At 35.7% G+C, this 52,924-nt stretch carries 83 protein-coding genes and 19 tRNA genes (1 of these 102 running past the window's edge); 43 read left to right on the top strand and 59 right to left on the bottom strand.

The window, feature by feature from the left end:
• Positions 1 to 36: 36 nt before the first annotated feature.
• The 57 genes from AC4G47_RS31260 to AC4G47_RS30980 all read right to left on the bottom strand — a co-directional run bounded on the left by AC4G47_RS31260 (position 37) and on the right by AC4G47_RS30980 (position 28,702).
• Positions 37 to 1,020 carry a phage lytic cycle repressor MrpR family protein gene (locus tag AC4G47_RS31260; protein WP_491106897.1) on the bottom strand — a complete coding sequence of 328 codons (984 nt, stop codon included), beginning with the start codon at positions 1,018 to 1,020 and terminating at the stop codon, positions 37 to 39.
• Position 1,021: 1 nt separating this feature from the next.
• Complete coding sequence (locus tag AC4G47_RS31255) at positions 1,022 to 1,852, bottom strand: hypothetical protein (RefSeq protein WP_491106896.1); 831 nt, start codon at positions 1,850 to 1,852, stop codon at positions 1,022 to 1,024.
• Between the two features lie 521 nt (positions 1,853 to 2,373).
• On the bottom strand, positions 2,374 to 2,763 hold the full coding sequence (locus AC4G47_RS31250) for an HNH endonuclease (RefSeq protein WP_491106895.1): 390 nt from the start codon (positions 2,761 to 2,763) through the stop codon (positions 2,374 to 2,376).
• A gap of 31 nt (positions 2,764 to 2,794) precedes the next feature.
• The gene (locus AC4G47_RS31245) at positions 2,795 to 3,124 is read right to left on the bottom strand and encodes a hypothetical protein (RefSeq protein WP_491106894.1); all 330 of its coding nucleotides are present in this window, start codon (positions 3,122 to 3,124) and stop codon (positions 2,795 to 2,797) included.
• Between the two features lie 117 nt (positions 3,125 to 3,241).
• Complete coding sequence (locus AC4G47_RS31240; protein WP_491106893.1) at positions 3,242 to 3,511, bottom strand: hypothetical protein; 270 nt, start codon at positions 3,509 to 3,511, stop codon at positions 3,242 to 3,244.
• A 217-nt stretch (positions 3,512 to 3,728) separates the two neighbouring features.
• Complete coding sequence (locus AC4G47_RS31235; RefSeq protein WP_491106892.1) at positions 3,729 to 4,058, bottom strand: hypothetical protein; 330 nt, start codon at positions 4,056 to 4,058, stop codon at positions 3,729 to 3,731.
• A gap of 19 nt (positions 4,059 to 4,077) precedes the next feature.
• Positions 4,078 to 4,245: a hypothetical protein gene (locus AC4G47_RS31230; RefSeq protein ID WP_491106891.1), complete on the bottom strand. Its 168-nt coding sequence runs from the start codon at positions 4,243 to 4,245 to the stop codon at positions 4,078 to 4,080.
• Between the two features lie 13 nt (positions 4,246 to 4,258).
• Complete coding sequence (locus AC4G47_RS31225; RefSeq protein ID WP_491106890.1) at positions 4,259 to 4,639, bottom strand: hypothetical protein; 381 nt, start codon at positions 4,637 to 4,639, stop codon at positions 4,259 to 4,261.
• A gap of 96 nt (positions 4,640 to 4,735) precedes the next feature.
• On the bottom strand, positions 4,736 to 4,936 hold the full coding sequence (locus AC4G47_RS31220) for a hypothetical protein (protein WP_491106889.1): 201 nt from the start codon (positions 4,934 to 4,936) through the stop codon (positions 4,736 to 4,738).
• Positions 4,933 to 5,259: a hypothetical protein gene (locus AC4G47_RS31215; protein ID WP_491106888.1), complete on the bottom strand. Its 327-nt coding sequence runs from the start codon at positions 5,257 to 5,259 to the stop codon at positions 4,933 to 4,935. Before AC4G47_RS31215 ends, AC4G47_RS31220 begins: the two co-directional genes overlap by 4 nt.
• A 23-nt stretch (positions 5,260 to 5,282) precedes the next feature.
• On the bottom strand, positions 5,283 to 5,567 hold the full coding sequence (locus AC4G47_RS31210) for a hypothetical protein (protein WP_491106887.1): 285 nt from the start codon (positions 5,565 to 5,567) through the stop codon (positions 5,283 to 5,285).
• A 9-nt stretch (positions 5,568 to 5,576) separates the two neighbouring features.
• Positions 5,577 to 5,984 carry a hypothetical protein gene (locus AC4G47_RS31205; RefSeq protein WP_491106886.1) on the bottom strand — a complete coding sequence of 136 codons (408 nt, stop codon included), beginning with the start codon at positions 5,982 to 5,984 and terminating at the stop codon, positions 5,577 to 5,579.
• A 23-nt stretch (positions 5,985 to 6,007) separates the two neighbouring features.
• On the bottom strand, positions 6,008 to 6,178 hold the full coding sequence (locus AC4G47_RS31200; protein WP_491106885.1) for a hypothetical protein: 171 nt from the start codon (positions 6,176 to 6,178) through the stop codon (positions 6,008 to 6,010).
• A gap of 19 nt (positions 6,179 to 6,197) precedes the next feature.
• A complete protein-coding gene (locus AC4G47_RS31195; RefSeq protein WP_491106884.1) occupies positions 6,198 to 6,644 on the bottom strand; it encodes a hypothetical protein in 447 nt (148 codons plus the stop codon).
• 39 nt (positions 6,645 to 6,683) lie between these two features.
• On the bottom strand, positions 6,684 to 7,175 hold the full coding sequence (locus tag AC4G47_RS31190; RefSeq protein ID WP_491106883.1) for a hypothetical protein: 492 nt from the start codon (positions 7,173 to 7,175) through the stop codon (positions 6,684 to 6,686).
• Positions 7,165 to 7,512 (bottom strand): hypothetical protein, encoded by a 348-nt coding sequence (locus tag AC4G47_RS31185; RefSeq protein ID WP_491106882.1) that lies wholly within the window; start codon positions 7,510 to 7,512, stop codon positions 7,165 to 7,167. The genes AC4G47_RS31190 and AC4G47_RS31185 overlap by 11 nt, the downstream gene beginning before the upstream one ends.
• 68 nt (positions 7,513 to 7,580) lie before the next feature.
• The gene (locus AC4G47_RS31180) at positions 7,581 to 7,808 is read right to left on the bottom strand and encodes a hypothetical protein (RefSeq protein WP_491106881.1); all 228 of its coding nucleotides are present in this window, start codon (positions 7,806 to 7,808) and stop codon (positions 7,581 to 7,583) included.
• Between the two features lies 1 nt (position 7,809).
• Positions 7,810 to 7,971, bottom strand: coding sequence for a hypothetical protein (locus AC4G47_RS31175; protein WP_491106880.1), 162 nt, complete (start codon positions 7,969 to 7,971; stop codon positions 7,810 to 7,812).
• Positions 7,972 to 7,983: 12 nt separating this feature from the next.
• Positions 7,984 to 8,316 (bottom strand): hypothetical protein, encoded by a 333-nt coding sequence (locus AC4G47_RS31170; RefSeq protein ID WP_491106879.1) that lies wholly within the window; start codon positions 8,314 to 8,316, stop codon positions 7,984 to 7,986.
• 2 nt (positions 8,317 to 8,318) lie between these two features.
• Entirely contained in the window at positions 8,319 to 8,525 is a 207-nt protein-coding gene (locus AC4G47_RS31165; RefSeq protein ID WP_491106878.1) for a hypothetical protein, read from the bottom strand.
• A gap of 24 nt (positions 8,526 to 8,549) precedes the next feature.
• Positions 8,550 to 8,924, bottom strand: coding sequence for a hypothetical protein (locus AC4G47_RS31160; RefSeq protein ID WP_491106877.1), 375 nt, complete (start codon positions 8,922 to 8,924; stop codon positions 8,550 to 8,552).
• An 18-nt stretch (positions 8,925 to 8,942) separates the two neighbouring features.
• Positions 8,943 to 9,548, bottom strand: a complete 606-nt coding sequence (locus AC4G47_RS31155; protein WP_491106876.1) for a hypothetical protein — start codon at positions 9,546 to 9,548, stop codon at positions 8,943 to 8,945.
• A gap of 29 nt (positions 9,549 to 9,577) precedes the next feature.
• The gene (locus AC4G47_RS31150; RefSeq protein ID WP_491106875.1) at positions 9,578 to 9,712 is read right to left on the bottom strand and encodes a hypothetical protein; all 135 of its coding nucleotides are present in this window, start codon (positions 9,710 to 9,712) and stop codon (positions 9,578 to 9,580) included.
• Between the two features lie 40 nt (positions 9,713 to 9,752).
• Positions 9,753 to 10,292, bottom strand: a complete 540-nt coding sequence (locus tag AC4G47_RS31145) for a hypothetical protein (RefSeq protein ID WP_491106874.1) — start codon at positions 10,290 to 10,292, stop codon at positions 9,753 to 9,755.
• Between the two features lie 25 nt (positions 10,293 to 10,317).
• Complete coding sequence (locus AC4G47_RS31140; RefSeq protein WP_491106873.1) at positions 10,318 to 10,767, bottom strand: DUF4262 domain-containing protein; 450 nt, start codon at positions 10,765 to 10,767, stop codon at positions 10,318 to 10,320.
• Positions 10,768 to 10,782: 15 nt separating this feature from the next.
• A complete protein-coding gene (locus AC4G47_RS31135) occupies positions 10,783 to 11,733 on the bottom strand; it encodes a hypothetical protein (RefSeq protein ID WP_491106872.1) in 951 nt (316 codons plus the stop codon).
• Positions 11,734 to 11,828: 95 nt separating this feature from the next.
• A complete protein-coding gene (locus tag AC4G47_RS31130; protein WP_491106871.1) occupies positions 11,829 to 12,080 on the bottom strand; it encodes a hypothetical protein in 252 nt (83 codons plus the stop codon).
• A 112-nt stretch (positions 12,081 to 12,192) separates the two neighbouring features.
• Positions 12,193 to 12,612, bottom strand: a complete 420-nt coding sequence (locus AC4G47_RS31125) for a DUF3846 domain-containing protein (protein WP_491106870.1) — start codon at positions 12,610 to 12,612, stop codon at positions 12,193 to 12,195.
• Positions 12,613 to 12,634: 22 nt separating this feature from the next.
• On the bottom strand, positions 12,635 to 13,360 hold the full coding sequence (locus AC4G47_RS31120; protein ID WP_491106869.1) for a DUF2786 domain-containing protein: 726 nt from the start codon (positions 13,358 to 13,360) through the stop codon (positions 12,635 to 12,637).
• Positions 13,361 to 13,667: 307 nt separating this feature from the next.
• Positions 13,668 to 15,032 carry a DUF262 domain-containing protein gene (locus tag AC4G47_RS31115; protein ID WP_491106868.1) on the bottom strand — a complete coding sequence of 455 codons (1,365 nt, stop codon included), beginning with the start codon at positions 15,030 to 15,032 and terminating at the stop codon, positions 13,668 to 13,670.
• Between the two features lie 422 nt (positions 15,033 to 15,454).
• Positions 15,455 to 16,015, bottom strand: a complete 561-nt coding sequence (locus AC4G47_RS31110; protein WP_491106867.1) for a hypothetical protein — start codon at positions 16,013 to 16,015, stop codon at positions 15,455 to 15,457.
• A 19-nt stretch (positions 16,016 to 16,034) separates the two neighbouring features.
• The gene (locus tag AC4G47_RS31105) at positions 16,035 to 16,202 is read right to left on the bottom strand and encodes a hypothetical protein (protein WP_491106866.1); all 168 of its coding nucleotides are present in this window, start codon (positions 16,200 to 16,202) and stop codon (positions 16,035 to 16,037) included.
• A 14-nt stretch (positions 16,203 to 16,216) separates the two neighbouring features.
• Complete coding sequence (locus tag AC4G47_RS31100; protein WP_491106865.1) at positions 16,217 to 16,810, bottom strand: hypothetical protein; 594 nt, start codon at positions 16,808 to 16,810, stop codon at positions 16,217 to 16,219.
• Positions 16,811 to 16,862: 52 nt separating this feature from the next.
• Complete coding sequence (locus AC4G47_RS31095; RefSeq protein ID WP_491106864.1) at positions 16,863 to 18,074, bottom strand: hypothetical protein; 1,212 nt, start codon at positions 18,072 to 18,074, stop codon at positions 16,863 to 16,865.
• A gap of 73 nt (positions 18,075 to 18,147) precedes the next feature.
• Complete coding sequence (locus AC4G47_RS31090; RefSeq protein ID WP_491106863.1) at positions 18,148 to 18,735, bottom strand: hypothetical protein; 588 nt, start codon at positions 18,733 to 18,735, stop codon at positions 18,148 to 18,150.
• An 83-nt stretch (positions 18,736 to 18,818) separates the two neighbouring features.
• Entirely contained in the window at positions 18,819 to 19,223 is a 405-nt protein-coding gene (locus tag AC4G47_RS31085; protein ID WP_491106862.1) for a type II toxin-antitoxin system VapC family toxin, read from the bottom strand.
• On the bottom strand, positions 19,220 to 19,492 hold the full coding sequence (locus AC4G47_RS31080; protein ID WP_491106861.1) for an AbrB/MazE/SpoVT family DNA-binding domain-containing protein: 273 nt from the start codon (positions 19,490 to 19,492) through the stop codon (positions 19,220 to 19,222). Before AC4G47_RS31080 ends, AC4G47_RS31085 begins: the two co-directional genes overlap by 4 nt.
• A 153-nt stretch (positions 19,493 to 19,645) precedes the next feature.
• Positions 19,646 to 20,011, bottom strand: coding sequence for a hypothetical protein (locus AC4G47_RS31075; protein ID WP_491106860.1), 366 nt, complete (start codon positions 20,009 to 20,011; stop codon positions 19,646 to 19,648).
• 23 nt (positions 20,012 to 20,034) lie between these two features.
• Positions 20,035 to 20,601 (bottom strand): hypothetical protein, encoded by a 567-nt coding sequence (locus tag AC4G47_RS31070; RefSeq protein ID WP_491106858.1) that lies wholly within the window; start codon positions 20,599 to 20,601, stop codon positions 20,035 to 20,037.
• A complete protein-coding gene (locus AC4G47_RS31065) occupies positions 20,598 to 20,888 on the bottom strand; it encodes a hypothetical protein (protein ID WP_491106857.1) in 291 nt (96 codons plus the stop codon). Before AC4G47_RS31065 ends, AC4G47_RS31070 begins: the two co-directional genes overlap by 4 nt.
• A 92-nt stretch (positions 20,889 to 20,980) precedes the next feature.
• A complete protein-coding gene (locus AC4G47_RS31060; protein WP_491106856.1) occupies positions 20,981 to 21,142 on the bottom strand; it encodes a hypothetical protein in 162 nt (53 codons plus the stop codon).
• Positions 21,143 to 21,166: 24 nt separating this feature from the next.
• A complete protein-coding gene (locus AC4G47_RS31055) occupies positions 21,167 to 21,601 on the bottom strand; it encodes a hypothetical protein (protein ID WP_491106855.1) in 435 nt (144 codons plus the stop codon).
• 108 nt (positions 21,602 to 21,709) lie between these two features.
• Positions 21,710 to 22,636, bottom strand: a complete 927-nt coding sequence (locus tag AC4G47_RS31050; protein WP_491106854.1) for a hypothetical protein — start codon at positions 22,634 to 22,636, stop codon at positions 21,710 to 21,712.
• Between the two features lie 25 nt (positions 22,637 to 22,661).
• Complete coding sequence (locus AC4G47_RS31045; RefSeq protein WP_491106853.1) at positions 22,662 to 22,823, bottom strand: hypothetical protein; 162 nt, start codon at positions 22,821 to 22,823, stop codon at positions 22,662 to 22,664.
• Positions 22,824 to 22,908: 85 nt separating this feature from the next.
• Positions 22,909 to 23,118 (bottom strand): hypothetical protein, encoded by a 210-nt coding sequence (locus AC4G47_RS31040; RefSeq protein ID WP_491106852.1) that lies wholly within the window; start codon positions 23,116 to 23,118, stop codon positions 22,909 to 22,911.
• 2 nt (positions 23,119 to 23,120) lie between these two features.
• A complete protein-coding gene (locus AC4G47_RS31035) occupies positions 23,121 to 23,450 on the bottom strand; it encodes a hypothetical protein (protein WP_491106851.1) in 330 nt (109 codons plus the stop codon).
• Positions 23,451 to 23,527: 77 nt separating this feature from the next.
• Positions 23,528 to 23,821 carry a hypothetical protein gene (locus tag AC4G47_RS31030; protein WP_491106850.1) on the bottom strand — a complete coding sequence of 98 codons (294 nt, stop codon included), beginning with the start codon at positions 23,819 to 23,821 and terminating at the stop codon, positions 23,528 to 23,530.
• Positions 23,822 to 24,330: 509 nt separating this feature from the next.
• On the bottom strand, positions 24,331 to 24,561 hold the full coding sequence (locus AC4G47_RS31025) for a hypothetical protein (RefSeq protein WP_491106849.1): 231 nt from the start codon (positions 24,559 to 24,561) through the stop codon (positions 24,331 to 24,333).
• A gap of 78 nt (positions 24,562 to 24,639) precedes the next feature.
• Positions 24,640 to 25,209: a hypothetical protein gene (locus tag AC4G47_RS31020; protein WP_491106848.1), complete on the bottom strand. Its 570-nt coding sequence runs from the start codon at positions 25,207 to 25,209 to the stop codon at positions 24,640 to 24,642.
• 86 nt (positions 25,210 to 25,295) lie between these two features.
• Positions 25,296 to 25,502 (bottom strand): hypothetical protein, encoded by a 207-nt coding sequence (locus tag AC4G47_RS31015; protein ID WP_491106847.1) that lies wholly within the window; start codon positions 25,500 to 25,502, stop codon positions 25,296 to 25,298.
• Positions 25,503 to 25,591: 89 nt separating this feature from the next.
• The gene (locus AC4G47_RS31010; RefSeq protein ID WP_491106846.1) at positions 25,592 to 25,957 is read right to left on the bottom strand and encodes a hypothetical protein; all 366 of its coding nucleotides are present in this window, start codon (positions 25,955 to 25,957) and stop codon (positions 25,592 to 25,594) included.
• Positions 25,958 to 26,046: 89 nt separating this feature from the next.
• Positions 26,047 to 26,523 (bottom strand): hypothetical protein, encoded by a 477-nt coding sequence (locus tag AC4G47_RS31005; protein ID WP_491106845.1) that lies wholly within the window; start codon positions 26,521 to 26,523, stop codon positions 26,047 to 26,049.
• Between the two features lie 105 nt (positions 26,524 to 26,628).
• Positions 26,629 to 26,874: a hypothetical protein gene (locus tag AC4G47_RS31000; protein ID WP_491106844.1), complete on the bottom strand. Its 246-nt coding sequence runs from the start codon at positions 26,872 to 26,874 to the stop codon at positions 26,629 to 26,631.
• Between the two features lie 85 nt (positions 26,875 to 26,959).
• Complete coding sequence (locus AC4G47_RS30995; protein ID WP_491106843.1) at positions 26,960 to 27,364, bottom strand: hypothetical protein; 405 nt, start codon at positions 27,362 to 27,364, stop codon at positions 26,960 to 26,962.
• Between the two features lie 84 nt (positions 27,365 to 27,448).
• Positions 27,449 to 27,868 carry a hypothetical protein gene (locus tag AC4G47_RS30990; RefSeq protein ID WP_491106842.1) on the bottom strand — a complete coding sequence of 140 codons (420 nt, stop codon included), beginning with the start codon at positions 27,866 to 27,868 and terminating at the stop codon, positions 27,449 to 27,451.
• Between the two features lie 83 nt (positions 27,869 to 27,951).
• A complete protein-coding gene (locus tag AC4G47_RS30985) occupies positions 27,952 to 28,188 on the bottom strand; it encodes a hypothetical protein (protein WP_491106841.1) in 237 nt (78 codons plus the stop codon).
• 289 nt (positions 28,189 to 28,477) lie between these two features.
• Positions 28,478 to 28,702: a hypothetical protein gene (locus tag AC4G47_RS30980; RefSeq protein ID WP_491106840.1), complete on the bottom strand. Its 225-nt coding sequence runs from the start codon at positions 28,700 to 28,702 to the stop codon at positions 28,478 to 28,480.
• 2,516 nt (positions 28,703 to 31,218) lie between these two features.
• Here AC4G47_RS30980 and AC4G47_RS30975 point away from each other — a divergent pair.
• Together AC4G47_RS30975 and AC4G47_RS30970 are read left to right on the top strand one after the other, a co-directional pair.
• Positions 31,219 to 32,301 carry a ParM/StbA family protein gene (locus AC4G47_RS30975; RefSeq protein WP_491107064.1) on the top strand — a complete coding sequence of 361 codons (1,083 nt, stop codon included), beginning with the start codon at positions 31,219 to 31,221 and terminating at the stop codon, positions 32,299 to 32,301.
• Between the two features lie 10 nt (positions 32,302 to 32,311).
• On the top strand, positions 32,312 to 32,740 hold the full coding sequence (locus tag AC4G47_RS30970; protein ID WP_491107063.1) for a hypothetical protein: 429 nt from the start codon (positions 32,312 to 32,314) through the stop codon (positions 32,738 to 32,740).
• Positions 32,741 to 32,996: 256 nt separating this feature from the next.
• Here the strand turns inward: AC4G47_RS30970 and AC4G47_RS30965 are convergent, their stop codons facing one another.
• A complete protein-coding gene (locus tag AC4G47_RS30965) occupies positions 32,997 to 33,995 on the bottom strand; it encodes a hypothetical protein (RefSeq protein ID WP_491107062.1) in 999 nt (332 codons plus the stop codon).
• A gap of 677 nt (positions 33,996 to 34,672) precedes the next feature.
• Between AC4G47_RS30965 and AC4G47_RS30960 the strand changes: the two genes are divergently transcribed.
• A complete protein-coding gene (locus tag AC4G47_RS30960) occupies positions 34,673 to 35,050 on the top strand; it encodes a hypothetical protein (protein ID WP_491107061.1) in 378 nt (125 codons plus the stop codon).
• A 341-nt stretch (positions 35,051 to 35,391) separates the two neighbouring features.
• Complete coding sequence (locus tag AC4G47_RS30955; protein ID WP_491107060.1) at positions 35,392 to 36,135, top strand: hypothetical protein; 744 nt, start codon at positions 35,392 to 35,394, stop codon at positions 36,133 to 36,135.
• Between the two features lie 174 nt (positions 36,136 to 36,309).
• Here the strand turns inward: AC4G47_RS30955 and AC4G47_RS30950 are convergent, their stop codons facing one another.
• On the bottom strand, positions 36,310 to 37,386 hold the full coding sequence (locus tag AC4G47_RS30950; RefSeq protein WP_491107059.1) for a tyrosine-type recombinase/integrase: 1,077 nt from the start codon (positions 37,384 to 37,386) through the stop codon (positions 36,310 to 36,312).
• A gap of 329 nt (positions 37,387 to 37,715) precedes the next feature.
• On the opposite strand from AC4G47_RS30950, the gene AC4G47_RS30945 reads away from it, so the two are divergent.
• The 39 genes from AC4G47_RS30945 to AC4G47_RS30755 all read left to right on the top strand — a co-directional run.
• Positions 37,716 to 39,938 (top strand): AAA family ATPase, encoded by a 2,223-nt coding sequence (locus tag AC4G47_RS30945; protein ID WP_491107058.1) that lies wholly within the window; start codon positions 37,716 to 37,718, stop codon positions 39,936 to 39,938.
• A gap of 250 nt (positions 39,939 to 40,188) precedes the next feature.
• A complete protein-coding gene (locus tag AC4G47_RS30940) occupies positions 40,189 to 40,416 on the top strand; it encodes a hypothetical protein (protein ID WP_491107057.1) in 228 nt (75 codons plus the stop codon).
• Entirely contained in the window at positions 40,391 to 40,693 is a 303-nt protein-coding gene (locus AC4G47_RS30935) for a hypothetical protein (RefSeq protein WP_491107056.1), read from the top strand. The genes AC4G47_RS30940 and AC4G47_RS30935 overlap by 26 nt, the downstream gene beginning before the upstream one ends.
• 78 nt (positions 40,694 to 40,771) lie before the next feature.
• Complete coding sequence (locus AC4G47_RS30930; protein WP_491107055.1) at positions 40,772 to 41,056, top strand: HU family DNA-binding protein; 285 nt, start codon at positions 40,772 to 40,774, stop codon at positions 41,054 to 41,056.
• 86 nt (positions 41,057 to 41,142) lie between these two features.
• Positions 41,143 to 42,324, top strand: coding sequence for a PhoH family protein (locus AC4G47_RS30925; protein ID WP_491107054.1), 1,182 nt, complete (start codon positions 41,143 to 41,145; stop codon positions 42,322 to 42,324).
• Positions 42,325 to 42,485: 161 nt separating this feature from the next.
• Positions 42,486 to 42,560, top strand: a tRNA-Trp gene (locus AC4G47_RS30920).
• A 103-nt stretch (positions 42,561 to 42,663) separates the two neighbouring features.
• On the top strand, positions 42,664 to 43,293 hold the full coding sequence (locus AC4G47_RS30915) for a hypothetical protein (protein ID WP_491107053.1): 630 nt from the start codon (positions 42,664 to 42,666) through the stop codon (positions 43,291 to 43,293).
• 352 nt (positions 43,294 to 43,645) lie between these two features.
• Positions 43,646 to 43,718: transfer RNA gene (locus AC4G47_RS30910), tRNA-His, on the top strand.
• A 6-nt stretch (positions 43,719 to 43,724) separates the two neighbouring features.
• A tRNA-Gln gene (locus AC4G47_RS30905) sits at positions 43,725 to 43,796 on the top strand.
• A 141-nt stretch (positions 43,797 to 43,937) separates the two neighbouring features.
• Positions 43,938 to 44,008, top strand: a tRNA-Cys gene (locus tag AC4G47_RS30900).
• A gap of 4 nt (positions 44,009 to 44,012) precedes the next feature.
• Positions 44,013 to 44,083 (top strand) — tRNA-Thr (locus AC4G47_RS30895).
• Positions 44,084 to 44,089: 6 nt separating this feature from the next.
• Positions 44,090 to 44,163, top strand: a tRNA-Ile gene (locus tag AC4G47_RS30890).
• Between the two features lie 32 nt (positions 44,164 to 44,195).
• Entirely contained in the window at positions 44,196 to 44,402 is a 207-nt protein-coding gene (locus tag AC4G47_RS30885) for a hypothetical protein (protein ID WP_491107052.1), read from the top strand.
• Between the two features lie 10 nt (positions 44,403 to 44,412).
• Positions 44,413 to 44,483, top strand: a tRNA-Glu gene (locus AC4G47_RS30880).
• A 6-nt stretch (positions 44,484 to 44,489) separates the two neighbouring features.
• Positions 44,490 to 44,572 (top strand) — tRNA-Leu (locus AC4G47_RS30875).
• 156 nt (positions 44,573 to 44,728) lie between these two features.
• A tRNA-Leu gene (locus AC4G47_RS30870) sits at positions 44,729 to 44,809 on the top strand.
• Positions 44,810 to 44,836: 27 nt separating this feature from the next.
• Positions 44,837 to 45,001, top strand: a complete 165-nt coding sequence (locus tag AC4G47_RS30865) for a hypothetical protein (protein WP_491107051.1) — start codon at positions 44,837 to 44,839, stop codon at positions 44,999 to 45,001.
• 69 nt (positions 45,002 to 45,070) lie between these two features.
• Entirely contained in the window at positions 45,071 to 45,241 is a 171-nt protein-coding gene (locus AC4G47_RS30860) for a hypothetical protein (protein WP_491107050.1), read from the top strand.
• 87 nt (positions 45,242 to 45,328) lie between these two features.
• Positions 45,329 to 45,407 (top strand) — tRNA-Pro (locus tag AC4G47_RS30855).
• Position 45,408: 1 nt separating this feature from the next.
• Positions 45,409 to 45,479 (top strand) — tRNA-Gly (locus AC4G47_RS30850).
• Between the two features lie 29 nt (positions 45,480 to 45,508).
• A complete protein-coding gene (locus AC4G47_RS30845) occupies positions 45,509 to 45,676 on the top strand; it encodes a hypothetical protein (RefSeq protein WP_491107049.1) in 168 nt (55 codons plus the stop codon).
• Between the two features lie 9 nt (positions 45,677 to 45,685).
• Positions 45,686 to 45,771, top strand: a tRNA-Ser gene (locus AC4G47_RS30840).
• A 5-nt stretch (positions 45,772 to 45,776) separates the two neighbouring features.
• Positions 45,777 to 45,865 (top strand) — tRNA-Ser (locus AC4G47_RS30835).
• A gap of 8 nt (positions 45,866 to 45,873) precedes the next feature.
• Positions 45,874 to 45,955, top strand: a tRNA-Asn gene (locus AC4G47_RS30830).
• Positions 45,956 to 45,961: 6 nt separating this feature from the next.
• Positions 45,962 to 46,034, top strand: a tRNA-Asn gene (locus tag AC4G47_RS30825).
• 137 nt (positions 46,035 to 46,171) lie between these two features.
• A tRNA-Lys gene (locus AC4G47_RS30820) sits at positions 46,172 to 46,243 on the top strand.
• Positions 46,244 to 46,281: 38 nt separating this feature from the next.
• Positions 46,282 to 46,353 (top strand) — tRNA-Phe (locus AC4G47_RS30815).
• Between the two features lie 10 nt (positions 46,354 to 46,363).
• Positions 46,364 to 46,447, top strand: a tRNA-Tyr gene (locus AC4G47_RS30810).
• Positions 46,448 to 46,472: 25 nt separating this feature from the next.
• Positions 46,473 to 46,736: a hypothetical protein gene (locus AC4G47_RS30805; RefSeq protein WP_491107048.1), complete on the top strand. Its 264-nt coding sequence runs from the start codon at positions 46,473 to 46,475 to the stop codon at positions 46,734 to 46,736.
• A gap of 38 nt (positions 46,737 to 46,774) precedes the next feature.
• Positions 46,775 to 46,846: transfer RNA gene (locus AC4G47_RS30800), tRNA-Arg, on the top strand.
• Between the two features lie 229 nt (positions 46,847 to 47,075).
• Entirely contained in the window at positions 47,076 to 47,267 is a 192-nt protein-coding gene (locus AC4G47_RS30795; protein ID WP_491107047.1) for a hypothetical protein, read from the top strand.
• On the top strand, positions 47,264 to 47,617 hold the full coding sequence (locus AC4G47_RS30790; protein WP_491107046.1) for a type II toxin-antitoxin system PemK/MazF family toxin: 354 nt from the start codon (positions 47,264 to 47,266) through the stop codon (positions 47,615 to 47,617). Before AC4G47_RS30795 ends, AC4G47_RS30790 begins: the two co-directional genes overlap by 4 nt.
• 199 nt (positions 47,618 to 47,816) lie before the next feature.
• Positions 47,817 to 48,086, top strand: a complete 270-nt coding sequence (locus AC4G47_RS30785; protein ID WP_491107045.1) for a hypothetical protein — start codon at positions 47,817 to 47,819, stop codon at positions 48,084 to 48,086.
• 44 nt (positions 48,087 to 48,130) lie between these two features.
• On the top strand, positions 48,131 to 48,319 hold the full coding sequence (locus tag AC4G47_RS30780; protein ID WP_491107044.1) for a YonK family protein: 189 nt from the start codon (positions 48,131 to 48,133) through the stop codon (positions 48,317 to 48,319).
• Positions 48,320 to 48,332: 13 nt separating this feature from the next.
• On the top strand, positions 48,333 to 49,604 hold the full coding sequence (locus tag AC4G47_RS30775) for a metallophosphoesterase family protein (protein ID WP_491107043.1): 1,272 nt from the start codon (positions 48,333 to 48,335) through the stop codon (positions 49,602 to 49,604).
• Positions 49,605 to 49,617: 13 nt separating this feature from the next.
• On the top strand, positions 49,618 to 49,851 hold the full coding sequence (locus AC4G47_RS30770; RefSeq protein WP_491107042.1) for a hypothetical protein: 234 nt from the start codon (positions 49,618 to 49,620) through the stop codon (positions 49,849 to 49,851).
• A gap of 61 nt (positions 49,852 to 49,912) precedes the next feature.
• Positions 49,913 to 50,779, top strand: coding sequence for a YonG family phage-derived protein (locus AC4G47_RS30765; RefSeq protein WP_491107041.1), 867 nt, complete (start codon positions 49,913 to 49,915; stop codon positions 50,777 to 50,779).
• Positions 50,763 to 52,538: a phage terminase large subunit family protein gene (locus AC4G47_RS30760; RefSeq protein WP_491107040.1), complete on the top strand. Its 1,776-nt coding sequence runs from the start codon at positions 50,763 to 50,765 to the stop codon at positions 52,536 to 52,538. The genes AC4G47_RS30765 and AC4G47_RS30760 overlap by 17 nt, the downstream gene beginning before the upstream one ends.
• 4 nt (positions 52,539 to 52,542) lie before the next feature.
• Positions 52,543 to 52,924: the 5' portion of a hypothetical protein gene (locus tag AC4G47_RS30755; protein ID WP_491107039.1), read on the top strand. 1,100 nt of this gene lie beyond the right edge of the window; only the first 382 of its 1,482 coding nucleotides appear in the window; it begins with the start codon at positions 52,543 to 52,545; its stop codon lies off the right edge, out of view.

Below are 52,924 nucleotides of genomic sequence, written 5' to 3'. Positions count from 1 at the left end.
TAATAAGGTATTGATAATACCTTTTTGACTAAACACTTAATTCATGCCATACAGGTTTCCGATAACTTCCTCATTGCAATACTCTTTGATTGTGTAGTGATTCTTGATGTTAAATCTTGCAGCTATGGCTAAATAGTCATTTTTGTCGAAAAGTGCTTCTAAACCTTGTTCTTTTTTAGACACCAATATTTGGTATCCCATATATATTACACCTGATCTAAAGATGTTTTTGGTAGTGAAGTATGGAAGATCGAAGTATGATCCAATTGCGCTAATTCTTCTGTAAATAACAGAAGGTAGCACTGCTCCATAATTGAGTTTTTTAGTGAAAATTTTAGATGTTCTAACAATATAATCAGTAGCAATTAAGTCCGTGAAATCTCTCACATTGTCATGCTCTTCCATTTGACCATTTTTCTTTGTATAGGTTGTTTCCTTATAAGCATCAGTTATGAGCTTAATTGCGCGGTCAGACACTTTAACTTTACGTAATTCATTGTGTTTTTCATCGCGTGTTGTTAAGATATTGTTCTCTTTGTCTACATCGTCTTTGTGTAACATGCGAATTTCAATGCTTTCTTTACCATTTATGGATTCAAATAACAATCTCACAATTACAGCATCTTGTGCATTCTCACAGTTATTTTCGAATGTTTCAATCTCATCAGCTGTGAAATAGAGTTTTTTAGATGTATCCACGAATTTATTAAACCATTCGCCATCTACCTTTTTCAAGGGATTAATCTTGTCTGATTTATCCTGATCTCTAGCCCAGTTAATGTAAGAGGTAATAATTCTACCATTTGAGTGAGAAGCAGGAGCTGTTAATGGGTCTAAGTCATAAAGGATATCTTCTAATTCATTTTGATTAAATTCGCTTAAGTCTTTTTCCAACAAGAATTCCATAGGTGAGGATATTTTAAACAGTCTTCTATAGGTTTTTTGTGTATCTTTAGGAAAGTCGCTTAAGTATTGTTCTTTTCTCTCTTGGTTATAAAGTTTAGTTATTACTCTAGTCATATTAATTCACCACACCTTTAATGTTCAATTTGTTGAAATACTTTTTAATATCAGTGATATCATCATTTCTGATCTCTAGTTCAATATTTAGTTTAAAGTTGGGGTTTTCTTCATATAGGAAGTTTAGGGCTGTTATATCCATCAGTCCGGTTACAATATCAATTTTAGATTTATATATAGTTAGTTTTTTACCATCATACTCAAACTGATCAGTATTATATTCAGCTTTAGCACTATCTTTAAGTATATTTAAAACAATAGTACGTATTTTATAAGTTTTCTTAACAATTTCCTTAGCGATTTTACGGGCTTCTTTTAAATTTATATCGAGGGTTTGTACAAGTTTCCCTACTTTTGTAGGTGTAAATTTGTATTTTTTATTAATTTCATAATTATATTCTAACAAATTTGAATTGTAAAGAAGCATAAGCTCCCTTCCATCAATAGATAAATTAAAAGCTTTTCCGTCTTCCGCTACATCAACATTGTTTAGCACAATAGGGAATTCATTGTTATGTATTTGGATAATTTCCTGTGCATCAACCGTTTCTGTTGCGTTTTTGACAACTTCTTCATCAAAGTAATTATAAGGACTTATATTGGTAACATTAGTTTCTCTAAATAATTCGAAAGCAAATGCAACTAAGGTCTTTTCGCTTAATGTTTCAAGCTTTTCTCTACCCATAAATATACGTTGCACTTCACCTCTCATTACTTTATGTCTGTTAAACATAACATCTTTTATGCTTCCAACCACTTTTTTGTCATGTTTAACATCCAATACTACCCTTTCTAGGTGATTTATTAGATCAGATACTTTTTTCTTTTCCATATTTACATCTGCTCCTGACAACACATTTTTAAATCATGAGATATTTTAACCATTTAAATTGAATGATAAACATAAAAGGGGGAAGTTAAATTCATTTTACTTTATTTTTATCTTTATAAGTGTGATAAAGTTTCCTCTTATTTTTGTTTTTTTATATGGGAAATTAATCCTTATCACTGTATTGATTATATCTTAACGCTATATCAATGTCAACGGAATGAAGGCTTTTTTATTATATTACATGTCTATAGTCAACGACAAATAGAATATATTGCCATCTGTTTCTGGTGATATAAGAAAACACCTATCTTTTATGGTATAGATAGGTGTTTGTCTGAAGCTGTTATCAACTTCCTATTCGCTTTTAGTTAGATAATTGTGGCCAATAATTCCCTCATGCATGAGGATTAGTATGATTTCGTTGTCGCTCAGTGTCTTGAATCTGTTAATGCATCTTCTTAGTATGAATGTAACTTCCACTGGCCCTACTCCTTCATGTACGATTATGCGACAAGCTTGTGTTATTCACCTTCTAACTTGTTGCCTTTTTTAGAATTGCACACTGTACACATAGTTTGGTAATTTGACAGATGATTTGAACCACCCCTTGATTTTGGTAAAATGTGATCTTTAGTCATTAATACCTCTTCACCATCATCATTTACTGCATACAAATTCAAATGATATCTATTGGAGTCTAAACTTCTTTCCTTGGCGAAATAACATCCAATAACACCGCACACACAACACGATGTTCCTTTTGTTAAAAAAGTCCAGTATCTGTGTGATACCATGTAAATCATATCGCCATCATAATTTACCTGAGAGACGGGATTATTCTTTTTCATTTCATAAGGTTTGATGTTGTCAAACACTAAGTTAATTGGATAGATTTCTTTTCTAATATACATATATTATGCCCTCACTATAGTCAACTTTAAATCACTTTGCGTTATTATAGATATCCCAGAATTCTTCAACAGTTACCATGTGTACATTTGGGATTTCCTTTGCTGCCACTTCCACTTGTAACCTCATTGTTTCTTCACTAGCCTTTTCTATATCTGCCCTCACCTGATCTACGGTGCTGCCTATTATACCTCCTGATAGCTTCTCTACAACGATTGTGCGACCTTCAGGAGACTCTATTAAGAACCCTGCAAATCCTTTGCCTAAATCGATCTCAGAGCTGTCTTCAAATTCAAAACCAGTAGGTATATAACTTCTCCCACCAATCGTAAACGGATTATATACGTAAGTCCAAGCCAACATTTCACGCTCACACCTTTCACCATTCGCTATACTGCTTCTTAGAAGATTCTTCTTACACGACATTAAGACACGTCAGGTAACGCTTTATAGGCGCTCCTGTCGCGTCTGGTCGATAGCTTAAGAAGTAATAACCGAATTTGTCTCTCCTGCATTTTGAAGAATCTCAATTCCATCATCATACCTCTGCCATAGTCTACCTGCACTAATTACTTCATTTTCATTTAATCTTACAAAAGTGCGAACACTACGTTCCACTCTGACTTCAAATGTCACACTCCCAGCGCATGTTCCTTTCTTCTCTGGATAGTGTGCCCTAAGCAGTGTACCTTCAGGTATTTCTTTGAGATCAATAAATCGTTTCACCCATTTGTTCGATTTAACAAACATCCATATCAACCTTTCATTTTAATTTATACATGTACTTCAATTACAATATATTTAATGTTAACTAAATGATTTAATAGCAGATTTATAGTACACCACAACATACTTGCCTTTGCTATTACCTCTAGAGAGTACTATGTATTGATATCCTTTTTTCTCCATGAGGGTTTTATCTGCCTTATAAAGTTCGAAATTGTCATATTCTTTTATGATATCTTTCTTACTCTTCAAACCCATCATCAACCTTTCTTTGCTTTTGCCATTCATGAAATAAGCGGAAGATTAGTTCACTGTCATCAGAAGGGAATACATATACTTTAATATTATTAGTATCTAGAACAGTTTCATATGATGTATATGCGACTGATCTGGCAAACAATTCAAAATCATTATTAGATGATTCAACTCTTGCCATAGGTCTTTGCAATTCATTTATGATTTCAGTCTTATTTTTCAGCTCATTGGATAGATACACAATATACGTTGAACTTATTATGATAATGATAATAGATATGAACTGCATGGTTTTCAGTAAACGCAATGATTTCACCAAGTCCTTTTCTTGTTACTTAATTATCTCTCTTCTTATATAATGCCTTATATGTTGCTGTGATTGCATATCCATTTTTGTAGATAGATGTAATTGCTGCATCTAGCATAGCTTTAGCTTCTTCGTTTGTCACGTTTAATTTTGCTGCCATATCCTCAGCAATTACATCTTTGTCTTCTTGTTTCATTATATTTACCTCCCTAGATACTAAACAATTTTCGAAACATGCTTATAAGATGTTTTCTTTCCATTTTATTTATCTTTACCACATGCATCACTTCATAACATTCAAATGTAACTGGCTCATCAGCATTTCTAAAATAAGCAATCACACTTGGCGTTCCCCACAAACTCTTGCACTTCCACACCTTACGATTGAATCCATCTTCATAATTCCAATAGACATCAATTGTTGCATATGCTTCTTCAGCAATACAGACATAAACATCTTGCAGATCGTCTTTATTATCTGAGATGTATCGTTTCAGATCATACTCATTCAGTTTGTATGTCAGTCCACTTTTTCTCGCTTTAGGTACTTTTGTCAACATATCGAAGTTAAACCCTTCCATATCACTCATTCACCTCCTAATAGTGTATGCCTTAATGATTCGATTCCCTTATCAAATCATTAAGGCATACACTATCCTGTACGTAACAGGATAGCAGCATATTGTTTAAGGTTCAATGTTTAAACCTTTAACCGAAGACATCATTTCCTTATAGTTATTCCATTTTTGTACATGTTCCTCAGCTTCTTTACGATCAAGCACACATTCACCATCACACAGCTGACATTCCCAGCCCTCTCCACCCTCTGGAGGAGTGTATACACCTGTTCCTTTACAATCAGGGCATCTCACCTTATCATTGCTCATACGTCATTGTCCTGATTGATCTTGAATGGTTTTAAGCCTTCAAAGTACATACCATCAAATTCAAGAATCGGAATCATTTTCACCTTCGTATAGTTTTTTCTTTCATTATAAACATAACTATAATTTAATGAATCAGTGTTTTTATTTTGAATTGACGCTCTTCCAACTTCTTCATGGTGATCAAAAGGATATTCACCTATTACAATATGGTCAAAATCATATGATTTCATTTCTTCGATTTTAGGATAGTCTTCCAATATAACATCTCTTGTTTCACCCTCCGCACTGAATCGAAGCATCATTTTAACTGTTGGTACATGCATGTAAATTCCTCCTCAAAATATTCTTAAATGATTGACTTGCTCCACATGTAAGTTCGACCTGTTTTACTGTCGATTTTCAATAATGCTTCGTTTGTCAGATAATTAGCAGTATCTACTAGTCTTCCAACAATTTCGTTGTCAGACACATTGCATTCCTTACTACCGATATAAACTGAACCAGTTTCATCAGTATACCATTCATCACTTGGATGTTTTTTCGTTCCAGTTAAAGCAGTTATTTTATTCCACAAATACTTTGCAATTTCCTTGTCATCAACAATAATCTCAACTACTCCGTTTATTTTCATGGTTTCCTCCTATCCTTTCTGCTTATTACTTGCGGTTGCTGCAATGATTTTATTTCTGATTTGCCGATAGGATTCTCTGACTATATAGAACTTTCTACCATTTGTGTCAATTTTACAAACATACCACTTTACACCTTCTACTTCTTGTGGTTCACTAATTGGTTCAATCTTGGTGATGCTGGAGACACTTAGAGCGAATAATTCAGAATCACTATTCCTTGTCAGTTCAATCATACCTTGTAGTTCAGAACCATTGCTGACGTTATGTATATCCGATGGTGAAAGCCCTGTGTCTTCATACAAGGCCAATCTTTCAAGAAGTAACTTCACTCCCTCTGCATGAGTAAGACTAGCATATCCTTGACCATCAATAAATTCAATTGATCCGCCGCTTAATCTTCGCGTTATCCTTTTCATCTCTTCACACTCCTAATTATAAATTAATCACGTATACAACCAATTACGGATTTAAGCTCTTTGATATCCTGATCAATACTTTCATCAATTTTATATCCTTCAACTGAATCAGCAAGAATTCTTATTTCCGTATCCACTTTATCAAGTACGTTCGCAATGATATTTAATGCTTCAACTAAACGGTATTCGTTCAAATTCAGTCACCCCTTCCCTTCAGTTATCACTCTGAAGGAATTCGATAAGCTCACCCATAAATTCCTCACTGAGCATTAAATGATCTTTCTCATAGTATCCTGCATTTGTCAAAGGTTCGCTTGTGTATATTTTTGTTCCGATGTTAAACCATGGTCTTCGGATGCTTGTTCCCCACTCTAGCCAGCTTTCTATAAAGTTGCATGAGATAATAAAATCTCTATACTTTTGTGGGTCTTCTATATACTCACCTGTAGTCTTATTTTTTATTTGAATCAGGGTTTCAAGAATCATTTTACCGAATTCAACATCTAATTTATTATCATGCGTTACCAGACCAAGAATTCCGTCTGTCAAAAACATTAACTTTCTATCTTGAACACCTTCATCTTCGCCAAGAATTTCGCCACTTTCATTGAAATCTTCCCATTCAATAAAAAGTTTTTTAATTACTTCGATCTGATTCATCAACTTTCACTCCTTATATAAAATGTTTATTTCATTCAGTCACCAACCCAAACCTCTGACAGAGATTTCGTTCACAATTTCCCATTTTTCAGTTTCAGTCAAGTTGTCATATGCATCTGCAATATCAGATGGTACAGTTTCATAGGCTTCGCTGATCTCAAGAAGCCTATCAAGCAGGATTCCAAGACTTGTATGACAATTACTATCTAAAAGATATTTTTTCACTATACCTTTTGAGTCATTCAACTCAACCGTAGTGTCAATTGTATACTCTGCTATTTTCACTTCACCTTCAGACACTCTTGTCCGCTTGACTTTAAGTCTGTTTAATTCTTCTCGAAAACGTGATTCACTGTCATTGAATCCTACATCTAATATGGCTATCCGCTGATCACCTTCATATGCTTCAACACCATAAGCTTTGTGTTTAGCAGCTAACCGCATTAATTCTGAAGTTAAAGATAACGCCGAAACCTCAACAACTTTTTCCTTTACACCCTCTGACGTTTTTAGAACAACTTTAATTTCCATGACCATGTGATCCTCCTTCGTTTATTTTTTCACCATTCATATTCAATCCATTCCGCTTCAACCTTCGCTCAACCTCATGAGGTGATTGAGTGAAAATTTCATGATAATTAGCCATCCACCACCGTAAAGAATCTTCATCAAGCAACTTTTCTTTGTACTCTACCATAGCAGTTTTAGGCTCTGTAGCAACATAGAACCCTTCTTCTGTATTGTGTTTGAAAAAGCTAATTTCAAATCCACATGGAATATGTCTTGTCGCTCCTGCCACATAAGTTTCCATGTATGTATAGAACTCTTCGATGTTCTTAGGTATGTATTTTCCATCCATTTTATTCATCCTTTCCTCTTAATATGTAATTAATCGCTTGCACCTATAGTTTCATAGATGCAAGATCAAATCACACATTACTTATCTTCAATCACATCGAAAACCTGATATTTAATAGTGCCTGAAGAATTGGCCCATTTCGCTTTTTCATTGTACACCCTTATAGCTTCACTAACTTCGTACTCATATTTGGTTCCAGACGATATAAGCACAAGTAATTCGATAAGGCCAAGCAACTTTTCATCAGCGCTATGAGTTGTTTGGATGTGAACAGACAAATTCAAGATATCATCTCTCTTACCCATGTCACTCCTCCAACTCAATGATAAGTTTATCATCACCATCAAGATAAACATTATCCTTCAACCACTGACTCATAGCTTCAGTTAAGGATTCAGTTTGATATGTATTCGAAAAATGTTCTGCATCAGTCTCTTTGTCTAAACACTTAATAATGATGCTTGCCACATAGATCAACTCCTATCGTTCTTTTCCGAATACAATTCCTAAATAATTAGGCATGATCACCTCTGACCAATGACTCAACTCACCATGTTGACTTCTCTGACTTTTGAACAGTTCAATTTCATCTTCAGTTGCTTTCCGTTTGAAAAATTCTGGCAACCAATCATTTCTGTATATCTCTTCAAACTTACCATCAATAAGTAACATCGTTTCTGTAACGTAAAACTTAGATTCAATCTCAAAAGGATCATTGTCTCTCTCAGAAACGATTAGCATCACATTAGTTTCAGTACTGCCATCTTCGTTTTCATGATCTGAAGCGTAGAAACTGCCAATTTCAATAACCATAATCACTTTCCTTTCTTATCAGACAGGTTGTTGTACTCAATACCTCTCTGATCTTTCACAATTCGCTTGGCTCTTTCAATATAATGTTTTTGGTGCTTAATGGATAGATCATCAAACATATCCCAAAACATTTCCATTAAAACTATGTCTCCAGCAATGTTGGCAATTTCCTGCAATGTTTCTCTATTCTTTTCCTTTGGTGTGGTCATAGTTACCTCCTTTCTTATGTGACATTACTTGAAGCTACACTTCTCGTACTTCTTGGCCTTATATTTTGAATCGCGCACAATCGATTCAGCAAGACCAAAACGTTTGCCAGTAATCCCACAATTTTCGCACTTCATGGTATCATAAGCACTAATTCCTTTAATAATGGTGACAGCATTTGTTTTATACCAATCGTGATCAGCTTCAGTTTGTTTAGGTTTGCAATCCAAGACCTCTACGCCAACAACCTCACGTGCTCTTTCACCAGCTCTTAGCGTATTGTTGAAGTTGTTAATAAGATCATTTGCCCATTCATTAGGATCATTTTCGCGGCAATCATATTCTTCATGCCAAGCGTCATCATATCCAACATGTTTAATTTCAATTTTAATTAAAGCCATTCCTGTTCATCCTCTCTATTAAACTTCAGACAATTTAACCCTGATCAGTTTTGGTGATGTGCCCCCATCCTTCACAACGTCACTGTAAAGCCACTTTACAATCACACCTTTTTCAAGGTCTTCAACAGAATCATCTTTGCTAAACTCGTAGATTGTAGCATCTTGAATTGATGTTACTATTCCAGCAGCCATACCAAACATGCTACCTGTAACATTCGTCTTGCAGTAATATCCTTCATCAGTCTTAATAACGTACTTTACATTAACATTCATACTACTTGTATCGCGTATAGAAACTTGATCAAGATTATTATTTTGAACTGTAACAACAAATTTCTTATCAGGGAATTTCTTTTCCAGTTCGATGAACTTAACAATTTTTTTTGTATTGACTGAGAAGATGATCCATTCATATTCGATAAACTTAGAATCATAGTAGTCTTCAACATACGCAATCAACTTGTCATCAGATTCACCTTTTAAAAAATAATGATTAACCCCATCTTTCACCTTCAATCCATGAAGACCCACAGAATCGAGCACCGCTATATCTTCAGTTTCAATGTTGTTTAGATAATTTTCCAACACAACAGATTTGCCTTTTGCCCCTTCAATAATGATCATTCTTTCACCTCATTCATGTGTTATGTAATCTAATCCAAACAACGAGATATGGTTTGAATTTTCCTTCCATCTTCTTCAAAACCACGATCTTTCATTTCTTCAGCAATATCACTAATCAGTTCTTGCAGCTCCGAATTGCTCATTGCAGTCACGTCAATATCCATCTTAATTCACTCTCCCCACTATACGAAATCGAGATTTTATTTAACTCACTTCAGCAGCTAATACTTCCACTGCTACTTTATTGCCGATGAATTGATTGGCCTGATCATCCCATGTCCAGTACTTAGGATTGCGACCAGCTATGCATTGTTTCTTCCCAGCAACTTCTTTCGTGTAGTAAGCGAACTCAGGATACTTAAGTAGGAATCTATATGCTCTACCTCTCTTACCTTCGCTCCATGTAATTCTCATTTCCGATTCATAATTGAGACTGTTACAAAACTCTCTGACGCATCTCACGGATGTCATTGCAGCTTCAAGTCCACCTGTACCAGTACTAACATTGTGATCACGCTTGCCCATTGTCCACTTGTTGCCTGTACGTTTGTTATCGCCTACATGTATAGCAACTACCCATATGCTACGAATTTCTGCATGTATTCGTTTGTTTGGCTTTGTCCATCTACGTCTAAACCACACACTCAATACTTGTCCATTACTCATTGTGTAGCAATGTCTAGTGCGGTTTGGACGTTTTGTAATAACTTGATTTTCTAATTTGGTCACTCGCGGTCTTGCCAATTCATTGCACCTCTTTTATGTTTATTTAATCCTCATGTTGATTTTTCGCGAAATCGTAATCGTCAATTTGACATTTGTAAATTTCTTCACACGCTTCATCTTCAGGGAAGCAACCAATTCCATCAGGGAAGATTACACGCAATACCCTTCTTCCATTCTCAGTAAAGGCTTTAATTAGAACGTCATAGTTTGCAATTACATTATCGTAGCGCTTACCATCTTCATATTTAGCACCCTGTTTGATGTCATTAACCATGAGAGTAATAATTTCATGCGCCATTTCAGGAGGTATAACCGCTAATGTTATTTGCAAATTATCATGTCCATGCATATAATCCAGCCCATGCGTATTAAAGTTCGCATGCTTTCCATCATATTGTGATGCAGGAACAGCTCTTACAATGAAGCCATACTTTTCAATCAGGGCCTTTTCTTTAATCCGCATTTCAAAAATTCTCTTTTCAAGATCATTCATATGCTTCTCTCCTATTCAATTCTTTTCATCATTTTTCATTTCCTGTACCAATGTTCTGAAATGAAAGCACTGAATATTATATCCACCAGCACCTATAGTTCGTACTGTTACTTTACCTTTTTCTCCAATGATAACTCCATTCAGGTTACCTTCCCCACCAATACGCAATCCTTGAGCGTCAATTATTTTGCCTACTACATCATGAATCCTATTGATTAAATCAAGCATTTTCCACTTTTTTTCTTCTTCAAGCTGCTTGTTTAACCAAGCTAAACTCTTTTCTTCGTCACGCATATCATTCATTTTAAGGACTGTTGCTCCAGCATAATTCAACAATCTTTGTTGAACGTACTTTTCAGAAAGCCCACGTTCATCCAAGTAGTTATCCATTGGCTTTCTTGGTCTAAGATTCGACATTTGATAGCTGCTTCGATAATACTCAATAATTTCCCCATTCTCATCAAGATACTTTACATACTCAGGAGATGTTTTAACGCATTCTTCTTTAGCATCCTTTACATCCTGTTTTAAGTTCTTGTAGTATTGCGGGAATGATTTGTACTTACGAACATGCCATTCATACGCTTTATTCTTCCACTCTTCCAGAAAGTCTTTAATAACTTGTGGTGCATTGTTATGTAAGAACCTTTCTTTTTCAAGTGCTAAGTTCAAATCCCTTTCTCTTCTCGCAAGAATCTCTTCTGCATCCGAAAGTTTTCGGTGTGCATTTTTGATATCTTCTTGTTTAGATTTGATATCGCATATTTCATAATAATACTCTACTGCATTTCCATCTTGATCCCTCTTAGCTGCTTCTACATCGTTAAGATCAATTTCAACACCAAGCTTTTGAAGTGCAGCAACCTTCTTCTCTAGCTGTTTTTTATGTCTTTCAATAGTAGATTTAATCTTGTTTACTTTTTCGGAAGATTTATCAACCTTTTCTTTAAGATCATTCACAGCCATATTGATCTCCTCCTTAATTTCGTTCTATTTAAATTCGCTACAACATAATGTTACTTCGTTCCAACACGACGTTCCTTGATTGTTACACGAACTCTTTATACTTGTTTAAAAAATTCAGTTACATCAATTTCCAAAGCCTTTGCCAGTATAACCAAATTCATAAAATCAGGTTTACCCTTGTTTGACTCATTCATGTAACTGTATGCAGCATTGATTTTAAGTGGTGTAACTTCCGTTATATATGAAGGTTTAAGATTTCTCTCCTTGAGAACTCGCTTGATATTCTTCTTCACAACGAGATAATCAACTTCATTATAGTCATTCCATTTTTTTATAACTTCTTCCATCTATTTCATCACCCATAATGAGTATACTACACAATAATTAATATTACAACATTAATTATGTGGTTTTCTCAAAAGAAATGGTAAGGCACTTATAGCACCTTACCAACGTTGATTACAGCTTATTCATTTCTTGTATAATTGTAATAGCTTCTTCTTCAGTAAGTGAAATAAACTCTACACCTTCTTCTTTAGTCACAAGCACATTTCCTACAAAGTAGGTATTGCGGAACCTAATATTGATTTTGGAATCAAAGCTTGGTTCCTCATTCACAAGGAAAGAATATCCTTCGAATGGGTGACTTTGGTGTCTTTCAACGTATCCTCCTACAGCTGACTGAATACCCTCTAATGTGTTGTCCATCATGTCTGCTCTTGCAGGCTTATTTGGCTCTTTAATTACAATCAGCACTTGCTCTGCACCGCCTGAGTGATTATCACAGGTTCTTTCTATGTATCCTTCTGGATTAGGAGCTAAGATTGTCTCTTGTCTCCATTCATTCCCGCAATAGCATTTAAACAACTGACTTTTCATGTTTGGGTTATTCCCGAATATGTTACTCAATTCTTTCAGCTCCTTTATCTAATTTGTCAGCGCCATAGTTGAAGTTCTTGCCATCTTCATAGCCTTTAGCTTTTGCATCAATATCACCACTGACCTTAATGTTCCACCCTGCACCTTTGACTAACTTTAAATCTTTATAAGCTTGTTCCACTAATTCATGAGTTATTAACGCAAGTTCAAAGCCTTGTGTTTCAACTTGTTCATCAAACTTCGTTTTCAATCCCTCTAGATAACCTCTGATATATGAATTTCTCAAAGGCACACTTCTATTAGAAGGATATCCATCAAATAGTCTTTGATCTACATATAAATTTACATGATACATAATAGATTTGCATGCGAAATCGTATACTTCTCTCGCGATTTGAACATCTTCTTTTAAACCCAAGATGATGATTCTTCTTTTCTTGTTAAATGTTGCAGATTTATACCATTTACATCTGAAATTCTCTGCTATTATTTTAACCAATTCTACTTCCCAAAATTTCAGTTTCACAAAGTTGGTTAAAGGTTTTTCAACAACTTCAGGATTGTCTCTGTAAGCTTTTTGTTCCTTTGTCATTGTTGAATCACTAATATCTTGCATGGACAAATTATGCTGAATGAGAAGTCTTTGAGCTAAAAGCAAAGCTTCCAACTTTTCAGCGTCAGTTGCACCAGAATTTTCGGATTTAACAAAAAGGTTGCGTATACTTTCTCTAATGTTGTTTCTAGCCACTACTGCACATCCTTTCACTCATAATTATACTACTATCATTTCTACTGTCAATAGAATCAACGGTAAAAAAGATTCACTATTATACTTTTAATTCGAAAGCCTATAAAGATCATTGCGAAGAAAATCAAGGGGAACAACGACCATATCTGACCAAACATATTGAGGTGTCCATAAGACCATCCCCATTCTATAACTGGATACCACCATACAACAAAGAACATTAGAATTAACACTGCTACCATAAATTCCTCCTAAAACTGAATGTGACAGCGTATAAGCTACGCTGTCACATCTCTGAAGTTATATGTTATTTATCATCGCCTATCTTAACTGAACCGTCATCACTCAATTCTGACTGATTGGGATCAGGCTTCGAATCAGCACCAGCTCCAGCGGCTTCAGCGCCAGCCTTTTCCAATTCCTCTTGTGCCCGTTTCTCGGCGTTCTCAATTGCTTTATCAACTGCTTTTTCAATGTGAGCATCATAATCTTTTTCAAGAGCTGCAATACGTCCTTTAACGCTTGTAGATTTGGTGCTTCCTGCTGTTGTGAATCTTCCATACTCTCCTGATCCTGATTTGTAACGGCTATCAAAGAATCCTTTAACCCAAACGCCGAAAGCTTCAGCAGGGATAGCTTGTTCGATTGCTTTTCTTGCAGTCAAGAAAATCATTGGCACGTGGATTTTCTTCGTGAACTTAGTAATTGCTTTCATATCAAGATTACCTTTTCCATCAGTCTTCACGAATTGTTTCAATGCTGCTTCAAGGTATGCTGTTACTCTTTGGAACATTTGCTTCGTTTCTACATCAATTTCATCTTGTTTTAGAGCCATAATGAAAGCGTCAATTTCTTTCGAAGATGTACCAGTTTCACGCCCCATAGCTAATGCCAGAATTTGCATAATCAATTCGCTATCAACGCTTCCGTTACGTTGTTTTTTACTGAGCGATACGAATTTTGAGAAGAACTCAGTTGAAGCAACTTCATTAATGAAGCCCATAATTTCTTCTCCAGCTTTTGCACGAAGCAATTCAATCTTAGTCAATGCAGTACCACCGTTCAAACGTTGGAACAATTCTTCACGTTGTTCGGATGTGATATTCCGAACAGTTACAACGAAAAGGCTGTAATCATTAAATTCTTCTTTCAACTCTTTCGGCAAATCTCTGTAGAACATCCCTTCGACTTCAATAAAGAAGGGATTACCGTCAACATCTTCTGCTAATACAGCTGGTGTATCTTTCTCAAGTGCGAATTCGTTATTGTAGAATCGCATGATAGCAGTCAAACGTTGCTTACCATCAAGCATCCAAATGAAGTTGTCTGCATCCGATTCTTCTGTGAAAAACTGTGGAATAGGATAGTTGTCAAGGACTGAGTGAATCAGCATGCTGTTTTGTTCATCACTCCATACATTGTTACGTTGTATCGCAAGATCAAAACGAAGCCTTTTACCCTTACGAAGCATCGTGCTAATCTTCAATTCGCTTGGAGAGAGTTTCATTTTACCTTTAACTTTTTCGTTCCCAATCACCACACCGCCTTTGTTGTCATTAGTCACATCAGTTGTTGGAGGTGTTGTTGGAGGAGTTGCCGCAACAGAGGTAGGGATTGATGGAATAGATGGTGGAGTTGGAGTTGATTTAGGGTTGTTTTTTTTCGTAGACATTTATTTGTCCTCATTTCGATTTAGTTTATTTTATTATCATGATAAGTTATGTTTATTTTACACCAGTTATATGTTAAAGACATTTTACCATGTGGTGTGTACAAAGTGCAATGGATTTGTTACAAAAATTCCCTTTAGCAATTATTCATTCAATTCCACATTACCCCTCTACCTTGTTCGCTTCATCTAAGTTAAATTATAAAACATTCGATTTCTACTGTCAATAGAAATGGGTATATATCTGTGGATTCATGATCATCACTTTTCAGTTCCGACAAATTTGTTCGATTTCTTCAAAATGTCGATTTTAAAACCCTTATATTCACTGGTTAAAACAGCTGCAAAATCGTAAATAAAATATGCATTTCATATAAGGTGTACAACGACACACCACTTAATCAATGTGTCGTGCTTTTCTGAAGTTAATATAATTTATCAACAAGAAAAGCTATACCTCTTTCATCAACATCTATTTCTAATATTCTTCTCAAGTAAGTGATGTTAGCCTTAATGAAAGTTTTAGAGAAATTGTTGGCATCCCTCTCCCTTCTTGAGATCGTCATATATATGGTGGGATGAATTTCCCTTATAACCCAATATAAGTACTCCCTTACTTTGTTAGAAGGAAACAGGTTAGTCTTCTCTTGGTGTACATGTCTCAATTCGTGTGTCATAGTAGATATAAAGAGGATTTTCCTTATGTCAGATATAGAATATTTGTCACTATAACGCTCATAACCTCCTTCGTCAGACAAATAGTATGCAACTATGTCATTCACAGGATCATAAAGCGCATTCATACTTGGATTCAAATAATCTTTCAAAATAGTATTGTGCCAGTTCTTTTCTTTTAGATAGTTGCCCATCTTTTCTTTATCGTCAAAAAGATGTATTTTTTCAGGAAAGTAAGTTTCGTCAAAAATGTTAAAGAATGTTTCCAGTTGTTTATCCGTAAAGTCATTTGTAATATTAACAATTTCCATAGATTTGATTCCCCTTCGATCAGTGAGCAACTTTAATTGAGCGCATTGTTTCTGCATCATCTACACTCACGCTGTAACTCTTACCTTGTTTAAGCAGCTTGTCACCAAGATTGTAATCTTCCATCATTACTACCATTGTTTTATTCGCGTTGATTGACTTAACACTGTGATTACGTTGTTTGAACATGTTTATTCCTCCTGTTATAGTAAAACCGTTATTTCCCTTGCTTGCTGCCTTATTTTAGCTTGCAACATTGGTATTTCATTTTCTATATGTTTTATTTGTTTTTCCCATCTCTTTAGTTGATTGACTAGATTTGTGATTTCAGCATCAGTCTGAGCATTCATAATATTGAATCGCAAAGGATATATATGTGCATTAGCTTCTGCAATTCGGTAGTCTTTATGATCTAATGCAGTCTTTTCCTTTGCTACAAGTGCATTTAAATTTTCATGCATAAGACGCATCATGTCTTTTTCTATATTTTTAGGAATCCTGAATTTTGATCTTGTATGTTTTCTTACCGAAATAATCACCTCATAATCCAAACTCACATTAATTTCTGCAACGAAATCTTCACCGACAGGAACCCCATAACAATGACTTCTGTTTTGTGGCTTGCCAGATTCTGTGGTTACGCACAAGTATGTTGCCATTTTAAGATATTTTCTAAAGAAAAGTAAAGCTTCATCCTTGTCAAGATCAAACCTTTCTTGTGCACGTACATATGCATGATGAGTCATGCATATCGTATCAGGATTCAATTGCGGCGTTGTAGTTTGATTAGTAATCATTTTAATTCTCCTATCAATCCATTTTATTATATTTCTAATGTTTATGTTCATTTTATTTCACTGCTTTACATCTTGTTAAAATGGTTTGTTTAACTCCTTTGAATTCCTCATGGCCTTTAATCGTTCCAGCAATCGTGACTGTTTCATCTTCTGGCAATATTCCTCTATCAGACGTGCAATACCATACAAACTTATTACCTGTTGTTTCATCTAACATTGTATGAATATAGGTGAGTCCATAGTACCCTTCATTGTAAAACACATCTTCTATCTTCACTGTTACCTGAACTTTTTGACCAACTGCACCTATGTAATTGCTCTCTGGAAGTGATTTTTTATCTGCTAATTTCTTCGATGTATATTCTTCTTGCTGTTTAGCAATCTCTAAGCTTTTCAGGTAAGTTCCAATTAAACTTGATGCAATCCCTATATTCTTTCTGTCTAGTCCTGTTGTAGCACTTACCACTTTAAGATTGTGCATGTAATTATCCAAATGTTTACCTTCAGCTGTTTCATCCTTCAGCCACTGCATTGCAGCTGCTACTAGCGCCGTAGCTTCCTCTGTGAATGATTCAATTAGGTTGCCCCTTGCGAATGTATGCTTGTCTGGATACATTGCGTCTAATGCTCTGTAGCAAGTTGGAGTTTCATTTGCATTAGACATTGCTTTGCTCAAGTATCCATGACGCAAAGTAATCTCTGCTACGTACTGTAAATATGTTTCTGTATGAATTAAGGTACTACCGCCGTTAGATTCTGTGGCCTTGTCAGCTGTTTCTAGTGCATCTATGAGATATTCAGCATACCTTGCATAGTTTTCTGGATCAGGATGCCCTACAAAGTCCTTCAGGCAGCTCTTGCCAACTTGGAATATCTCACCGTGGCTGTTTTGCACAAGATATGTGTTGTTGCGTTTACGGTCAGTGTTACAGTGCTCACAGATTGATTTTGCTGTTCTATACTTCACTGGGATATCCGCTTTAGGCATAGACTTGATTACGTTTCCTTCAGGCAAGTGTTGAATAGTGCCAAGGAAGCCATAACCCTCAAGGACAGGGCTTTTACCATGGATCATAACATGTATAAGTTTGGTGACTGTTTTATCCTTGTTGATTACTTCGGAATCGCCTACAGTCTCTATTACAATTTCAGGCATACCCATCTTCACAGCTTTCTTGTTTAAAGAGTTTATCTTTTTGTTAAGCGTAGGCATGTTCTCTACTGGAACATGGAACGTTGATTTAATTTCTGGCATTTCATTCATTTTACACACCTCTTTCATTATATTTAACATCTGTTTTATTTCTGACACACGCTATTAATCGTGTGTCAGACACTTACATTAATCCAAGTTTTATAAGCATGATTGATTTTCTCATATGAACATGCTCTAATCTAAGCGTCCCTACAGTAGAGTGTTTTGAATACTCTGAGTCATCGGAATCTTTGATTAAAGTGAAGAAGCGTTCAACTTTATTTGAGAATTCTTCAGAAGTCCATCCTTTTTCTATTGCTTTTTCCGCTGCAATGAATAAAATCGGAAAGTGTGCTTTTCCTCTCGCTTTACGTACACGTTCCAGTGTAGGGGCTAGATATTCCACAATTTTTAACATCTGTTCTTTATCTAAAACGTTATTCTTATCTGTAGTTGTTACGTCTGAAGAAGTGTAGTAGCTCATCACACTTTTAGATAGCAAGTCTGAATCTCTGTTTAAGTAATAATAAATAGTTCTTAATGACTCTTCTCTAGCAATTGCACCTGTCAGTGATTCATTTTTATTATAGCTTTTTAAATAATAAGTTTGTAATACATCAGCGATTTTTTTAAAAACACTCATAAAATTCTCATTAGTGATATTCAATAAAAACTTTGTTTTTAATTGCGGTATTTCAAAGTCGCTCATATCAGGTTTTTTATCCTTCATTGTTTTTCTCCTTATTTCATATTTACAATCCTGTTTAGGAATGTATTTCTAGCGCTGAACGTGTTCAGCACCAGTATATATCCCTAAGATTTTAATTGATCTGGCTTATAGTACTCACAGCCAAGCTTCTTAAAGTCGTTATCCCATGTGACTACAGCAATACCACTTGCAATAGATTTCGCACTGAGATAACAGTCTACAATGTCTATGTTGCCTTGATTTTTAAATGTTTGCAAAGCGAATCGCATAAAATCATCTTCTAATTTTATATTATCAACCGTTGTTAGATGAAGTAATGCATCACCAACCCTGTCATTGGTGATCTTGAATACTGATTTCAGTATCCAACATGTTTCAATGATGACAGGGGAAGGTATGATCATTTCATACTCACCAGATTCAAGCATTTTTGATATGCCTTCATATTGTACTTTGTCGTCTTTGGTAAGTATTCTTACAAGTATGTTTGTATCTGCTAACAGTTTCATTTTGTATCCCCTTTACTGTAACTCTCACCTACAAATCCTTGTGCGGCTTCCCTAGCTTCTTGAAAGTCGTACTCCTGATCTGTTTTAAGAATGCCCACAACATCAAGCAAACTCTTTTTCTTGCTTACTTGAATCTTTACCTCTCCATTGTCATCCATCAAGAAAAGAATTTTATCATCCTTTGCAATGCCTAAATCTCTTCTAATCTCAACTGGAATTAACATTTGGCCTTTTGAAGTAACCTTGCCTGATTCATACACTTTAATCACATTAACACCTCCAGTAACACAATTATACAATGTAACACTTTGTAAGTAAAGTATTACTTTTTAGGCTGTGTAATATACATTGAGTATATTTTTTTTGGAATTGCATTTCTAACGCTGAGTGATTTCAGCGTCAGTATGTAAGCCCAAAGTTGTTTAGGATTGATTTTTTCTGATAAGTTTCACATCAATAAGCTCTCTGTGTTCTGAAAGGTCTAGAACATCAAATGGTATGCTCAAGAATATCTCTTTATCTTCATCTGACAGGTCTTTGAAAGGCTTAAAAATGTAACTACCGTCACCAATAGTGTTATTTATATATTCCCTTATAGTTGTGACAACCTCTTTGCCGTCAATGATTACATTGTCAATTATAGAAATTGCCAAACCATTATGCGTTGACATAGATTGTAGAGGTACAATGAAGTTTAGTTTGTGTATAGCGTCCCATTCTCTTTCTGGCTTTCTTTCTCCAATTTCAAGTTTAATTAATTCTGATATTGTAAGCTGCTTCTTTTTCATAGTATCACCTCATTAGTTTAAAATTAGTTGTTTTTATGCATCTTAGCTTTACCATTCACAAGTAAGTGTTCACCGTTCCATTGTACTTCATTGATCTGTGTAATTTCCCATTTCTCATCGATCTCAACATTTATGATAGTACCAACTTTGACAACAGTTCCACTTTGGAACTTGTAAGAATAAAATGGATATTCTGCTGGTTTGAACTTTTCATATTGTTTATTTTGTTTATACTTCTCATAATCTTTATAGTATTCAGCAGTTGTTTCAACACTGGTATGTTCTGATGTTTCAATGTTCGGATACATCGAGTACTCTTCAGCTGTTATTTTAGAGCATTTAATATTTTCTGATTCTCCAACATTCAGTTTCATGAACAGACCAAAATCGTCAGCAATACCTATATCACCCACACGAACCTTGTTTACATCCACACCTATTCTACTCATCAGTTGTGGTACAGAAAGCAAATTCTGATCTTTAAAATGTATGTCACACTTTCTGTCCTTCATTTCTTCACTACTAATTACACCTTCCCACACTTGCAAATCTTCCTCGCCGTTATACTGCCAAGTCAGTTTACCACTCATGTTAATTCCTCCTGTGTTTTAGGATATAAACGTACTGGCATTTCAGTTACATCATACACAATCGACTGATAAGCGCTGTCGTTGTCTACATAGCTGTTAGAAATAAGATCAAAAACAACTGTCACCATTTCTTCTATAGACATATCTTTTTCTTCAAAATCAAACATCATTGTTTGTTTGTTTTCTTGAAGCTCTTTAGTTATTGCATCTTCAAAGCTTTCACCTTGCAAGACATATTCTTCGCTAAATCCCTCATCGTTTACTTCAATGACTAGATAAGTACGCAACACTTATTCACCCTTTCTGTTTTGCTATCTTGCAACTTCCATTGGAACATCTAAGTGAAACTGTTTAGATGTTCCTAGCAAATTACAGATTCTTATTTTCTATTCATGTCTTCAATCACTTCGTTCAGTGGTTTAATCTCTGGTTCTTTATGAATCTTTACCTTACCTTCGATAAGAGGTAAAGCTTTTTCAATTTCATTTTTCAAGTGTTTAGCGGCGTTCTCAGAATCCATTTGGATAACTACACGATACATCTTTATTCTCCTCCCTACATTTACTTATATTTGTGAGTTTAAATATAGTGTTTTACTTTCCCACAATGATGTCCTGTCAATTTCCACCTTGCTATTACTCTCATTCATAACAATGCATATTTCATTGTCTATTATTTCATATATTACAACATACATATCCCATCCTGCATGATACAAACGTTTTGACGCTCTCCACGATTCATCACTTAGATTGAACCTGTTCCCTTTAGTTTCAATACTCTTTGGATTTGGGTTTATAAAATCACATTGAATATTATTGGACTTAATGTACTGGTAATAGTTCATTAGCATTACCATGTCGCCAGCGGATATATTTTCTTCGTGATCCACTTCGTTAGTTGTGTTATTAAATGTGCTAAGTGTACACACACCATCATATTTTTGCTGTGAAATTTGCATTGTTCTATTGTTGTTAGCTTGAAACTCAATTTTCTCCATATTGTCTCATTCTCCATTCTTATTATCTTTTAGAATATCACTATAACGCAACTTCCATTGAACCATCTAAATATATCTGTTTAGATGGTTCTAGCAAATTACCTTAATTTACTCTTTACTGTACACAACTTTTCTACCATAAGTGATTTTAGAAATGTGTTTACATGTTAAAACTTCATTTTCCGCATCTCTCCATTGTCCAGCTTCTAAATATTTTAACAATTTATCACCTTGTTTACTTGTAGAAAAATCATAATCAGTAAAATAATCTTTGTTGTTCAGCTTTCTTAAAAGCCTTTCTTTATCAAGTCTATCTGTTATTTCTTTGCTTTTATACATGAATTCAACTGTTACAGTCTTGGCCCCTTCTAACTCTCTCAATGCGTTATTTAATTGCATTTCCCAATCGTCCAGTACTTCATTTTTACTAATGACTGTTTCTACTTCATGGCTGAAAGATTTTATATTAATATAAGAGTCTTTCAGTCCTTCAAAATAAGACTTTACATACTCTTCAAAGTCTATTAATCCATAAAGGATGTCAGCGCACTTTTGTTTACTTATCAACTCTTTAAAGACTGGCTTCTCTACTTTTCCACCGTTGCTTAACATAATATTTCTGGCTGCTTCTTTTACCTTGCCCTTGTCTTCACTGTTTAATTCTGTTATCGGAAGTGACTCATAAAATGCAGGGAAAAGGAATTCTGTAACTTTCTTGTTGTATTCCTCGATTTTGCTGTAAATATCATATGTGTTGTTTGGATAATCTTTTTGTTCCAAACTACCTACATTTAAGCCATGTTGATTAATGACATAAACGTCGCCATTTGATACAATCGCATATGGGATTAATTTTGTATCAAGATCAGAAATAAAGTTGATGTTATCATAACCGTAGTCACCGAATACACATTTTCCTGTCCCAATAGCAACCTGTGTAAACAACATATGCTGTCTAGCTCTGTCAATTGAGAATTGTTGTTCGTTAGATAGTACCTTTTGTACGAATTCATTTAATACTGTTGTTGTTGTCATCTTATTTTTCTCCTATCGTTGTTTATTAAACTTCGTTGTTAGAATGTTTTTGTGCATATTCCAGACGCTTTCTTGACTCAGCTTCTGTTACATCCAATGTTCTGGCAACGACTTGAACAGCCTTGTCGAATCCCCATAGTGCAATAAATTCATGAATACCATCGGTATGATACACTTTGTTTTCCATTATTCAACATCATTCCTTTGATTGATTTTTTCTTGCGACTTCCATTGGATCATCTATACATTGCTGTTTAGATGATCCTAGCAAGCTACAAAGTTGTTTTAGGTGTTATAGTAATAGCGTATCCTTCAACTTCTACCATAAGTGCAGATATATCTTTTCTTTCCAGTCCACTGCCACGATACTTATTGAGAACAACATTTTCAGCTTCTGATTCACTATTTGTAACAACAAATTCACTCAGGTAGCCGCTACTGTCGTCTGACGATGCGTAGGTAACGTGATACAAATTCATCATTATCACCCTTTCCAACCTATGATATGATTATTGTCTAAAGGTAATCTATTGTATCCAATATCTTCAAACAATTTTATCGTTTCATTACATATATAACTTTTGGTTTCTGGAACTGCTATAACACCCCATTGCACCACTTCATTCCACGATACACCATCAGTAAACAGTGACCAATGATCGATTCCACGTGATCCATAATCGAATCCACCGTAAACCTTAATATCGTCAATCAAGTAGATTAATTCAGTATCATCTTTCCCTGAAGCCATCGAAGAGTCATCTAAAAGCAATTCTTCAATATGTTTTTTGTATTGTTCTTTAGTAATACTCATGCTTTCACCCCTCATTACATTATATTGCAACTTCCATTGGGCTACCTAAACAATTCTGTTTAAGTAGCACTAGCAAATTACAATTCAGCTTTCTGAAACCTGTTTTTTCTCTCAGCTGCATATTCTTTTTTGAAAGTTTTTACAAACCATCCGTTAAAGTTTCTCAATTCAGCAAAAGAAGCATTGAAGTTGTTTTTGGCTTCTCTCCACTCTGGCATTAGCTTAACATGATCAGGTGTGCCGCCAAGTGGCGATACTCCATATTTTTTAAATCCTCTTAACTTAGCAGAATCAGCATTGTTTTTTCTTTCTAAACTCTGTTGAACTGCCTTTGCTTCATCATAAGAAAGCATGCTGTTTGTTATTGACATACTTGTTTTCACTCTCCTGATTCATTATACGATACTGCAATCATCAGGCAATGTTTGTTTGCCTTTTGAGAATCCGAATATTTTCGGCTTCCCTGAAACATTCAAACGTTGCTGTTTAGTTGAAATACATTACAACTAAAGTAATGACAAACTGGATTGTAGCTATTCCACTAATCAGTGTTACTTTGTCTTTCAATCTGTAATCGGCAGGGAAAATCTTGAACATTGTTGGATTCCTTCTTTCAGTTTTAGTAGGCTTTGAAGCCCCCATGATACCGCCTAACACTTGTTTAAGCGGCACTAGCAGGATTCAAATACATTCCCATTCGACTATCTCAAAATTATTGCATCTAGCAAAAGATTTTGCTTCATCCATTTCATAAAACTTTACCCTTGATTCCTGACCGCCTGTTTTACACTTGAACTTAATTTTCCACATTATTTTACTTCTCTCCTGTCTAATATTGATTATCGTAAGTATGATCAAGACTGTTTAACAAGGTTCAAACTTACCACATATGTTCAGGAATGTTTGTTGTAGTGTCACGCAATTCAATACTCATATCTTCGTCATCGACCATTTCCATTACTTGGTCATATCCTACAACCTTCACAAAGCCACATCTTCTATAACCTTTTCCTTTGATGTGATACCATCTTGAAAGGTTGTGTTTTTTGTAAGTAACCATCATTTCTACAATTTCTGTAGACATAATTTCTTCTTTAGTTGGTTTTGTCATCTGCAATCACCCTTTTCAGTTTGGTAGGTGTAAACCTCCATAATACCGCTTAAAGTCTGTTTAAGCGGCACTAGCAAGTTACGCTCCAATTTTGTTCAATACGTTATAAAAGGTTCTGTTATGAGGGCTATCCAAGTCTTTGCATACATCCATGATGAAGGCTATTAGTCCTGCATAACCATTCTTTGCCTTAACTTTAGTTTTTAAAAATTTGTACGTGTATTCGTTGCATTCCTCAATTTTCAAGATTGTTGTACCATGATCGTTCAAGACAACAAGTTTACCATTGAAGAATCCAAAGTGTAGATGCTTGATAACTGTTTTGTCATCGTATTTGTACAATCTGTATTTCTCCATAAGCTGGAACGTGTTAGCTTTAGGTTTCTGCTGTTTGGCAATGTCTAACGTTTCTGCCTTAACAACTTCAACACTATCACCGTTAGTAGCAAGCCAGTATTTAGAATCTTCATTGTATACACGCTTTTGTTCTTTCTTCAAAAACTCGATAGAATCAAAAGCACAATCTAATGATTGACTGTAAAACTGAATACGCTTGTCACGATCCTTGAACATGTATATCCCATCTTCAACCTTCTTAATAGCTGTAGCGTAGTCATCAATGTCCAAAATTTTTTCTTTAATAGTCATCTGCAATCATCCTTTAGTTTTAGTTTTGGAATTGTTTAAACTTCCATGGAATACACAAACTTTCCTGTTTATGTATTCTTGCAAGGTTAAATGGTGTACACAATATATTCATTAGTTTCGGCTACTTGAATATAATTAGCTTCTGGCATTTCTTCTTTAGTTAGTAATGCATATTCAACTTCTGCATCTTCAACTAGTGTGAAAGTACCCTCAGCCCACCAGTAAATATCTTCAGCGTTCATATTCATCAATTCAGCTAATACTTTTCCTTTTTTAGCCATAATTTCGTCCATCTGCAATCATCCTTTTTTATTTGGTTTTGGAGTTTCTAAAATCTCCATTGGTGCATTCAAACATCGCTGTTTAAATGCCCTAGCAAATTTTAGTATGCATTTATTTCCTGTTCGATCTTATCTTGATATTCTCCCAGAAACCGCTTTAACTTTTCTGCAATGCGTCCACATTCTTTATATGCTCTTAATGCTTGCCTACTAGCAATGTCGTAACCAAAGTTAGTACAAAAGTGTTTGAAATTCTCGCTTACCTTGTATTCATCTGCATTTCTGATTAATGTATGAAGCACATCTATTTGACTAGGTTGTGCATTGCTGAAATGCATGACAGTTAACTGTTTTCCTCTAAATCTCAAAACAACTTTGTATTGCTTCATAGCGTCTCTATAATCGTTATACTGTCTTTGTTCTACCTCTTTGATCACTTTGGGCTTAACCCTCTTTGCTGTTTTCATTGCAATCATCCTTTTTGTTTGGTAGGTTCAAAACCTCCATCGGAATACATAAGCACTTCTGTTTATGTATTCCTAGCAAGTTTTAAAGATTAGATATTCCAAGTAATAACAACATCAACCATTAAGTCATAGTATGTATGTTGTGTATTCATTAAATAATGTCCTTTCAGCCATGTGGCGCGGTGGTCACTATTCATAAAATAAAACAGACTATTAAAAACCTCTGTTTGTCCTTCATCGTGATTATTAACAATGAAGTTTTCTATATAATCGGCTTGAGTGTAAACAACAATATTTAAATCTTCATTCTCAATATCTTGGTTATGTTCTCTGATATCATCAGCAATCCATTTCAAGCCATTAAGAAGTGATTCTAAAGTAAAGTTGTTTTCCATCATGTTAGCTGTATCGCCATATTCATCAACAACAGCTTTACGAATTTGATCCCCTAAATCTTCCATGCGGTCATACTCTTTGGGGTAATCAAAACAAGATGCCCAACCATACTGACTTTCTAACTGTTTTTTCTCCATAATCAATTTTACGATTTCTTTAATTGTATCCATCTGCAATCATCCTTTTTGTTTAAATTTTTGGGATTATTAAAATCTCCATTGGTCTACATAAACAATTCTGTTTAGGTAAACCTAGCAAATTTTAAGTTCATTTTATTATTCTTCTGGTACACCATATTCGGATGGAATTTCTACGTTGCATTCATCGCATATGAAAGGTTCACCTTCAAAGTGAATGAATGCTTTTTCGATATTATCATGATCCTTGTTGGCGCTTGTGGGGCAAAGAATTCTGCCATCCATATCAATATAAGTCAACGTATATCCACCTATTGACGATGTTTCAGGCAACATTCCATTATTCGCTTTGATCATTTGTTTGATATCAACTCTACTTAACATCTGCAATCATCCTTTAGTTTTAATTTGAGATTTAAAAACCTCATTGGAACACTCAAGCATTTCTGTTTAAGTGTCCTAGTGGATTTTAAATGTCTAACATTTCTTTCTGCATCTGCTTGATAAGCTTGTTAATTGCTTTCTTCATTTCATTTCTCCCATTTCCTTCAGTTCCAAATGTCTTTACTGGTACTTCTGGATAACCGTTTCTTTCCTGATCAAAAGGACGTTCTTCGAATCCATTGTCAAAGTCTCGCATTACATAACGTTTAGAATCTGTTTCAATGAATTTCCCATCTAACTTTGGTGAAATTGTTACAGTCATGTCTCTGTTAAATTCCTTCAATCCATATGATAGGAAATGATTTAAACGCTTCAAGTCTCTTTGAAAATATTCACCTCTAGCCTGAACAATCTCAATTGAAAATCTCGCATCAACCTGATTAAATCCACCTGCATTAAAATCAACAAGTACATGTATTTCGTTCATCATCTGCAATCATCCTTTAATGTTTGATAGGGTTAAACCCTTCATTGGAATATCTAAACATTTCTGTTTAGACACCCCTAGCAAGGTTTAAACTATAGTGCGTTTAAATGTGAATGTTTCGTTCTCTAGCAGAAATACACGTTCAGGATTGGAGAAACCACAATCCTTTAATATACTTTCAGTACCTCGTGGCCCTTGCCCATAAAATCCTGCACCTACTCCATGCAGTACAATTTTGAAACCGTCAGTATGTGTCAGCGTGAATATGTAGGCATGTGGTAACTTGTATTCCATTTTGGCTACTGTAAAGCCAAACATATCAACATGCTTTTTGATAACGTCCCACAATGCCAAGCATTCTTTTGTCCCACCTTTTGCGTGTGGTGCAAAAGCAATGTCCATAATTACGTCACCTTTTTCTAGGTTCTGTAACCGCTTGGCAAGGCGTTTTGTTCCATATTGTTTAGAATCTACATTACCCTTATGTTTTCTGTATGCTGTTACCATCTGCAATCATCCTTTTCGGTTTTGTTTGGAAATTAATTTTCCATTGGAACCTCTAAACATCGCTGTTTAGAGTCCTAGCAAAATTAATTTGATTCTGTTAAATATGCAGGTTTAACTTCATGTTCTATATATCCATACACTTCCATAGGCGATAAGTTTTCTTTTGCTGGTACATAATCTTCTTCTATTTCCCATTTTTCATGCTTGAACCATTTGGTCATGACAGCACATTCACATGTACCATCCGTGTAATAAATTACAGAAACAATAACATTTTTTGTAATTTCTACACGTTCTTTTAATTTTACAACTTTACTCATCTGCAATCATCCTTTTAATGTTTAGTAGGTTTTAAAACCTCTATTGATTCCGCTAACACTGTTAACGGAACCTAACAAGTTTTATTTTACCACTTTTGCGGTCGTGGGTTACCTATGATAGTTCCCACTATCGTCAAATCCTTTTTGGACTGGATATCCTTCCATTTCAAACTGTTAATTAATTGTTGCGTTCTGCTCATCTGCAATCATCCTTTTTGGTTTAGTTTAGGAAAATTTAAATTTTCCATTGGAACACATAACCATTGCTGTTTATGTGTCCTAGCAAAATTTAACCCTCGCAATAAAGATATCCATTGTCATCTAACCAAAACGCGAATGTGACACCAGCTTCCATTTGTTCGTGGACATGATCCACAATACGTTCTTGAACTGCTGGTTCGAATAGTGCTTTCAATTGTTCAAGTTCTTCACGCTCACATTTAATCCATTCAGGATCATTTCCAGAATCCCAGTTCCGTGTATTCACCATTGCATTCTTCATCACGCTATTCATTTCATTCATCCTTTTTCATTATATTTTACACTTGTGCAGTGTTTTCAAAGTCCAACTGTTTAGACTCTCAAAACACCACACACTAGACAGGATACACAACGTTTGACCGCTCCATATCCTGTCTAACATGTGATTAAGGATGATGATTGCCCTTTATAACCCTACTGCTCATATCGTCGCATTCAGGCTATAAAGACCGCTGTTTTCTGGATTCGCGGTTTCCTTTGCAGTTTTCAAAGAGTATGCAATAACTTAAATGGCGTATCGCGCTTTATGCCGTGCAGGGTTTTCTATGGCTTAACCCCGAAACCGATTCATTATACTTTACACCTGTAAGGGTTATGTTCTTGTGTCGTTCGTGTGTGTCTCCCTTACAAGACTTACTATACAGGATAACTTTTAATGTTGCAACATTAATTCTATACTTTTCACAATTTGTACATATTCGTTCAAAAGTATGATATTTCGTTAACTAACGCATTACATGCGTTTTGATATGTGGTATATACGCGTGTGCGTACACACACATACGCACACATACGCACACATTATTAGTAGTCGCTTACACACTCTCTATATGCCCTATTCTGTCGAATGACCACGCAATTAGTAGTCTAGTATGGGTAATGATATAAGGCATCCTAGAAGGCTTAATAAAGCGCTTACATACATGGACGTCATTATCTCTCTATATCTGTCGGTGACACGTCCACATATATACAGTATATACGTTCCTATACTATGTGTCGTTATCGATTACCATCTAATTCCATAATATCATAGATATCTATTTACATTATATGTAATATAGCAACTGCTCATATTTGGATTTTACTTCCAGTTAATGCCGGCTATCCATAAATGGATATAGATTCATATATTATACATATATTTACTATTTATATAAATGTGTCTGATATGTGAACAAATATTGGATGTATTATCCAGTGATTCTATTAGCAGTAGAATAGACGTTTTTGAGCATATATGAGTGATGCCATGCATGAATATACATGTAAGCGTACTTTCATACACTATTTATGCATATTTATTCATAGATTTCGGGAAATAACTAAAATGAAAGCGTTTGCAAACCGTTGGTACTACTGGTTATTTCCCAATGTAAACGCTTTCGTTCGATTAGAACGATGTATAAAGGTTTAGTCGGGTTAGTGGTCACCTTGATTGATTTGAGACGGTTATAGATGGGAACATATGAGTGCTTGACAATATAGTATATGTTGTGATTCATATATTTTTACCATCCTTTCCCATATATGATAGATTACATTTCTTGGAATTATCTAGATTGTACACAATTAAATTTCTCTTGATGTTATCTTTAGTAATGCATTAAATATACATATAATATACATTTATTTAATTTCTATAAATTAGATTGTACACAATATAGTTTTACAAGATTCAGTTGGTTATGACCTAGTGCGAGATATATAGATGACGCAATTAGATTGCGTACAATATAGTTTTCTATCATTAGATTTGGTACGGTTTTATTTGGGATGATAAGATTTTATCTGACAGAATTGCGAGTGATATAGTTGTGGGAAACGGGTTTGGTGTCTTCAGCAGATTTTGCGCTGTTTCAATATACGTCAACTTAGCTCACATAAAAGCTACATAGTAAATTTGACACAATTCTCACATATTCATGTCAGCTATTCTCAGCCGGTTCTTGACCACCTATTCCATGCCTATTTTAGCCATATTTTGGATATTCATAGTGTCCTGATCGGTCGGTGTCGTCAAACTATAATTTTACGTCATGAATATGGGGGGTGGTTACAACTTTTACAACCTTTTACAGCTAAACATACCCCATGGGCACACCAACAGACCGACCTCGCAATCATTTCGGCCCTGATCCCGTTCTACGCCTTTGATTATGTACCTTAACTCCTACACCCATCGATCCAGATCACGTCTTACATGCGATTCTAGCCGTTTTGACACACACGTAAACCCACAAACACGTTAACGTAGACTCCTTTGTTTTACTAAGGAGAAACGCCAGATCAGGGAGGGGGTATATTTCAACTTTTGGACATCAATTATCACTTTGAGCATACCGAAGTACCTTATATTTTAATAGATTTTACGTCAATTATATTTGACTTCATTATATATACTAAAAACCAATACTCCTATTATACGACTTTCCAGAACAACTCTCAATGAATTTTGACCAACCGACCCAAAATCCGACATCCAGAAATTTACATGGCTCGATATGGATTTACATAGCAAATTTCTTATTATTTACATGTAATTAGTTTCACTGCTTTCATTCTATATATAGTTATTTATTACTTATTTTATGCATTTGTCATACATTTGTCGTACAAGATTTATCCTGTTTGTCATACAAGTGTCATACAACTTGGTTTTGTCGTACATTTGTCGTACATTTTGCTCTAAAAAGCCTTGTTTTTGTATGACAAATGTGATACAATGGCTATATTGAGTGATTTTATACCAATTTAGGAGTGATTTTGATGGCAAAAGTAGTTAAAAAGCTAAAAGTTGTTGGACTTGACCATGGTAACGTCTTCTATAAATCTTATGCAGGGCCAATTGTTAAGCCCTTGATCCTACCAAACCAGTTTGTACGTAAAGACCTTATGCAAGCTGATAGCGCATTCCAAAGCAAAGCAATTCTACATGAGTATGAAACTAATAAATTTGACAATGAGACCTGGCTTTGGGGTGAAGACATCTATAAAGCACTCAACCCAATCAACACATATACTGAACAAGATAGATACACTCAAAAATCATATAAGATAATGACTGAGTTTGGTCTTTCAGAAATGCTAGAAGATGGCGATAACGCAATTGTGGTTACAGGTATGCCATCTTCACAAATTGGATCACCATATGAAGCAGATTTGAAAAGTGTAATTACTGGTGCTCACGTGGTTACTAAAAACAAGGATGATAAAGTGTATAAAATTCAAGATACGATTACACTTTCGCAGCCTATGGGTACTCTTATGTACATTTATTTAGACGATGAAGGCAAAGTTGTAGATGAAGACATTACAAATGAATATATTGGCATTTTAGACGGTGGTGGAGGAACGTTTGATATTGACGGAATTCGTGAGTTGCAACCAGAGCAAAAAGATAGGCTCACTATCCATCAAGGGCTTTATGGAGTGTATGAAAAAATTGCGGATTACATTAATCGAGAGCATCCTGAAGCTAGAGCAACGGCTAAGTTAGTTGAGTTTCAAGTCCTTGGAGATAATCCAGAAAGTTATAAGATTTCAAAAAGACTTTCCATGGACATCAGTAAAGTAAAAGATCAACTTTTCAGTGCTTATGCTGAAGATATCTTCCCACAAATCAATCAGCGTTGGACAAGTCGTAGCAAATTTGACCGTTTATATATGACTGGTGGAAGCAGCACACCACTATTCAAATACTTCAAACAATGGGAGAAGGACTTGATCTTAATCAGTGATGTTAAGCAACATACGCCACTTCCAGCTGACATTAAAGTACCACAAATGGCCAATGTAATTGGCTTCTATAGATACGGAGTATTGACTGCTAACGCTATGGCACAAGCTTGATGGTGACACCATGAATACTAGAATAATATTCCGAATAAGCGATACAGACTTCAGCGAGACAACTGATTATCTTTGGTTTACTGATTATCACGATAAAATGGTGAACAAGTCTAAATTTTATCGTGATGCAGTGATCCCAAAGATCAGTGCAGCTCGTAACGGCGAGACTGAATCTTTTGATAAATTGATGCAATACGTAAGCCTAATGGGAATTGACAAGGTGTTGAAGGCAATTGAAAACCCTAGCACTTCTAATGCAGTTACTGAAGAGCAGATGAAGAGCATCATTAGTAACGTGTTGCAGTCTGTGCAGTCAAAAGGTGTCAATGTTTCACCTGATCAACAAATGGAGATCATTGAAGAAGTGAGTAAGCCACGTGATCCTACAAAGGATGAATTGAACAAGCTTCTCAAACTAGGTAAAAACTTTTACACGTAAGTTAAGGCAGGACAATCGTCCTGTCTTTTTCTTTTGTCATAATGTCAGAAAGAACGACATAGCTATAGATAAGAACTGACATGCTTATTACGCTCTAGCAGCCATAGTAGTATGCCTAAGCATATAGAGCGAATACAGCACGGTAGCAGGGGTAGCAAGCGAGTCTGGTGTGCTTACAACTATATCTGTGGATATGTGGACAATTACACACGCTATGCTGCCTTTTAAGAGATTCTATCCACACATGCCACTATGGCTAGTACTTAGCAGCTAGAAGAGCGACATTCTCAGCACAGTCGGCACTACTCCAATATTTACGCATAGACTCCATATAGTCTTCTTGCATTCTTCTTGATAGAACCCCGTAGTAATAGCCGCCAAGAGCATCATCGGACTCATCTACAGATACAGCATTTTTCACACCATTGATCAACTTACGCTTAAATCTATTGTTTACAGTCTTCCAGACAGATCGGATAGAATCCCAGCTGGTATGGGAAAAGTTAGAGCAGCCTTTCTTGATAGCAACACAAGTTGTCTTCCAGAGCGACACAATGGTTTCTGGTTGATGCCCGTAGAAAGGGTTGACGATCTCAAGGAATTCTTGAGGTACGTGTTTTAGGGTTGTCTCTTTTTCACATTGATCAAGAGGAGTGAATCCTTTATCGATATTATCGTTTAGTTTAAGATTTAATGTATTTAGATTTTTGTTAGGATCACTATTGGAGTCACTATTCAGGTTCTTATAGGGAATTTCAGAAACCGCTTCGGCCTTAGAGCCACAAGGGTTTGAGGGTTGTCCAGTGGGAGTGGACGCTTCATCACAGACCTCATCAATTGTCTCATCAACCGTTTCATCAACTACTTCCTCAGAGTCTTCAGTGATAGGCTCTACAAGTGTCAGAGATGACGGGTTTGTAACAATATAGAGATTGTGTGTTCTACGTCCGAACTTCGTGTGATTAAACTGTTTCGTAATGAGCAATCCAGCCTTTTTGAAAGCAGTGATTGCTCTGTCAACCGTGGATGTAGAGTAGCCGCACTTCTTAGCGATTTCCTCTCTAAACAGCCAGCACACGCCAATATAATTTTTTGCATGCAGCTTGATCGTATTTAAGACAGCTTTGTAACTTTCAGGAAGATCGAATTCTTTCTCGAATGATTTAAAGCGATTTTTCATGTCTTCAACAGATGTAAATGTCTGGTAATTTTGGAATTCAGACCAGTAGGGAACACTCGTTCTTTTCTTAAGCATAAATAAAACTCTCCTTTTGATTTCCACCAAAAAAGTCATCATTTAAGAGAGCAGATTTACTTCCATTTTTCGAAAACATGTGGTATATTAAATATACAGAAAAGCTAAGTATATTTAAGAAGCTTCACACATATAATGAGTAAAGAAGTAACCTACTTGTTCTTATCTCTCATTGGATTTATCTACTGGATGGCAGGTCGCCAAACTTACACATCCTAGATAAAATTGAGATCAGACCGCGGTGGGTTCTTTTTTTATTTTGTTTTATGTAAAGATAGAAACAACATGGATGGTCTTGGGTGACTGAAAAATTATGTAGAACCAAAAAAGACGCATCCCGGTTTCAGGTGCGACTAAATAAAAGGTATGAATCCTTATTTTTCATGCAGTTATCCACATGTGAATAAAGGTTCCCCTAGTTCTTAGTCGCAAGATCAATATATCACAGGTGAATAAAAAATGAAAGAATTTATTTTCCTGTAGAATAGTGTTGACTCGGTTCAGGTGCTGTGCTATATTGAACTTACAAAACCTATAGCTAGTCGCACAAAAAACTCTCTCCAGAAATGGCAGAGAGTTTTTTGTGTTTATATAGGTGCAATATAAACAAAAACATCGTATTTATGTTAACTTTATTTTATGATAGGGTACTAGAAGTAAAGGAGGTATCTGTACATATGGCAAGAAGACGCACATTGACAAACGATGACTATCGGATACTGATCTATGTAAATAATGCGTCAACGGTTAAGGAAGGGCTGCAAAGAGCTGCAAAAGATATGGACAGTAACTACTACAGTATTAAGAACAGATGGTATAACTATATCCAGCCAACAATGTCAGATGAGAATAATTCCAAGGAATTTATCGAATATTACGAATCATTGAAGATGTTGTGCAGTGGCCTTGATCCCAGTGAAGTGAACGATGTAATCCTTGAATTTAATGAAACATATATCATGAAACAATGGAAGATCGCGACTTTAGAAGTCAAACGGCTTCAGGAAGAAAATCGTGAATTGAGGGAAGAGAACGAGAGATTAAGAAGTTTATAAAAATTCATTTTACTTTACACTTGTATTTGGTCGGCTCATCGTTTATGATATATTTACCAAGCCGATCAAATACTTATAGTCGCCAATAAGAGTTGAGCATCGGAGAGCAATACAGCAGCTGGAACTATGGAGTAAGAACCATGAAGTGAAATATTAAATATTATGTAAACTATGACTATCAAGACAACGAAAAAAACCAGACACATGATGTCTAGTTTTTTGGATAGGCATGCACTTATAGAAATCCAACAATCAGCACGATGTCCCTGCCGAGGGACTACCTCAGTATACTATCCATGTTTACTGAAGTCAACAAGAATTAAATAGAAAGGCGAAATTGAATGGAAAAAAGTATTTACATGCCTAATGAAATATTCGAAGATACATTCACTTTATTTAACACCTTCAGACATAAAGCATTCACATATGGCTATTATTACTATGTGTCTTACCTATACAGGTATTGTGAATATGACTACGATAAGAAGATGACACAGAAAGAAATTAAGCAAAAGTTAGGCTATTCTGGAGAAGAAAAAAGGATTAACTACATCATAAAAAATGGTGGATTATTGGATATGATCCAGTACACAAGAGCTACTAAGGACTACCCAGTGACATGGTACATAGATAAACATGGACTTTTGGAGTTCGAAACAATAAGTGAAAACAGGAAGAACAACGGAAAGTCGTTTGCAACGCAATCAAAGAATTTCACTGTAAAATATCCAATAAAGTGCTTTTACAGAACAGATCATTCCTATGAATATCGTGAACTTGATGGGACTTTTTATGATACCAGAAATACTCATAAAATAATGTATTCAACATTCAACGAGATGATGGAAAAGAAGAATGAACTGGGAATAGGTGCTTTTTTCATCTACGGATACCTGAAATGGAAGACAGATATGTTTGGAAAATATAGAGCTTCAATGAGAGGATTAATGAAGGAGCTGGGATTAAGTTCACAGACTTTGTGCAGCTACTTCGATGCACTGGAGCAGTATGGATACCTGAAGATATATAGAGAAGTGTTTGTAGGGAAGGATGGAGAAGCGAATCAGTACAGGATACTGAAATGACGAAACGTGGCTTTTTTGCAGTTGAAATTCTAATAGGTTACGTTTTCAAAACAACTATAATATATAACTAATATATATCTATTTTTTATATATATAAGAATATATATTATATATTATAATAGTTTTGATTTCGTAACCTATTAGAATATCTGTGGAGTTTAAAGGCTTTCAGCCTTAAACGGTGTTTTTAAGCTGGTGTAAAACCTGATACTTCAACCCTGAGTGTGAGTTCTTGATCAGGTTAAGCAATTCCTCATGAGACAGTTCATCAAGTGGCGATAAGTCTACTTCTTGACCAATAAGCAAGCAAGGCATTCTGCTGTAATCTTTACTTGCTTGCATATAATACTTCATCGCTGTTTCAAATGAAGAGTGATTTCCTTGAGCAGCAGTTTCAAGGATGTTTCCGTTTGTAATAGCAAATACTTCGGTGATGCCATACTTTTTAAGTGAGTGAAAAGTAAGATTTCTATCCTCATCTAAACCCATTTTTTTCACCAATTCAGCAATTGCTCTTTGGAGAGTTCTTGAAGAAACAGTGAAAACCTTCGATTGTCCTTCAGGTATTTGAGCCATTAATCTTTCATATAAATCTGTTCTAATTGCCTTTTCATGCACTTCATCTTTATCAATTGTTTTAACAACCCACGTACCATTTTCATTTCTAAAGTTGGACTTTTCAAGGGAAACAATAGCATCCAAACGGAAAGAAGTTACGCTTGCGAATTCAATTGCAAGTGATTTTTGCAATCCAGTAGCACCTACACCGCCGCTGGGAAGCAACTTTGCTAAACGAATAAGCTCCTTAACCTCTGAGTCAGTGAAGATACCCCATGATTTTTCATCTTTCAAGTCTACTTTAGGCACATCAAACTGATTAGCTTTGATGTATATGTATTCACCATCTGGTGCAATAAATCTGTATCTATTTGTTTCGAAGTAGGAGAACAAGCTGCTAAGTGAGTTGATATTTCTATTTATTGTTTTGGATTTGTACCCTTGCTCAACCATTAATGACTGGAATCTTTGCACATCTTTTGGCAGGAAAAACAGGTCTTTAATCTGGAGTTCATTCAGATTTTTACCCAGCATAGCCATAAAGAATCGTTTGAAATCTCTCTCATATTCGTTGGCAGAGCTTGTATATTTTTCGGTTGAATGATTGTTCAGCGTTACTAAAAACGTAGTGATATCACTGTAAACTGACTCAGTATTTAATGAAACTACATTGTTGTGCATTAATGGCAACATGGCAAATCCCTCCATCGGTGTCGTCTTTTTATCTATTATACGACACGGATAAAGTATAATCAATACCCTGCACAAAATTAGTTTATTTTACGTTTGTGCTGAATCAGCACTATTGTATTGATGTGTAAGATCGTGATCTAAGACGAACCTGAAGCCGGTTCAGTGATGAGATGAGTAGTGTATGACAAATGATATTCAACACATGTTGGGACACGGCCTAGCGAGTCTCAGGCGGTTCAGACTTGACGCGGTGAGGGCAAGTATCAATTTTGACAGACGTAAAATAAAATGATAAAGTATCGAGATTATAAAACGAAGGATGTGAATGGATGGGGAATGAGACTACAAACGAGATAGTAGAAATAGAAATTAGAGTAGTTACAGAGCTGGCTTACAGGCCAGATACTGGATGGGGATCATACGGATGTGTTCCAAAAGATTATGAAGATTACCCTAGAGTTTCTTTTAACAAGTACGGAAATATGTCTGTAAAAGGGAAGACTCACAGATTAGATTCAGGAGCTGTATGTAAACTTCGCGCGAAGATCGTTAACGATCCCAAATGGGGTGTACAATATGAGATCATGAACATATATCAGGAGATACCAGCAACGATTGAGGAGATAAAAGAGTATGTAAAGAATTTCGTAACTCCACTTCAATTCAAAGCGATATATGATGTTTATCCAGATCAAGATGTGATTGAGCTAATGAAGAATGATACGTTTGACTATAGTAAAGTTAGCGGTATGGGATCGTTCACATATGAGAAGATCAAGGAGAGATTGTTATCCAATCTTGAACTACAAGAACTGATCAATGAGTTCCCTGACTTAAATTATGGGATACTCAACAAGCTTCTGAAGAAGTATACGTCACCTACTCTATTGAAGGAAAAATTAAATGAGAATCCATATATCCTAACTGATTTGGCTGGAATCGGATTCAGGACAGCAGATGAAATCGCTTTAAAGATAGGTATAGACAGCTTAAGTCCGTTCAGAATTCATGCAGCTTTAAGGCATGTGATCAGAGAAGTAGAGACGAATGGTGATACCTATATTAAAGAAAGTACGATGATTTCACGATCATATGCTTTGTTAAAAGTGAAGAAGAATATCATTAAAGAACACCTTTTAACAGCAGAAGGATTACTTAAAATCGATACAAGATACTGTCTTGAGCGAACGTTTAAGCAGGAAAAAGAGTTGGCTGAACGACTTCTTAATATGAAGAATTATTCTACAACACTGGATTTCGATGTGGAGAAATTCATTGAAGAACAAGAAAAGCTATACTCCATTAAATTGACTAATCAACAGAAGGAATTCTTCTACAACTTTAGAGATTTCAATGTGTCGCTGCTTGTTGGTTACGCAGGGTGTGGTAAGTCAATGTTACAAAGGCTATGTATAAACTTGATAGAAAAGTTAAACTTGAGTTTTGCTTTAATGGCTCCTACAGGTAAAGCATCTAAAGTGTTGTCAAAATATACTGACAGGCCAGCATGGACAATTCACAAGAAGACTAATATAGGCAAACGTGATGACTCTGGTGAAGCAGTAGGCTCATCGATCTATGAAGACGTTATTATAGTAGATGAATCTTCAATGTGTGGAGTAGCATTAGCACATGTACTTGTGCATTCAATCATGAATTCAAATGCTAGAATTGTATTTATTGGAGATGACTTTCAAATACCTTCTGTAGATAAAGGAAATTTCTTATACGATATGAAAGAAAGCGGTCAATTCCCAACGGCTATGTTGGATATAGTGTTCCGTCAATCTGAAGGTGGAATTCTGGATTTAGTTACATCAGTACGTTTAGGCAAGAAATTCATTGAAGATGACTTTAGAGGAATTAAGAAATTTGGCGACAACTGTATTCTAGTGGCATGTCCTCAAGAGAAGATGGAGAAGGGTTATAAGCATTATTACAAAGAGCTGCTTGAAAATTATGGTGCAGAAAATATAATGGTCTTATCAGCAACCAAGAAAGGAAAGCTGGGTACACATTCTATTAATAGGAACTTGCAAGAGATAGCAAATCCACCTAATGAGGATCATCCATCAACTATCCAACAGATAAAAGATGGTGAACCAATGATATTAAGGGTAGATGACAATGTAATTAATACTTCAAACACATATGAGTTGCTTGATTTAGAGGAGAATAAGATTGATATAATGAATGGCGACACAGGTGTTATATTAGAAGTTAACAGTGAAATGAGAAATGTGATCGTTGATTTTGACGGTGTTAAAGTTCTGATTTCTTCAAACATATTGGAAAACCTTCTGCATTCATTCGCTCTTACCAAGCATAAATCACAAGGTAGTGCAGCTAAAGCGGTAATGTCTATATCAGATAAATCACACTTCCATCAATTGAATGCTAACCTATTATATGTAGCTTGGACAAGGCCAGAAGAGTTTCTTATCATATTATGTCAGCCAGAAACATTGAACATGGCATTGCAAAAGTTTGAAAACCTTAGAAGGAATACGTTCCTTTGCGAGATTCTTAAAGGGGAAATCGAAGTCATTTGACAGATGTAAAGTAAAATGATATTATAAGTACATGGTTGTGAGACGCAAGTACAAGTTGTGCGGCATATGCAAGGGACAGAAATAATATTGCGTCTCATAATTATAGATTTGACAGGTGTAAAGTAAAATGATATTATATTCGAAGTTAAGCAATGATGGTTTCACTCATTCAAAATATCATGAACGATTACCACCGGATTTGACAGGTGTAAAGTAAAATGATAATATAATTATGAAATGAGGAAACATCATGAAGCTTATACTACCGAATGGAAACAAGCTTGAGTTGGATACAAATTTAAAGTATGAGGAAAAGAAGCGGATCGTTGAAGATATAGTTAACGAATGGAGCATCTATTTCACAACGTATAGAAATGTAAAAACTACAGTTTGTTTAGAAGTTTTATCGAATTATTTGTGCAATCACAAAGAAGAACAAGAGGGTGAGATTGTTGTCAAAGAAGAAGTCGAAAGTTGAAGTTATTGAAGAAAAACTACATACAGCAGAGTTTAGCGGTTGGTGCGTTGTAGATACAGACAATAAGTTCAGTTTCAATTCAGAGAAATTTCAGATTAGCAGCGATGTTAAGCAGTACCTAGTATTGAACAAAGCGAAAAAAGAATTTGGAACGACAAATGATTACCTAAATGAAGCTTCTATGTCCACCATACTGGTGATTGATGATGGAGATGAGATTCAATTTTATGACGAAAATCTCACTGAAGTTAAAAGCGAAATGGTGAAATTGATTTAAGTTATTACAGGTGTAAAGTAAAATGAAACCTGAGTAATATACAAAAAAATTAGAAGAGAAAAAGGAGAATGATTAAGAATGGCAAAGTTGAACAAAGATCAGTTTATTAAGTTGGTAGCAGAAGTAAAAGGTGGCACACAGAAAGATGCACGTGAAGCAGTAGATGCAGTACTGGAAGCAATCAAACAAGCATTGGTAGCAGGAAATGACGTAGCACTGGTAGGCCACGGAACATATGAACGCCGTGATCGCGCAGCTCGTACAGGACGTAATCCACAAACAGGTGATGCTCTGGAAATCCCAGCTACTACAACTGTAGGTTTCAAAGTGTCTGACAAACTTAAAGATGTTGTAAAAGCCTAAGATAACTTAATTAGCGGCAGGGGAAACCTTGTCGCTTTTTTGCTATATCTTCACCTATTAAAAATTACAGAGAGAATGGTGATACATTGAAATATGTAGTTGATACTAATGTTCTATTAGATAGTTTAGATACACTCAATGATGTTGACGTGGTTATTTTGTCTCACGTACTAAGAGAGCTAGATAAACATAAAGCAAATCGTGAAAAAACAGAGTTAGCATTTCAGGCTCGTAGAGCAACAAGATTCATTAAGGAAAACAGAGATAGATTCACTTTTGACTTGAAGGATTACAAATGGATAGATGAAGATGAAAAAGAGTCTACTTATGTAGATAATATGATTATTCAGGCTTGTATTGAAAATGGTTATGGCATTATCACTGGAGATTACAATCTGGAGCTTAAAGCAGAAGGTTACAACATCCCAGTTATTGCAGATGACAGTAAAAAATCAGGACTGAATGAGTATACTGGTATTAAAGAAGTAGAAGTATTTAGCGATGAAGAGCTTGCTGAAGTATATGAAGATCAAACAAATAAGTATGGACTATTAGAGAATCAGTACTTAATTGTTACTTTCGGTGAAGATGTATATTGTTGCCGCTACCATGAAGGAATGTTGATTGACATTGATTTACCTCCTAAGCGTGTTGTTACAGCTCAAAATGCTCATCAAGCTTGTGCCTTAGACTTGTTGTGGAATAAGAACATTCCTATTAAGATCATTGCAGGAACATATGGATCAGGTAAGACATTCTTAAGCGCTAAAGTAGCACTTGAATTTGTTAAAGGCAACAACAGCCGCAAGCATCACAGTAAGTTAATGATTGTTCGTAACCCTATTGGTTCTGGTGAAGCAATTGGTTTTCTGAAAGGGACAAAAGAAGATAAGACACAAGATTTCTATAAACCAATCATTCAACATTTGAACGGTGGAGAGTTTGAAGCTCAACAAATGGAGACAACAGGCCAGTTGGTTAAAGAGATACCTTATTATATGAAAGGACTTTCTATTAATGATACATTCATCTTGGTTGATGAAGCTGAGGATTTAAGCCTGAAGCTGATCAAGCTGATTGGAACGAGACTTGGAGACAACTCCTGTGTGGTATTCAGTGGAGACTTTAATCAAGCAGAAGACAAGTACCTTCATAATAATGGATTGTACATTGCTATAGAGAAGTTAAAAGGCCATCCACTAGTCGGAATTGTAAGCTTGCAAGAGGATATTCGTTCAGATGCTTCGAAAGTATTTGCGGAATTGTGATTGATTTGACAGACGTTAAATAAAATGATATAATGATTTTACTGTCGAGGGATTGATGCTTGATTGTATGAGATTAGTCCCTCAAATCTCAAACTATGAATTTCATAGAGATTTGACAGGTGTAAAGTAAAATGATATAATAATAAACAGTTAAGAGATGTGCAGGGCTGGTGTAAAGATTAGCATGATGGCTTCCAAACCCATTGGTCAGGGTTCGATTCCTTGGCCCTGTGCCAATAAAAATGTGCTACAAGTGAATAATATAATGGACACAAGCTATTGTATTATTCACTTGTAATATATTTAAATAATGAATGAGAAAAAGGGGATAAAACAATAATGGAAATGTCGATTACACGTGCATTAAATGAGTTGAAATTGCTGGATTCACGAATTACGAGAGCTATTCAACAAGCTAAGTTCATTGCAGTTCAAACAGGTAACAACAAAATTAATGGACATCAGACTGTAGAGGATTTTAATGTTCAAGCACTTTCAGCTTATCAATCAATTGTTCAGTTGATCAAGCGTAGAGATTTCATCAAAGCAGCTATTGTTAAATCCAATGCTGAAACACCTGTTAAAATTGCAGGGAAAGAAATGACTGTTGCAGGAGCGATTGAGCGTAAGACTTCAATTACTTATCAGAACTCACTTTTACAAGTGTTCCGTAGTGGATACAACACAGCTACTAGCAAGGTAGTTTATGATAACGAATCAGTAAAAGAACGTTTGGATAAGCATATTGAAACAATGCTAGGCAAAGAGTCGAAGGGTAAAGAAGATCAAGTAGAAAATTTGTCGAAATCTTTTAATGATCTCAATCAGTCCAAATTGATTGATCCATTGAACCTTTCTGAAAAAATCAAAACGTTGACTGAAGAGATCGAAGATTTCATGAACGAAGTTGACTTTGTGTTGTCCGAATCTAATGTTAAGACAACTATTGAAGTGCCTGAACAGGTGTAAAGTAAAATGAATATAACTTCTGCTTTATCGAAAACTGGTTAACTCTCACACCCACTTAGATAAGGGTTATTATCTAATCAGATACTTCATAGCGATGAGGAAAAAGAAAATACCAAGAAGGTATTCTAAATTTATGAGCCAATTATGGGCAAAAGTGGTTAAAGCTCAAGGACTCAAGACTCAAGCGGTCAAGACTGAAGAATCAAAGCTCTTTATTGTCAAAATTTAAGAGTGAGAAGTTCAGGGCTTATATGTAAGCCCGTTCGATAAAATCCATGATTTAGTTTCATAGGAACTTGTAGATTGTCCTATCGGTTTGTACATGGCTGGTAAGGCAGGAGTGATTGTTATGGTGACCATGGCCTAGTTGGTTAAGGTGCTTGATTGTGAATCAAGATACGTCAGTTCGAGTCTGACTGGTCACATTTTATGGTGTAGTAGTTTAGTGGTAAAACACCTACCGTTGGTGGTAGGAGTCAGAGGTTCAAATCCTTTCTACGCCGAACTTATTGAGCTATACGCTCCGCACGATTGAGTGCAGATTCATACCGTAATTTGTGGATGCATACACACATTCAAAGCTTTGATGGTTGAAGTTGATAGGGTTAGGTATTCCCGTAAGAAAAAATGCAAAACCATCCTATGCGCGATAAGACAAACGGTGCGTTACCTGTCTGCAAATCAGGAGAACGGGGTTCAATTCCCTGATCGCGCTTTACGCCGAATTAGTTTAGTGGTAGAACAGTTGCCTTGTAAGCAACTTACGTGGGTTCGATTCCTGCATTCGGCATTCTAAGCTCCTTTAACTCAGTTGGTTAGAGTTGTAGTCTTATATGCTATCGGTCGCTGGTTCGAGTCCAGCAAGGAGTATATCTTAATTACTAATGGAAGTTGGTGAGAACATGTTAAAGCATGGAAAGGTTTTTATTGATAAAACATCAATTATAGAAAAATTAGATTTTCCTATTCATGAAAATGATATTCACATAGTCAATGCAACATATGAAAATGGCCTTGTAGATATACATTTTGTTGTAAGTGTTCCTGAAGACCATCAGAGCAATAAGGTTAGTGAAGACACTTCTGTAAGAAGATTGAGATTAATGTAATATACAATACGGCGTGTTAGTCAAGTGGTAAGACATCTGACTTTCTATCAGAAATCACGGGTTCGATCCCCGTACACGCTATTACAAGCTGGCTTGATGGAATGGCAGACATAGCAGACTTAAAATCTGCTGTCCGTTAGGACGTATGGGTTCGAGTCCCGTAGCCAGTATAACAAACCAAACAGGTGGGATATAAAATGAAGTTGATTAATCTAGCGACTAGAACTGCTTTGATAGCATTATACGTTGTATTGGTCATAGGATCATTCGGATTCTTTACACTAGGAGTGTTTCTGCTTCTATTATTCCTCACGATTGGTTAATAAGCTCCTTTGGTGGAATGGCAGACACGACAGGCTTAGAACCTGTTGCTGTAAGGCGTAAGAGTTCGAGTCTCTTAGGGAGTATTCGTTTTTCAAAAGTGAGGTGAAACAATGGAAGAGTACAATGAAGATCAAATCGAAGTGTCAACTGAGGAAATCGCAGATTTCGTATATGATCGTCTTAAAAACTTGGGAATTCAAATGTCTTATGATGACATTTTAGTAGTTCTTGATTTGGAAATGGAATACTACGAATCGATTGGTTTACTAGTTTAGAATCTTGATCAGTTCGAGTGGGTTCCATTCCCACTCCTTGCTGAAACTGAATTAAAAAAGGAGATTCTTATGGTAATAGATAAAGAATTAGTTCTACAACTAAGACAAGAAACAGGAAAGGGAATGCTTGATTGCAAAAAAGCTTTAGAGGAATCTGAAGGCGACATTGAACAGGCAAAAATCATCTTGGAAAAACGTTGGGAATTTACGAAGTTGATTACTCTTATTACTTACAGATAATCAACAATATAGCTGGTGGGAGGTAGGTAATCTCAGCAGGGTTCATAACCCTGATAAATCTGGTTCAATTCCAGAACGCAGCAATATACAGGCGTAGAGGAGTTTGGTTGTCCTCGCTTCCCTTGGAAGGAAGAGATCGTAGGTTCAAATCCTACCGCTTGTACCATGCGGCTTTGGTATATAGGTTGTGCTGTGGGTTTCCAACCCACCAAAACGGGTTCGAGTCCCGTAGGCCGCTTTTTAAATTTTGTGAAGTGAGGTGTAATTATGAATGAAGCAAGTTTCAGAAAAGCAGATTTACTAATTCGTTATTTAGATTCTCTGATCCGTTTAACTGATGGAGGAGATACAGGTGTTAATGAATCTATTGCAGCAACGAGAAACAAGATTGACGATTTGCTTATCAAAGAAGTTCCAGTAAAAGAAACAGTGTAACAAAAATAAGGTGCGTTACTCAAGTGGCTGAAGAGGGCTGTTTGCTAAACAGTTAGGAGGTAACACTCGCGTAGGTTCGAATCCTACACGCACCGTTTATGGAGAGTTGGCAGAGTCTGGTTTAATGCATCGGTCTTGAAAACCGACAGGGCTGAAAAGCCCTCAAGGGTTCGAATCCCTTACTCTCCTTATATTATTGGATAGTGGCGGAACTGGTAAACGCACTTGACTGTTAATCAAGCGACTTAGGTCTTGCAGGTTCGACCCCTGCCTATCCAGCTTATCTTGCTCATAGCTCAGAGGTTAGAGCGCCTACCTGTTAAGTAGGATGTCGTGGGTTCAATTCCCACTGAGTAAGCTTTATGTCCTGATCGACTAATTGGTAAGTCATACCTTGGGGATGTAGGTTCGAATCCTACAATAAGGACAAACAATATAATGTTTCTGTATATACTAATACTAAAACCTTGGCTGACAGTATATCAGGAACAATATGAGATTATGGTGAAATGGTTATCACAGCTGCCTTTTAAGCAGTCATTCTTGGTTCGAGTCCAAGTAGTCTCATTGCAGCAAGCATTATTAGACTGTTCGCAGTCTAGTGTGGACTTTTAGCTGAGATGGTTTAGCGGTGGTTTGAAACGCCACATACGGAGGTTCGAATCCTTCAGAGTCCATTTATATTTTGGGGAAGCGGGAACGTTGGAGAGTTTCGGCAGACTGTAAATCTGCTGCTTTGTAGCTGAGTAGGTTCGAATCCTACCTTCTTCATAAAAATTAAATTGGAGTGAATAGTGTGAGAAGTATACGAGATGTAGGAAATCAGATCATTAATCTGATCATAGATGAAGAATTCAGAAGTGATATCGAACGTGTACAAAGAAATGCTTCATTCACATCACCTGAATTGATGTTTATGCGATGGGAAGAAATGCATGACGTTCTATTGGAAAACTTGCCTGACGAATATACTGCTTGGAGTGAATTGGATTTCCAAATTATTTCTATCTTCTCTACAAAAACTGTAGAATCACTGAAAGAAGAATTGCTAGGTAACTAGCAATTTCTTTTTGGTTCTTAGGAGGATTTATATAATATACGCCTGTAGCACAATGGAGGTGCAAGTGGCTTCTATCCACAAGGTTGCAGGTTCAAATCCTGTCAGGCGTTTAAAGACTAAGAGTAAGAAGTGTTTACAAAAAGGTAAGTAAAGGTTACAATAATGTAATGATTAGTAACTATATTGTTACTAAAAGCAATTTCTATAGGGTTATAATGTGAACATGATAGGTGTGTACAAAGTAAACACCAACCCATACATTCATGCCCTGAACATGATTGAACATTTGCTTTTTCGGTTAAACTACAATCAATCACATAACGATTGGGAGGGATTAGCATGAAAAAGACGAACGGGGGAAACAACATGAGCTTTGCAGAATTCTTGAGACAAAACAAATCGAAAATTCGCAAACATTCAGATTCCAACGTCAAAAAAGTAGACGGTGTACCAGTCATTAGTAGTGATGATGTCTGGGCAACAGAGACTGAATGGGACAAAGTTTACAACGAGTCCAAAGGTAATGAATGAGTTATAAGTTAGGTGAAGTGTGGTTTGCGGAATTTCCTTTTGAAGACAATCAGGGTAATCTCACAGGGGAATACAAGCCGCGACCAGTGGTTGTGCTTGATGAAGATCATGAAACTTATGAAGTCTTATCGGTAAAGGTTACAAAAACCGATCCGAGAGAAGGCGATGAGTATGATACTCCTATTGTGTATTGGCAGCATTCCAAACTAAGATTTAAATCGACAGCAAGAGTAGCAAAGACAACATACATACCAATGAGAGTATTCAAACATAAGATCGGAGATTTACATCCAGACGATTTGAAAACGATCACTGATCTATACATGAAATTCTTATCTGAGCAAGAATAGACATATAAATTATGTCTATTCTTTTTTCATTTGAGCAAGAAGATTCATAAACTTGACAGATGTAAAATAAAATGATATAATGAATTTATTGATTGAGGGAAGTCCAAATTTATTCAATTCCTTATGGGTCTTTAATTAGACTCTGAAGGGGTTATAGATTTCGGGCTATTTGCGTATTCAAAAAAGGGGGGTATATTAAATGATTACAATTACACCAGCGTTTGAAAGTGGAGACAAAGCGTTATTTCCGAATGAGAGTTCAGGCAAAACATATTTCACGCTTGTAAAGATTGAAGACATCTTAAGAATTGAAAAGCTTGAAGATGATACTTACAAAATCTTTTACACAGCAGTTGCGTATGTAAAAGGGCAAGAGTTTCCAACGATCCCAAATATGAAAGCGCTTACAGTAGAGGAATCCAAATTGATCACAATTGAGGAATTCGAAGCAATAGCAACGGCTTATTAATTAGAAATTAAAATATATAAACGAGAAAAAAGGGGAGCTTAAAAATGGCAAAGAGAGTAAACAGTGTAAGTCTTAAAGGAATTTTGCATGAGGATTTAATCGTTGAAGAATTAGGTAAAGGCGATGAGCCTAGTGAGTACTTTGCTTTATTGCAAATTTTGGATGAATTCAAAGATAAGCACGTTACCATCACAATTAAAGAAGAGCAGTCAGTAGAACAGGCTGAAGAGTAAGGGGTTGGTGTAATTGACTAGAATTCGATCTTACACCAACAGTGATTTTGATGTTGTAGAAGTTACAGAGGATCACTTAAAAGCAGCTGTAGCACTAAAAGTAGAGTTACAAAACTTATCTCCAAGTTTGCGATGCAACTGGAAGACTCACAAAAGAATGATGGAAGAAGAGGGTTATTATGATTCAGATACAAATGAAGCGTATCGCTGTCTGGTTAAAGACTACCAAGGAAAAGGTGGAAAACTTAAACCTGTACGTAAGCACGTGGATATGGTTGCGGATAGAAAGCTTAAATCATTGGATAGACTCATTGGGGAGCTTTATTCAGAAAAACGAGAGAATCAGCTAACCTTACAAGAGATAAATAAATTTAAACGAGATTTTCATTTAAATAAAGTTATAGCAGAAGAAATCATAGAAACATTTAAAGAGTTTAAATTGGATATTCCTGAAGCTCCTAAGTATGCATGCACAGATGAGTTGCGGTATACAGGAAATGAAGCAATTGTAGTAATCACAGACTTACATGTGGGAGCAGTAGTGAATAATGTTTTCGGTAATTATTATAACTTAGAAATTGCTAAGAAAAGATTAGATTTGTATCTAAGAAAAGTAATTCAACATTGTAGAACCTTTGATATCGAGAAGGTTAAAGTAATTGGGCTTGGAGACTTTGTAGAGCACTTGTACATGCGTTATAAGCAAAGCAAAGAAGTAGAGTTTGGGTTAGCTCAACAAATACTTAAAGCTAGTGAGCTTATTATTGAGTTCCTTGTAAAGCTGAGTTTGGAAGTACATGTGGAATACAGCGGTATTGCTGGTAACCATGATAGATTACAAGGTAATAAAGACATTAACTTTGATGATGATAACGCAAATGTAATTATCAACTACAATATCAAAACAGCTATTCAATTCATTAATTCGAATCGTTTGACTTTCGTAGATACAGAAGATGGAGCAACAGAAATTAATCAGGTCATCCATGGCAAACGTATTAAATTAGTTCATGGTCATTTAGACAATGGAGTAAAGAGAGATCGTTTGAAATCGTATATTTCAATGCAAAATGAGTTTTTCGATGTTTTAGTGTATGGACACTTACATCATTTTAAAATTGAAGAGACAGACAATGGTAGACTGTCGATAGGTGTAGGAAGCATTAAGGGCAGAGACACATACAGCACCTCCTTATCATCAGCTACAGATGCTTCACAGCTCATGTTGGTTGTAACAGGCGCTGGAGACTTAGTGCCGCTTAGAATCGACCTACAGAACGTTTGAGAGGTGAATGAAAATGCCAAGTGAATTAAGCAGAAAAATGATAGAGCAATATGGTAAAGAAGATGCCAGCAAAATTGTAGAAGAGTATTTCAACTACATAGTAGGTATCGAAAAAGATCAAGAGTTGAGGAATGCGTTAACTTCATTATTCGACAAAGGGTATATCGTAGGTTTTAAGAATGCCTTAATTGAGAGAGTAGAAACAGACATCCAGACTCTTGACTTCATGTCAGAAAGAGCTTTTTAAAAACATCTAATAAATTAGGTGTTTTATAAAGAGTTCTTTCTTTAAAAAAGAGGGGATTAAGATGAGTAAGAAAACAAAAAAATGTGTTGGTGAATGTAAAAAAGAAAAACCATTGGTTAACTTCTATGCTTCTAACAGCAGAATGTTTCCAGATGGTAAGATTCCTATTTGCAAATCATGTATTAAAGAATCAGTAGATGCTTCAAATGTTGATAGCGTAAAAAATATGTTGCGTCAAATAGATAAACCTTTTATTGCAACAGAGTGGCAGAAATGCCTTAACTCAGGTAAGGAACCGTTTGGTTGGTATCTGAGACAGATCAATGCGTTGCATCAATATAAAGATTTAACTTATGACGACAGCGTTGATGGTGAAATACATGCGTTAGCGTACAAAACTGCAAATGACTTAACCATTAATGAAGATGAAATTTATGAGAAACCATCAATTGATGTATTGCGAAAATGGGGTACAGGTTATTCAAACAAAGAGTATTATGACTTGGAGAAAACGTGGAGAGAAATGGATAGAGCAAATGACATTTCAACACCACAGCATTTAGCAGCATTAGAGCTGTATTGTCAGTTGAAGGTTAAGACAAAAAGAGCTTTAGAAAATGATGACATCAAGACTTTTAAAGACTTGAATAAAGAATTCCTTGAGGTACAGAAGAATTCAGGTTTCAGACCAATTGATAAACGTTCAGGCAGTGAAAGCTCAGGAATTAGAAGCTTCTCAGCAATATGGGAAGAAGTTGAAGCCGATGGATTTATAGAGCCGTGGGATTTAGAGTTCTCACAAGATATCATTGATAAAACAATTTTGTACATGCTGAATTATAATAGACGCATTTTAGATATGGGTCAATTGTCTTCAGCACCACAGGATAGACCGTTAGTAGGTGAGTCAGATGACGACTCACAGTAATTTTAGAATGAAGCCAACTGAGAATCCAGATTTCACTAAATCAGCAACTTCAGTAAGATCATTTGCGGAAATGAAAGGTGATTGGAGAAAATATTGTAGTTACTTTAGAGCTTATCCTGATCGTTTCATTGATTGGATCAAGCCTGAAAAGAGTAAGATTGAATTGTTCTTCTATCAGCGATTGATGTTGCGAGTATTGTTCAGATATAAAAAAGTGTATTTTACATTTACACGTGGTACAGCCAAAAGCTTTACACAGATATTGGCGTTATACCTTAAATGTATTATGTATCCTGGGACTAAGTTGTTTATTTGTGCTCCTACGAAGGAACAAGCAGCTAAGATCAGTCAGGCCAATATCGAGAACATTTGGAACTTCTACCCTATTCTTGAGGGTGAGAAGAAAGAAAAATGGTTCAACAATGATTCAACTAAGATCGTTTTCCAAAACGGGTCTACACTCGAAGTAATTGCGGTATCAGCCAGTTCTCGTGGTGGACGTAACAATGGTGGAGCTGTAGAGGAAATTGTTGATGAAAAGATGAAGAAAGATGTTCTAAATGAAGTTATTATTCCACGGATGGCAAACGATAGGCTAAGTGCTTACATAGGTGAAGGTGGCGGCGGTAAGGTTGACGAAAATGAAATTCATAAGTTTGAGTGGTATATAACAACGTCTGGAACAAGACAGAGTTTCGCATTCGACAAAATGAAAGAGATATTTGTAGAAATGCTTCAAGGGAAATCGGCGTTCAACTTAGGTGCTGGTTATGATCTTGCGTGTATGCATGGTCAATTAGATTATAAGCAAATCCAAGACCTGAAGGAACGACCTACTTTCAATCCATTATCATTTGCACGTGAATATGAATCTCAATGGACAGGATCAAGCGATAACTCGCTAGTTCAGTTGGATGATCTGTTAGAGTCAAGAGTGCTTAAAAAGGCTGAATTCAAAGCTTCGAATGAAAAGAACGTTGAGTATATTTTGTCATATGACGTAAGTAGAAGTGAAGGTAGCCAGAATGCGAACTGTGTACTTGTAGTTATTAAAATCACACCTCGCGGTGATGGTACATATCAGAAACACGTAGTTAACCTATTCAGTTTTGAAGGAACACACTTCTTGGAACAAGCTAGATTTATTAAACAGAAGGTAAATGAGTATAAAGCTTCAATTATCGTTGTCGATATTAACGGCGTTGGACGTGGATTGGTAGATATTTTAGTTACTGAATGTGACGAAAACCCTTCGTATTCTGTAGTTAATGATGAGAGATACGATAAATACAAGCAAGAAAATAGTATTCCGATGGTTTACGCATTAGCTTCTAACACGAAAGAGAATAAGGCCAGTGATATTCACAACGTTTTTGTAAATATGATCACAAACAAAAAAGTGAAGTTGCTCGTTTCTGAATCTCAAGCGAAGTCAGAAAATCAAGTGAAAAAACAGAGACAGAAAGTTGAGAAGGATGAAGATTCTGAAGAAGTTGCTAAGATGCTGTTACCTTACACAACAACTGATTTGATGTGTGAAGAGATAATGAACTTGGAATATAAGATGTCTGGTAATCAGACGCAAGTAAGACAGATATCAACTAAAGTAAATAAGGATAAGTTCTCAGCTCTTGAGTATGGCCTTTATTACATTTATTTGATGGAGAAGAAAAACCAAATTAAGAAGCGTGAAACGTTAGATGTGTCACAGTTCTTTATGGTTAAAGCTCCAACACCTAGAGTAGAGAGAGGTTGGTGAGGTAGTGAGTGAACAAGTGGTAGATCAGGTTGTATTGCCAAGACAGAGTGCAGTAAGTCTAGACTTTGCGTCCATTGGTCAATTGATACTTAAGGACTTGAAGTCAAATAAGTCATACAACTCAGTTGTTAAGAAATACAAAAGATCAGATGTTTTAGGCTTCTTGGACAATCCTTCGAAAAACGAAAAACAGCTCAGAGAAATTAGTAGTGCTTTGTTTAACAAGAGTCCACAGTACAAGAGATTGTGTCAGTACTTCGCGAATATGCTTTTACTTTCATACATTGTTGAACCAATTAAGTTAGATTTCGACAAGTACAATATAAAATCAATTAGCAAACAGTATAAAAAGACAATTGACTTTTTGGACTTGATGAATATTAGAC

Source organism: Paenibacillus sp. Negev47, from assembly GCF_058313655.1.
The sequence above is the reverse complement of the archived record's forward strand: the minus strand, read 5'-3'. Positions and strand labels throughout refer to the sequence as shown.

Coding starts and splice junctions, on each gene's coding strand:
- AC4G47_RS31260 (WP_491106897.1), bottom strand. CDS start 1,020: ATGACTAGAGTAATAACTAAACTTTATAACCAAGAGAGAAAAGAACAA.
- AC4G47_RS31255 (WP_491106896.1), bottom strand. CDS start 1,852: ATGGAAAAGAAAAAAGTATCTGATCTAATAAATCACCTAGAAAGGGTA.
- AC4G47_RS31250 (WP_491106895.1), bottom strand. CDS start 2,763: ATGTATATTAGAAAAGAAATCTATCCAATTAACTTAGTGTTTGACAAC.
- AC4G47_RS31245 (WP_491106894.1), bottom strand. CDS start 3,124: ATGTTGGCTTGGACTTACGTATATAATCCGTTTACGATTGGTGGGAGA.
- AC4G47_RS31240 (WP_491106893.1), bottom strand. CDS start 3,511: ATGTTTGTTAAATCGAACAAATGGGTGAAACGATTTATTGATCTCAAA.
- AC4G47_RS31230 (WP_491106891.1), bottom strand. CDS start 4,245: ATGAAACAAGAAGACAAAGATGTAATTGCTGAGGATATGGCAGCAAAA.
- AC4G47_RS31225 (WP_491106890.1), bottom strand. CDS start 4,639: ATGAGTGATATGGAAGGGTTTAACTTCGATATGTTGACAAAAGTACCT.
- AC4G47_RS31220 (WP_491106889.1), bottom strand. CDS start 4,936: ATGAGCAATGATAAGGTGAGATGCCCTGATTGTAAAGGAACAGGTGTA.
- AC4G47_RS31215 (WP_491106888.1), bottom strand. CDS start 5,259: ATGCATGTACCAACAGTTAAAATGATGCTTCGATTCAGTGCGGAGGGT.
- AC4G47_RS31210 (WP_491106887.1), bottom strand. CDS start 5,567: ATGAAAATAAACGGAGTAGTTGAGATTATTGTTGATGACAAGGAAATT.
- AC4G47_RS31205 (WP_491106886.1), bottom strand. CDS start 5,984: ATGAAAAGGATAACGCGAAGATTAAGCGGCGGATCAATTGAATTTATT.
- AC4G47_RS31195 (WP_491106884.1), bottom strand. CDS start 6,644: ATGAATCAGATCGAAGTAATTAAAAAACTTTTTATTGAATGGGAAGAT.
- AC4G47_RS31190 (WP_491106883.1), bottom strand. CDS start 7,175: ATGGAAATTAAAGTTGTTCTAAAAACGTCAGAGGGTGTAAAGGAAAAA.
- AC4G47_RS31185 (WP_491106882.1), bottom strand. CDS start 7,512: ATGAATAAAATGGATGGAAAATACATACCTAAGAACATCGAAGAGTTC.
- AC4G47_RS31180 (WP_491106881.1), bottom strand. CDS start 7,808: ATGGGTAAGAGAGATGATATCTTGAATTTGTCTGTTCACATCCAAACA.
- AC4G47_RS31170 (WP_491106879.1), bottom strand. CDS start 8,316: ATGGTTATTGAAATTGGCAGTTTCTACGCTTCAGATCATGAAAACGAA.
- AC4G47_RS31165 (WP_491106878.1), bottom strand. CDS start 8,525: ATGACCACACCAAAGGAAAAGAATAGAGAAACATTGCAGGAAATTGCC.
- AC4G47_RS31160 (WP_491106877.1), bottom strand. CDS start 8,924: ATGGCTTTAATTAAAATTGAAATTAAACATGTTGGATATGATGACGCT.
- AC4G47_RS31155 (WP_491106876.1), bottom strand. CDS start 9,548: ATGATCATTATTGAAGGGGCAAAAGGCAAATCTGTTGTGTTGGAAAAT.
- AC4G47_RS31150 (WP_491106875.1), bottom strand. CDS start 9,712: ATGGATATTGACGTGACTGCAATGAGCAATTCGGAGCTGCAAGAACTG.
- AC4G47_RS31140 (WP_491106873.1), bottom strand. CDS start 10,767: ATGAATGATCTTGAAAAGAGAATTTTTGAAATGCGGATTAAAGAAAAG.
- AC4G47_RS31135 (WP_491106872.1), bottom strand. CDS start 11,733: ATGGCTGTGAATGATCTTAAAGAAAAGGTTGATAAATCTTCCGAAAAA.
- AC4G47_RS31130 (WP_491106871.1), bottom strand. CDS start 12,080: ATGGAAGAAGTTATAAAAAAATGGAATGACTATAATGAAGTTGATTAT.
- AC4G47_RS31125 (WP_491106870.1), bottom strand. CDS start 12,612: ATGAAAAGTCAGTTGTTTAAATGCTATTGCGGGAATGAATGGAGACAA.
- AC4G47_RS31115 (WP_491106868.1), bottom strand. CDS start 15,032: ATGTCTACGAAAAAAAACAACCCTAAATCAACTCCAACTCCACCATCT.
- AC4G47_RS31110 (WP_491106867.1), bottom strand. CDS start 16,015: ATGGAAATTGTTAATATTACAAATGACTTTACGGATAAACAACTGGAA.
- AC4G47_RS31105 (WP_491106866.1), bottom strand. CDS start 16,202: ATGTTCAAACAACGTAATCACAGTGTTAAGTCAATCAACGCGAATAAA.
- AC4G47_RS31100 (WP_491106865.1), bottom strand. CDS start 16,810: ATGATTACTAATCAAACTACAACGCCGCAATTGAATCCTGATACGATA.
- AC4G47_RS31095 (WP_491106864.1), bottom strand. CDS start 18,074: ATGAATGAAATGCCAGAAATTAAATCAACGTTCCATGTTCCAGTAGAG.
- AC4G47_RS31090 (WP_491106863.1), bottom strand. CDS start 18,735: ATGAAGGATAAAAAACCTGATATGAGCGACTTTGAAATACCGCAATTA.
- AC4G47_RS31085 (WP_491106862.1), bottom strand. CDS start 19,223: ATGAAACTGTTAGCAGATACAAACATACTTGTAAGAATACTTACCAAA.
- AC4G47_RS31075 (WP_491106860.1), bottom strand. CDS start 20,011: ATGAAAAAGAAGCAGCTTACAATATCAGAATTAATTAAACTTGAAATT.
- AC4G47_RS31070 (WP_491106858.1), bottom strand. CDS start 20,601: ATGAGTGGTAAACTGACTTGGCAGTATAACGGCGAGGAAGATTTGCAA.
- AC4G47_RS31060 (WP_491106856.1), bottom strand. CDS start 21,142: ATGTATCGTGTAGTTATCCAAATGGATTCTGAGAACGCCGCTAAACAC.
- AC4G47_RS31055 (WP_491106855.1), bottom strand. CDS start 21,601: ATGGAGAAAATTGAGTTTCAAGCTAACAACAATAGAACAATGCAAATT.
- AC4G47_RS31050 (WP_491106854.1), bottom strand. CDS start 22,636: ATGACAACAACAACAGTATTAAATGAATTCGTACAAAAGGTACTATCT.
- AC4G47_RS31045 (WP_491106853.1), bottom strand. CDS start 22,823: ATGGAAAACAAAGTGTATCATACCGATGGTATTCATGAATTTATTGCA.
- AC4G47_RS31040 (WP_491106852.1), bottom strand. CDS start 23,118: ATGATGAATTTGTATCACGTTACCTACGCATCGTCAGACGACAGTAGC.
- AC4G47_RS31035 (WP_491106851.1), bottom strand. CDS start 23,450: ATGAGTATTACTAAAGAACAATACAAAAAACATATTGAAGAATTGCTT.
- AC4G47_RS31030 (WP_491106850.1), bottom strand. CDS start 23,821: ATGTCAATAACAAACAGCATGCTTTCTTATGATGAAGCAAAGGCAGTT.
- AC4G47_RS31025 (WP_491106849.1), bottom strand. CDS start 24,561: ATGACAAAACCAACTAAAGAAGAAATTATGTCTACAGAAATTGTAGAA.
- AC4G47_RS31020 (WP_491106848.1), bottom strand. CDS start 25,209: ATGACTATTAAAGAAAAAATTTTGGACATTGATGACTACGCTACAGCT.
- AC4G47_RS31015 (WP_491106847.1), bottom strand. CDS start 25,502: ATGGACGAAATTATGGCTAAAAAAGGAAAAGTATTAGCTGAATTGATG.
- AC4G47_RS31010 (WP_491106846.1), bottom strand. CDS start 25,957: ATGAAAACAGCAAAGAGGGTTAAGCCCAAAGTGATCAAAGAGGTAGAA.
- AC4G47_RS31005 (WP_491106845.1), bottom strand. CDS start 26,523: ATGGATACAATTAAAGAAATCGTAAAATTGATTATGGAGAAAAAACAG.
- AC4G47_RS31000 (WP_491106844.1), bottom strand. CDS start 26,874: ATGTTAAGTAGAGTTGATATCAAACAAATGATCAAAGCGAATAATGGA.
- AC4G47_RS30995 (WP_491106843.1), bottom strand. CDS start 27,364: ATGATGAACGAAATACATGTACTTGTTGATTTTAATGCAGGTGGATTT.
- AC4G47_RS30990 (WP_491106842.1), bottom strand. CDS start 27,868: ATGGTAACAGCATACAGAAAACATAAGGGTAATGTAGATTCTAAACAA.
- AC4G47_RS30985 (WP_491106841.1), bottom strand. CDS start 28,188: ATGAGTAAAGTTGTAAAATTAAAAGAACGTGTAGAAATTACAAAAAAT.
- AC4G47_RS30980 (WP_491106840.1), bottom strand. CDS start 28,702: ATGAATAGCGTGATGAAGAATGCAATGGTGAATACACGGAACTGGGAT.
- AC4G47_RS30975 (WP_491107064.1), top strand. CDS start 31,219: ATGGCAAAAGTAGTTAAAAAGCTAAAAGTTGTTGGACTTGACCATGGT.
- AC4G47_RS30970 (WP_491107063.1), top strand. CDS start 32,312: ATGAATACTAGAATAATATTCCGAATAAGCGATACAGACTTCAGCGAG.
- AC4G47_RS30965 (WP_491107062.1), bottom strand. CDS start 33,995: ATGCTTAAGAAAAGAACGAGTGTTCCCTACTGGTCTGAATTCCAAAAT.
- AC4G47_RS30960 (WP_491107061.1), top strand. CDS start 34,673: ATGGCAAGAAGACGCACATTGACAAACGATGACTATCGGATACTGATC.
- AC4G47_RS30955 (WP_491107060.1), top strand. CDS start 35,392: ATGGAAAAAAGTATTTACATGCCTAATGAAATATTCGAAGATACATTC.
- AC4G47_RS30950 (WP_491107059.1), bottom strand. CDS start 37,386: ATGTTGCCATTAATGCACAACAATGTAGTTTCATTAAATACTGAGTCA.
- AC4G47_RS30945 (WP_491107058.1), top strand. CDS start 37,716: ATGGGGAATGAGACTACAAACGAGATAGTAGAAATAGAAATTAGAGTA.
- AC4G47_RS30940 (WP_491107057.1), top strand. CDS start 40,189: ATGAAGCTTATACTACCGAATGGAAACAAGCTTGAGTTGGATACAAAT.
- AC4G47_RS30930 (WP_491107055.1), top strand. CDS start 40,772: ATGGCAAAGTTGAACAAAGATCAGTTTATTAAGTTGGTAGCAGAAGTA.
- AC4G47_RS30915 (WP_491107053.1), top strand. CDS start 42,664: ATGGAAATGTCGATTACACGTGCATTAAATGAGTTGAAATTGCTGGAT.
- AC4G47_RS30885 (WP_491107052.1), top strand. CDS start 44,196: ATGTTAAAGCATGGAAAGGTTTTTATTGATAAAACATCAATTATAGAA.
- AC4G47_RS30865 (WP_491107051.1), top strand. CDS start 44,837: ATGGAAGAGTACAATGAAGATCAAATCGAAGTGTCAACTGAGGAAATC.
- AC4G47_RS30860 (WP_491107050.1), top strand. CDS start 45,071: ATGGTAATAGATAAAGAATTAGTTCTACAACTAAGACAAGAAACAGGA.
- AC4G47_RS30845 (WP_491107049.1), top strand. CDS start 45,509: ATGAATGAAGCAAGTTTCAGAAAAGCAGATTTACTAATTCGTTATTTA.
- AC4G47_RS30795 (WP_491107047.1), top strand. CDS start 47,076: ATGAAAAAGACGAACGGGGGAAACAACATGAGCTTTGCAGAATTCTTG.
- AC4G47_RS30790 (WP_491107046.1), top strand. CDS start 47,264: ATGAGTTATAAGTTAGGTGAAGTGTGGTTTGCGGAATTTCCTTTTGAA.
- AC4G47_RS30785 (WP_491107045.1), top strand. CDS start 47,817: ATGATTACAATTACACCAGCGTTTGAAAGTGGAGACAAAGCGTTATTT.
- AC4G47_RS30780 (WP_491107044.1), top strand. CDS start 48,131: ATGGCAAAGAGAGTAAACAGTGTAAGTCTTAAAGGAATTTTGCATGAG.
- AC4G47_RS30770 (WP_491107042.1), top strand. CDS start 49,618: ATGCCAAGTGAATTAAGCAGAAAAATGATAGAGCAATATGGTAAAGAA.
- AC4G47_RS30765 (WP_491107041.1), top strand. CDS start 49,913: ATGAGTAAGAAAACAAAAAAATGTGTTGGTGAATGTAAAAAAGAAAAA.
- AC4G47_RS30760 (WP_491107040.1), top strand. CDS start 50,763: ATGACGACTCACAGTAATTTTAGAATGAAGCCAACTGAGAATCCAGAT.